General features: G+C 48.9%; 42 protein-coding genes. 33 read left to right on the top strand and 9 right to left on the bottom strand.

What is annotated here, in order from left to right; genetic code table 11:
• Positions 1 to 142 precede the first annotated feature (142 nt).
• The gene (locus ACW9SV_RS22320; protein WP_479559002.1) at positions 143 to 1600 is read right to left on the bottom strand and encodes a tyrosine-type recombinase/integrase; all 1458 of its coding nucleotides are present in this window, start codon (positions 1598 to 1600) and stop codon (positions 143 to 145) included.
• Between the two features lie 106 nt (positions 1601 to 1706).
• Here ACW9SV_RS22320 and ACW9SV_RS22315 point away from each other — a divergent pair, with 106 nt between their 5' ends.
• Positions 1707 to 2084 carry a hypothetical protein gene (locus ACW9SV_RS22315; RefSeq protein WP_479559001.1) on the top strand — a complete coding sequence of 126 codons (378 nt, stop codon included), beginning with the start codon at positions 1707 to 1709 and terminating at the stop codon, positions 2082 to 2084.
• 260 nt (positions 2085 to 2344) lie between these two features.
• Here ACW9SV_RS22315 and ACW9SV_RS22310 read toward each other — a convergent pair whose 3' ends face one another.
• A complete protein-coding gene (locus ACW9SV_RS22310; RefSeq protein ID WP_479559000.1) occupies positions 2345 to 3544 on the bottom strand; it encodes an alpha/beta hydrolase family protein in 1200 nt (399 codons plus the stop codon).
• A gap of 318 nt (positions 3545 to 3862) precedes the next feature.
• Between ACW9SV_RS22310 and ACW9SV_RS22305 the strand changes: the two genes are divergently transcribed.
• Positions 3863 to 4216, top strand: a complete 354-nt coding sequence (locus ACW9SV_RS22305; protein ID WP_479558999.1) for a hypothetical protein — start codon at positions 3863 to 3865, stop codon at positions 4214 to 4216.
• Here ACW9SV_RS22305 and ACW9SV_RS22300 read toward each other — a convergent pair.
• Positions 4209 to 5489, bottom strand: coding sequence for a sensor histidine kinase (locus ACW9SV_RS22300; RefSeq protein WP_479558998.1), 1281 nt, complete (start codon positions 5487 to 5489; stop codon positions 4209 to 4211). The two genes, ACW9SV_RS22305 and ACW9SV_RS22300, sit on opposite strands and share 8 nt — an antisense overlap.
• 128 nt (positions 5490 to 5617) lie before the next feature.
• Here ACW9SV_RS22300 and ACW9SV_RS22295 point away from each other — a divergent pair, with 128 nt between their 5' ends.
• Positions 5618 to 8857: a DUF3098 domain-containing protein gene (locus ACW9SV_RS22295; protein WP_479558997.1), complete on the top strand. Its 3240-nt coding sequence runs from the start codon at positions 5618 to 5620 to the stop codon at positions 8855 to 8857.
• A 92-nt stretch (positions 8858 to 8949) separates the two neighbouring features.
• Here ACW9SV_RS22295 and ACW9SV_RS22290 read toward each other — a convergent pair whose 3' ends face one another.
• From ACW9SV_RS22290 to ACW9SV_RS22280, 3 genes are all read right to left on the bottom strand, one after another.
• Complete coding sequence (locus ACW9SV_RS22290) at positions 8950 to 9825, bottom strand: universal stress protein (RefSeq protein WP_479558996.1); 876 nt, start codon at positions 9823 to 9825, stop codon at positions 8950 to 8952.
• Between the two features lie 150 nt (positions 9826 to 9975).
• Positions 9976 to 10617 (bottom strand): DsbA family protein, encoded by a 642-nt coding sequence (locus ACW9SV_RS22285; RefSeq protein ID WP_479558995.1) that lies wholly within the window; start codon positions 10615 to 10617, stop codon positions 9976 to 9978.
• A 139-nt stretch (positions 10618 to 10756) separates the two neighbouring features.
• Positions 10757 to 11539 (bottom strand): SDR family NAD(P)-dependent oxidoreductase, encoded by a 783-nt coding sequence (locus ACW9SV_RS22280; RefSeq protein WP_479558994.1) that lies wholly within the window; start codon positions 11537 to 11539, stop codon positions 10757 to 10759.
• Positions 11540 to 11702: 163 nt separating this feature from the next.
• On the opposite strand from ACW9SV_RS22280, the gene ACW9SV_RS22275 reads away from it, so the two are divergent.
• Complete coding sequence (locus tag ACW9SV_RS22275; protein WP_479558993.1) at positions 11703 to 13334, top strand: FAD-dependent oxidoreductase; 1632 nt, start codon at positions 11703 to 11705, stop codon at positions 13332 to 13334.
• Between the two features lie 279 nt (positions 13335 to 13613).
• The gene (locus ACW9SV_RS22270) at positions 13614 to 14729 is read left to right on the top strand and encodes a fatty acid desaturase family protein (protein WP_479558992.1); all 1116 of its coding nucleotides are present in this window, start codon (positions 13614 to 13616) and stop codon (positions 14727 to 14729) included.
• Positions 14730 to 15265: 536 nt separating this feature from the next.
• Here ACW9SV_RS22270 and ACW9SV_RS22265 read toward each other — a convergent pair.
• A complete protein-coding gene (locus ACW9SV_RS22265) occupies positions 15266 to 16513 on the bottom strand; it encodes a DEAD/DEAH box helicase (RefSeq protein WP_479558991.1) in 1248 nt (415 codons plus the stop codon).
• A gap of 541 nt (positions 16514 to 17054) precedes the next feature.
• Here ACW9SV_RS22265 and ACW9SV_RS22260 point away from each other — a divergent pair.
• From ACW9SV_RS22260 to ACW9SV_RS22195, 14 genes are all read left to right on the top strand, one after another.
• Complete coding sequence (locus tag ACW9SV_RS22260; RefSeq protein WP_479558990.1) at positions 17055 to 17891, top strand: cupin domain-containing protein; 837 nt, start codon at positions 17055 to 17057, stop codon at positions 17889 to 17891.
• A 411-nt stretch (positions 17892 to 18302) separates the two neighbouring features.
• The gene (locus ACW9SV_RS22255) at positions 18303 to 21038 is read left to right on the top strand and encodes a PAS domain S-box protein (RefSeq protein ID WP_479558989.1); all 2736 of its coding nucleotides are present in this window, start codon (positions 18303 to 18305) and stop codon (positions 21036 to 21038) included.
• 186 nt (positions 21039 to 21224) lie between these two features.
• The gene (locus tag ACW9SV_RS22250; protein WP_479558988.1) at positions 21225 to 21620 is read left to right on the top strand and encodes a hypothetical protein; all 396 of its coding nucleotides are present in this window, start codon (positions 21225 to 21227) and stop codon (positions 21618 to 21620) included.
• A 118-nt stretch (positions 21621 to 21738) separates the two neighbouring features.
• The gene (locus ACW9SV_RS22245) at positions 21739 to 22419 is read left to right on the top strand and encodes a hypothetical protein (protein WP_479558987.1); all 681 of its coding nucleotides are present in this window, start codon (positions 21739 to 21741) and stop codon (positions 22417 to 22419) included.
• A 163-nt stretch (positions 22420 to 22582) separates the two neighbouring features.
• Positions 22583 to 23248 carry a TetR/AcrR family transcriptional regulator gene (locus ACW9SV_RS22240; protein WP_479558986.1) on the top strand — a complete coding sequence of 222 codons (666 nt, stop codon included), beginning with the start codon at positions 22583 to 22585 and terminating at the stop codon, positions 23246 to 23248.
• Positions 23249 to 23254: 6 nt separating this feature from the next.
• On the top strand, positions 23255 to 24574 hold the full coding sequence (locus ACW9SV_RS22235; RefSeq protein ID WP_479558985.1) for an ABC1 kinase family protein: 1320 nt from the start codon (positions 23255 to 23257) through the stop codon (positions 24572 to 24574).
• Between the two features lie 148 nt (positions 24575 to 24722).
• Positions 24723 to 25124 (top strand): DUF4383 domain-containing protein, encoded by a 402-nt coding sequence (locus tag ACW9SV_RS22230; protein ID WP_479558984.1) that lies wholly within the window; start codon positions 24723 to 24725, stop codon positions 25122 to 25124.
• 469 nt (positions 25125 to 25593) lie between these two features.
• The gene (locus ACW9SV_RS22225) at positions 25594 to 25866 is read left to right on the top strand and encodes a DUF4242 domain-containing protein (protein WP_479558983.1); all 273 of its coding nucleotides are present in this window, start codon (positions 25594 to 25596) and stop codon (positions 25864 to 25866) included.
• A gap of 156 nt (positions 25867 to 26022) precedes the next feature.
• Positions 26023 to 26406, top strand: coding sequence for a rhodanese-like domain-containing protein (locus ACW9SV_RS22220; protein WP_479558982.1), 384 nt, complete (start codon positions 26023 to 26025; stop codon positions 26404 to 26406).
• Positions 26407 to 26444: 38 nt separating this feature from the next.
• Positions 26445 to 27335, top strand: a complete 891-nt coding sequence (locus tag ACW9SV_RS22215; RefSeq protein ID WP_479558981.1) for an NmrA/HSCARG family protein — start codon at positions 26445 to 26447, stop codon at positions 27333 to 27335.
• 178 nt (positions 27336 to 27513) lie between these two features.
• Positions 27514 to 28596 carry a class I SAM-dependent methyltransferase gene (locus tag ACW9SV_RS22210; protein ID WP_479558980.1) on the top strand — a complete coding sequence of 361 codons (1083 nt, stop codon included), beginning with the start codon at positions 27514 to 27516 and terminating at the stop codon, positions 28594 to 28596.
• Positions 28597 to 28786: 190 nt separating this feature from the next.
• Positions 28787 to 29263, top strand: a complete 477-nt coding sequence (locus tag ACW9SV_RS22205; RefSeq protein ID WP_479558979.1) for a GNAT family N-acetyltransferase — start codon at positions 28787 to 28789, stop codon at positions 29261 to 29263.
• Positions 29264 to 29425: 162 nt separating this feature from the next.
• The gene (locus tag ACW9SV_RS22200) at positions 29426 to 31555 is read left to right on the top strand and encodes a M3 family metallopeptidase (protein WP_479558978.1); all 2130 of its coding nucleotides are present in this window, start codon (positions 29426 to 29428) and stop codon (positions 31553 to 31555) included.
• A gap of 882 nt (positions 31556 to 32437) precedes the next feature.
• Complete coding sequence (locus ACW9SV_RS22195) at positions 32438 to 35692, top strand: two-component regulator propeller domain-containing protein (protein ID WP_479558977.1); 3255 nt, start codon at positions 32438 to 32440, stop codon at positions 35690 to 35692.
• A 286-nt stretch (positions 35693 to 35978) separates the two neighbouring features.
• Here ACW9SV_RS22195 and ACW9SV_RS22190 read toward each other — a convergent pair whose 3' ends face one another.
• Positions 35979 to 37640 (bottom strand): hypothetical protein, encoded by a 1662-nt coding sequence (locus ACW9SV_RS22190; protein WP_479558976.1) that lies wholly within the window; start codon positions 37638 to 37640, stop codon positions 35979 to 35981.
• 358 nt (positions 37641 to 37998) lie between these two features.
• Between ACW9SV_RS22190 and ACW9SV_RS22185 the strand changes: the two genes are divergently transcribed.
• The 14 genes from ACW9SV_RS22185 (at position 37999) to ACW9SV_RS22120 (ending at position 53657) form a co-directional block, all read left to right on the top strand.
• The gene (locus ACW9SV_RS22185) at positions 37999 to 38511 is read left to right on the top strand and encodes a DUF2628 domain-containing protein (RefSeq protein WP_479558975.1); all 513 of its coding nucleotides are present in this window, start codon (positions 37999 to 38001) and stop codon (positions 38509 to 38511) included.
• Between the two features lie 146 nt (positions 38512 to 38657).
• A complete protein-coding gene (locus tag ACW9SV_RS22180; protein WP_479558974.1) occupies positions 38658 to 39773 on the top strand; it encodes a serine hydrolase domain-containing protein in 1116 nt (371 codons plus the stop codon).
• 902 nt (positions 39774 to 40675) lie between these two features.
• Positions 40676 to 41236 (top strand): response regulator, encoded by a 561-nt coding sequence (locus tag ACW9SV_RS22175; protein ID WP_479558973.1) that lies wholly within the window; start codon positions 40676 to 40678, stop codon positions 41234 to 41236.
• A 611-nt stretch (positions 41237 to 41847) separates the two neighbouring features.
• The gene (locus tag ACW9SV_RS22170) at positions 41848 to 42711 is read left to right on the top strand and encodes an ABC transporter permease (RefSeq protein ID WP_479558972.1); all 864 of its coding nucleotides are present in this window, start codon (positions 41848 to 41850) and stop codon (positions 42709 to 42711) included.
• Positions 42712 to 42713: 2 nt separating this feature from the next.
• A complete protein-coding gene (locus tag ACW9SV_RS22165; protein WP_479558971.1) occupies positions 42714 to 44006 on the top strand; it encodes an ABC transporter ATP-binding protein in 1293 nt (430 codons plus the stop codon).
• A gap of 13 nt (positions 44007 to 44019) precedes the next feature.
• A complete protein-coding gene (locus ACW9SV_RS22160) occupies positions 44020 to 45303 on the top strand; it encodes a glycosyltransferase family 2 protein (RefSeq protein ID WP_479558970.1) in 1284 nt (427 codons plus the stop codon).
• Positions 45300 to 46175: a glycosyltransferase family 2 protein gene (locus ACW9SV_RS22155; RefSeq protein WP_479558969.1), complete on the top strand. Its 876-nt coding sequence runs from the start codon at positions 45300 to 45302 to the stop codon at positions 46173 to 46175. Before ACW9SV_RS22160 ends, ACW9SV_RS22155 begins: the two co-directional genes overlap by 4 nt.
• Positions 46172 to 46918 (top strand): class I SAM-dependent methyltransferase, encoded by a 747-nt coding sequence (locus ACW9SV_RS22150; RefSeq protein WP_479558968.1) that lies wholly within the window; start codon positions 46172 to 46174, stop codon positions 46916 to 46918. Before ACW9SV_RS22155 ends, ACW9SV_RS22150 begins: the two co-directional genes overlap by 4 nt.
• The gene (locus ACW9SV_RS22145; RefSeq protein ID WP_479558967.1) at positions 46918 to 47922 is read left to right on the top strand and encodes a polysaccharide deacetylase family protein; all 1005 of its coding nucleotides are present in this window, start codon (positions 46918 to 46920) and stop codon (positions 47920 to 47922) included. The genes ACW9SV_RS22150 and ACW9SV_RS22145 overlap by 1 nt, the downstream gene beginning before the upstream one ends.
• A gap of 21 nt (positions 47923 to 47943) precedes the next feature.
• Positions 47944 to 48840, top strand: coding sequence for a glycosyltransferase family 2 protein (locus tag ACW9SV_RS22140; protein WP_479558966.1), 897 nt, complete (start codon positions 47944 to 47946; stop codon positions 48838 to 48840).
• Between the two features lie 30 nt (positions 48841 to 48870).
• Positions 48871 to 49875, top strand: coding sequence for a glycosyltransferase family 2 protein (locus ACW9SV_RS22135; protein ID WP_479558965.1), 1005 nt, complete (start codon positions 48871 to 48873; stop codon positions 49873 to 49875).
• Positions 49876 to 50290: 415 nt separating this feature from the next.
• Positions 50291 to 51442, top strand: a complete 1152-nt coding sequence (locus tag ACW9SV_RS22130) for an acyltransferase family protein (RefSeq protein ID WP_479558964.1) — start codon at positions 50291 to 50293, stop codon at positions 51440 to 51442.
• 239 nt (positions 51443 to 51681) lie between these two features.
• The gene (locus ACW9SV_RS22125) at positions 51682 to 52587 is read left to right on the top strand and encodes a glycosyltransferase family 2 protein (RefSeq protein ID WP_479559003.1); all 906 of its coding nucleotides are present in this window, start codon (positions 51682 to 51684) and stop codon (positions 52585 to 52587) included.
• Complete coding sequence (locus ACW9SV_RS22120; RefSeq protein WP_479558963.1) at positions 52584 to 53657, top strand: glycosyltransferase; 1074 nt, start codon at positions 52584 to 52586, stop codon at positions 53655 to 53657. The genes ACW9SV_RS22125 and ACW9SV_RS22120 overlap by 4 nt, the downstream gene beginning before the upstream one ends.
• A 136-nt stretch (positions 53658 to 53793) precedes the next feature.
• Here ACW9SV_RS22120 and ACW9SV_RS22115 read toward each other — a convergent pair.
• Positions 53794 to 54739: hypothetical protein (locus ACW9SV_RS22115; protein WP_479558962.1), on the bottom strand; the 946-nt coding region annotated here is incomplete at its 5' end.

Here is a 54739-nt window from a genome sequence, read left to right as displayed (position 1 = left end):
TACCATATAAACCACAACATACGGTTATCTGCACTATGTACGTAACTGCAGCAGCCTGCTTTTGAGCTTTTATGGGGACTTTGCCTGCAATGTAATGTAGAAAGGTACAGATCATATATGGTTAGACCAATGTAACGGTTTGTTAGAGATTATCAAGCGGGCTGATGATCTTATCCAAAGCATGCGTGGTAATGTGGGTATAGATCTCAGTGGTTTTACTGGACTTATGCCCAAGCAGCACCTGGATGTACCTGAGATCCGTTCCTTGCTCAAGCAGATGTGTCGCGAAAGAGTGGCGTAGCGTATGTGGTGTGGCGGGTGCCTGCACGCCGGCTCTCTCTTTACTGGCCTTGAAGACGTTGCGGATGCTTTCTACAGTGTACTGTCCGCCAGTCTGCCCCTCAAAGAGCCATTCTTTGGGCTTATATTGTTTATAATAGGCCCGTAAGCTTTCTAATAGTTTTTGCGAGAGCAGGGTGGTTCGGTCTTTCTTGCCCTTGCCACCTCGTATCAGGAGCAGGTTTCTTTCAGATTGCACATCGGTCAGCCTTAAGTTGATCACCTCCCCTATGCGCAGCCCCCCTGCGTAGAGCAGTTGCAGCACACAGCGGTGCTTCAGATTCTCTGCCGCCGATAATATTTTCAATACATCTCGCTTGCTGAGTACCTGGGGCAAACGTTCAGGCTTTTCGGGCCGCTCTACCTGGTTCAACTGTACTTCGTGGCGCAGCAACACCCGCTGGAAATAGAACTTGACCGCATTGATGCTCTGGTTCACAAACGAAACAGAATAGGTGCCTGCCTGCACCATTCTCCGATGATAGTGGTTGATCTCCTCTTCAGAAAATGCGTTGATACGGTTTAACCCCTTCGCTTTATATGAATTTAGGAAGCGAAGCAGGAGGCTATGGTAAGTGCGAATGGTGCTAAGGCTATAGTTCAGGAGAAACAACTTTTCCAGGTAAGAAATCGGGCAGGGTATATAGCCATCGCCTTTCCGGTAACTTTGCTCCCAAAGCCTTAACTGCAGCTGCATGTCTTTTACCTGCAGGGTCTGGGAGAGCCATACCAGAGCAATGAGTTCTACCTCTGAAAGCAACGTACCTATACTGCCGCTATCACCTTTTATGACAAAGCACTGCATCTCAGGAAGCCACCAGGCGGCTTTGCTTTGTTTAAGACAAGAATAGATGGCTTTATGATACTGGTAGCTGAGTTGTACATACGGCTTTCCCTTGTACTCCAGCGGTTGTAGGCGTACCACTGGTCGTACACTTCCTTTTTCCAGGGGCTCGGTTCGCGTAACACCGTCCTGTTGCAAGATCACGGCTCCCTGGGCTGGGCGCAGCCGCTTAGGTTTAAATAGATACCTGGTGTCCACTTTGGCATATCCCTGAAAATGCTGGTGCGTCATCTCAATGCACTGGTTTGTGTGGTGCATCACAAAGCATTTGTAGGTTTTGCTGTACTTGATCCAGCTGGCCTCCTTCAGACGCCTGGATATGGAAGGGTTGGGTTTGTACCAGATCCGGATAAAACCTTTGCCGGCATGTTCCAGCGGGTTAAGGAACAAAACAGGCAGCTGAGTGGGGTAAGCCATAACAAATGAGGAAGTTGCATGTAGTGAAGGTATAACCTTCTAAGACCACAGCCGTGTTAATACCCGGGTATATCCGTTTATAAACGGGTAATAAAACAGCTAAGAGATGGCACAAGTGAAATCATGCCAACAGTGCGGCACCGGTATTGTAGGCAGAAGCGATAAACGGTTCTGCTCTGACCAGTGCAGGTATCTATCTAACAACATGGCCAAAAGGCAGAGCCAGGAGGAGCAACGCATCCAGCAGGTAAATACTGCCCTTCGGAAGAACCGAAGCATCTTAAGGCAGCTCAGCCCCAAGGGCAAAACCACCATCCCCCGCCAGTACTTAGAACTGGCGGGCTTTGATTTCCGGTACCTCACTCAGCTCTACCGTACCCAACGGGGCAACACTTACCACCTATGCTATGACTACGGGTACCTGCTGCTACCCGAAGAAAAGGTGCTGATTGTTAACTGGCAGCCCTACATGGATGCGACCTGAAACTTTACTGGTATTTCAAACGGTTTTCCCAACCTTCTCACCGACAAACTAAAACAATCCCGGGCACCATCGCTGGCCCCTTTATCTGACACAGCGCCTTATCAAATTCAAACCTCCTCTCTCTTTACCTCCGCTCCACTCCTAGATAGGCAGGGTGAATCTTTCCGGAAAGGCGCAAGACAAAAACTTAAAATCCAGTGGATTGCCGCGAACTACCTGGGCATTGATGATGCCTCTACCCCGAAGCTTTTGGACCTCCTTTACTGGTTCAAGGATTCAAACCAGGGCAAGACGTCCAACATCATGGGTTCTATGCTGGTCCGGTGCATGCCGCCCTGGATGGGGAAGAACTCTACATTGGTGGCTCCGGCCGCTTGGAACTGGTTGAAGGTAGAAACCGAAGTCTGGAAGAAAACAGCTTCATCCTCAGTGCCATGGTAAAGCCGGGTGGGGCTGGTAGGCCTCCAGTCTAACAAACTATTATTAGCGAGGGCCTGCCTTAATACCGGCTCTCCCGAAGGATTGCTTAAGTTGGCGTAGAACGTAGGGTTAAACAAACCAGCGGGCGAGGTAGTGAGTTGGCTGTTGATTTCTTCCCGGTCTTTGGTGCCATCCAGCAAGCCGGGAATCCGGTCGGCGTAGGGCTGCCGGAAGAAATCGGTAAAGGGGCGGTTCCAGCCATAGGTAACATTGTAGCTGTTCAGGATAAGGGGCAGAAAGGAAGGCTCTGCGTAGGTGGGCGTAGTAGCGATGGTGGAGAGCATTCCCTCCAGGTCGTAGCCGCCCGCCCCGGCAGCTACCGCAGTGAGATCTAAATCATGGCTTTGGTCTGACTCTATCTCTTTCTGGGCAGCCAGGGTAACATAGCCCCCTTCAGAATATCCCACCAGAAACAGGTTGTCATTGGTTTCTATCTGCTCCTGGTCCAGGTAAAACCGGGCCGCTTTGAGCATGTCTATGACCGCTGCCGCTGAGTGTTCCTCGTCATAATAAGGGTGCACAATCTGGCGGGTATCGCCGTAGCCTATGTAATCTGGGATGACCGTAATGTACCCCACCGCCGCAAAAAGCTCAAAGCCTGAAAACCCCTCGGGGAAGTTGGAGGGAGCATCGTCGTCGGCAAAGATGGTGCCGTGTTGGGCGCTCACCAGCCCAGGAGCGCCCGGGGTGTTCAGAGGCACGCAAAGCAACCCTGAGGCTTGCACCGGATTGCCTTTGTACGTGGTGTTGTACACGAACTTGAAAAACTCCACGTCATAGTCAATGAACGTTACAAAGTTGGAGAAGCCCGCAGCGGTGGCGTAAATCTGCAGAGCTTCATTGGGAATGGTGCCCAGCGAGGTAACCGAGACAAAGTACTCATCCCGGTCGGGCTGCGGATCATCGTCTGAGAAATCACAACTTGTGAAGACAAATAGCGCCAGTACCGCCCAGCGCAACTTAAGTAAGGTCTTTTTCATGACTGCTCCTTTTAAATTATCCCTTCCTCCCCTGCTCTACTCATTCTCTCTGATAGTCAAGGTATTAAATAAAAGACGTAATTAAAACACAATTTACCCTTACCGGCGTTATACAAATAACAGAATGGGTCTAAAAGGAAGAGAAGATTGGAAAGGCAGGTAAGATAAAGGAGGAAGCGTCTAAAGGTTGCCCAAGGGAGCTCGGGCTTCAAAAGGCTTGGTAACAATAAGGTAATATACCTGCCAGAATGGTAACAATTCCTTTATATCCATCCAAGAATAGAAAAGTAACTTCACTTTCTACTAAAGGTGACAGTTATGAAAGTGATTCGGCTACATACCTTGTTAACGGAACTTGAGCCACTGATGCTGGAGGTTCAGGTGATGGCGGGCGGTTACCTAACTGATGCCCAGACAATTACCTGCGAGCGCCTGGAACGTTTAGGCGTTTCTACCGGCAACGAGCCTTTAGAATTTTACACCACAGAGAAAGACCACGTCATCGCCATTCATTTCGCGCGGCGCCTTGACTTGCAGAAATCCATCTGCGCCATTGACTACTTCCCCAACCACAGCCAGCAGGAGGTTAGCAAAGTCTCTGACCTGGTGCTGGAGGCCTTGCGAAAAAAGCCTCCTTTTCAGAAAAAGACCTTAAAACAGTCTATCAGTTAAGGGGCAATACCAACCGGAAACAGGTTCCCTGCTGCTCGGTGCTTTCCACGGTCACTTGCCCGTGGTGGGCATCCATGATCGCTTTCACGTAACTTAAGCCTAACCCAAAGCCTTTCACGTTGTGCACGTTGCCGTTGGGCACGCGGTAGAACTTGTCAAACAGGAACTTCTGGAACTCCTGTTTGATGCCAATGCCTTTGTCCCGAATGCTGATCTGAATGCCTTGTTCGGTATCACGGGTACTCACCTCAATTTCGGGGGCCTGGGCAGAGTATTTTTCGGCGTTGTCTAACAAACTGTAAAGGGCGTTGGCCACGTGCAACCCATCGGCGTGGATGAACGGCTGGGTGGCTTGCAGGTCCAGTCGCAATTGGCCGGCCCGCTGTTGCAAGCGTGGCGTCAGGTTCTGGCCAGTTTCCTGCAGCAAAGCGTGCAAGTCTACCGTTTCCTTCTTCAAGGCCAGTTCTTTCCGCTCCATGGTAGCCATCTGCAAGACGCGTTCTACCTGCGCTCTCAGCCGTTCATTCTCAGAATGAATCAGGTCATGGTAGCGGGTGAGGCGGTCTGGGGAAAGCGTCTCAGAGCGTTTGCGGAGCACTTCGCTGGCCAACCCGATGTTGGTGATAGGGGTTTGCAGCTCGTGGGTGAGGTTGTTGATGAAGTCGGTTTTAAGCTCAGAAAGGCGTTTCTCGCGCAGAATCTGAATCATGGTGTAGCCGAAGAACACCACCACCACTAGCAGTGCCCCGGTGGAGTACCACCAGAATTCCATCTCCTTCAAAATAAACGAGGTTTTGCCCGGGAAGACCACGGCCAGGTTGTACAACGGTACTGCGCCCTCCTCTGCATGTTTAATCACCGGGACCTGGGTTTTTCCTTCTACTTTTTGCGGAGCGGCAATGTATTGCCCAAACATAAGCGTATCATCCAGGCGGTTGTACACCCCAAACTCATAGCGGTCCTGCAACTGCCGTTTGGCCAGTTCCTGTTGCAAAAGCTTACTGGCTTCTACCGGGTCTACCGAGGTATGCAACTCGGCCACAAAGAAGTTGGAAGCCACCTGCTCCACCGGCTTGGCAGAAGTAACCGCTTCCTTTCCGCTTTGGGTCAGCAACTGGTCAGAGACATTGGTCAGGGCCACCTGCACACTGTGGTTGAAAGCCCGCTCCTGGGCATTGTAGGCTTTGGTCAGCCACACCAACTGCGTGCCTAGCAGCGCCACCAATGACACACAGGCCAGCACCATGATGATTTGAATCTTACGACGGCTCATGGCTCTAATTTACAGCTTTTATGCCATCTCCCTTAATCATTAACATCTCATTAACATCTTTTTACAAACCATTAACCTAGGTGCGTTTCTACAGCCGGTAAGTTTGCAAAGGACTTAAGCACTAGGCCATGAGCGTGAAAACAATACCATCCGGACAACTTACCTCGGTAACCTCCACCATTTTCCCCACCCCTTTTCTTTTTACCAGAAAGCAGTTTATTCCGCTGTTTTTGGGGATGGGCGTCACTGCCCTGGGCTTTCTGCTCATGGCCACCGACAGCACCCCGCAGGGCTACGGATTCCAGGGCCTCACCCTAGGTCCTTTGCTCGTGATCCTAGGCCTGGCCCTCCCGTTTTTCGGCATATTCCGAAAAAACAGCCCCGAAACAAAGGTCCCGCTTTCTCCGGCCTGGCGCACCTTTCAGCGCTGGAATACCGGACTGGGCTGGCTTGTCGCTTTGGGGGCGTTGGCGGTCTACGTCTTTACCCTGGAGCCCACCACCAGTTTCTGGGATACCGGGGAATTCATTGCCGCGGCGTACAAGTTGCAAGTGCCGCATCCGCCCGGGGCCCCGCTTTTCCTGCTCCTGAGCCGCCTATTCACTCTCTTAAGCTTTGGCGATGTGTCTAAGGTGGCCTGGTGGATGAACTTCTTCTCGGCGTTTAGCAGCGCAGGCACCCTGCTGTTTCTTTTTTGGAGCATCACCCTGTTAGCGCAGCGGCTGCTCCCCCTATCAACCGAAGGTCCTTCCAAAAGCCAGCAGATCTTATTACTGAGCAGCGGAACCGTAGGCGCCCTGGCCTTTGCCTTCACCGACTCCTTTTGGTTCAGTGCCGTGGAAGCCGAGGTCTACGCCCTGTCTTCATTCTTCACGGCCATTGTGGTGTGGGCGGCCTTGAAATGGCAGGCGGAAGCCGATGCCCCCGAGGCAGACCGTTGGCTTCTGTTCCTGGCGTATCTGGTGGGCCTTTCCATTGGGGTACACTTGCTCAACCTGGTGGCGTTGCCGGCGCTTGCGTTATTGGTGTACTTTCAGAAATACAAGCCCAAAAAGACTGGCATACTGGCCGCTTTGTTCATTGGAGGAGTATTAGTGCTCGCGGTTATGGAAGGCGTGATCACCGGGCTGCCGTCGGTGGCGGGTTCTTTGGAGATTTTCTTTGTGAACAGCATCGGGTTGCCGTACGGAGGCGGTGTACTGATCTTTCTGGCGGCTATCATTGCTGCCATTTGGTACGGATTGCGCTGGGCCAAAAAGACAGAGCGGGTGGTGTGGCATACGGCTCTGGTAGCGTTGATCCTGGTGTTGCTGGGGTACTCCTCCTACCTCATGGTGCCCATCCGCTCTGGGTACAACCCGCCCATTGATGAAAACAACCCCGAGAACCTGCTTTCCTTTGTGAGTTACCTCAAGCGGGAGCAGTATGGCAGCCGCCCTTTGCTGTACGGTCCGCAGTTCAATGCGCAGGCGCAGAGCTTTGAGAAGAAAGCTCCCACCTACGCCCCGCAAAACGGCAAGTACGCGGTGGTTGACCATACGTATGAAGCGGTATATGAGGACCAGGAGAAGACGTTGCTGCCCCGCCTGTACTCAGACCAGCCCGTGCATCTGAGGGCCTACCAATACTGGGTGAACGTGCAAAAAGGGCAGAAACCCACCTTTGGCGAGAACCTAAGTTTCCTGTGGAACTACCAGCTCACCCATATGTACTGGCGTTATTTCGGGTGGAACTTCATTGGCCGGGAAAGCGAGGTGCAGGGCGCGGGGGTGCTGTGGCCTTGGGAAAAGAAATCCGACGCCCCCTCTCCTATTCATGAAAGCAAAGCCCGCAATCAGTTTTTCCTGTTGCCGCTGCTACTGGGAGTTTTAGGCTTGTTTTTCCAGTTCAGGCGCAAATCTACCGACGGCTGGGTAGTGCTGCTTTTGTTTTTCTTCACCGGAGTCGCCATTGTGCTGTACCTGAACCAGCCGCCGGTAGAGCCCCGCGAGCGCGATTATACCTTTGCCGGTTCGTACTACGCGTTCAGCATCTGGATTGGTCTCGGTGTATTGGCCGTCGGGGATTTTCTGCGGCGCTTCCTTAAATCGGAGATTCCGGCGGCGGCCCTGGCCACGGTTCTGGCGCTTTCCGTTCCGGCGATTCTCCTGGCCGAGGGCTATGATGACCACAACCGTTCTAACCGCTACCACGCCGTAGATGCTGGCCGAAACCTGCTGAGTTCCGTAGCCCCCAATGCTATCCTGTTCACCAACGGCGACAATGACACCTTCCCGCTCTGGTATCTGCAGGAAGTGGAAGGGTTCCGGACCGATGTGCGGGTGCTGGTAATGCCCTACCTCAACACCGATTGGTATATTGAGCAGGCCCGAAAGCAAATGAACGCCTCGGCGGCGTTGCCCGGCACCTTACCCGTTTCACAGTACGCCTTCAGTGCTAACAACTACCTGCCGTATGTGCCCAACCCATCGGTGCAGGACAGCGGCATGGACCTGAACCAATACTTGCAACTGCTGAAGCAACACCATCCCGCCTTGCAACTACAAACCCAGGACGGTCGCACCTTGAACGCGTTGCCCACCAAGCGCCTCCGTCTGACCGTAAACAAAGCCGCGGTGCTGCAAACCGAAACGGTTTCTTCTGAGCGCGCAAACCAGGTGGAGGAGATGATGGCGTGGGAATTACAAGCCGAAGCATTGGAGAAAAAGCACCTCTTTATGCTGGACCTCATCGCCGCGAACGGATGGCAGCGGCCCATCTACTTTTCCAGCACCGGGTCAGAAGTATCAGAGCTTGGGTTACAGCCTTACCTGCAGTTAGAAGGACAAGCCCTGCGCCTGGTTCCCGCCCGTAACCCCAACCCTGATACAGATGCCTACGTGGACCGGCAGCGCACCCAGGAAAGCCTACTGCGAAAGTTCCGGTACACGGGCCTCACCAACCCCGACCAGCCCTACGAAGAGAATTTTGTCACCCAGAATGTACCCGTGTACCGCCGCAACTTCGGGGAACTGGCCACAGCCCATTTGCAGGCAGGTGATGTATCCCAAGCCCAGAAAGTACTGAAAGCCTGCTTAACCCTGATGCCGGATGCCGGGGCTCCGCACAATTTTGAGAGTGCCGGGTTGGTATTGCCGCTGGCGAAGGCAGGACTTACAAAGGAAGCCCGGGACTTAACGAACCTGCTTACCCAACGCTTTGACGCCCATCTCACCTACTACAGAACACAACCCGCCTACTTTGAACGGGAACGCCAGTTGAACCTCTTCGGGCTGCAGAGTCTGGTGCGCGCTACCCAGACCGCCGGGTTTCCCGAGGCCAAGAAGATAGAAGAGTTGTTTCTGCGGCACTATGAAAGTCTGAGATAAGCAACCCAAGCACCCGGCAAAAAACAAAGGCAGAAGCGGATCACCTCCGTTTCTGCCTTTGTTTTAAGAAAACAGATCTTAAACAGCTTTTCTTATTTACTGGTGGCCGGAAGGGAAAGCACCGGCAGTACATTATCGTGTACCAGGGTATCGGCGGGGCTGCTCCCGAAAAGCTTGTCCCAGAAGGAGCGGTTCTGTTTAGAAACTACTAACAAATCGGCTTGCTTTGATCGGGCATATTCTTCCATGCTGGAAGCCAGTTTGTCGCTAAACACGCGGGCATAACCTAAGGTGGGGGCCTGTAACTCCCATTTTGAGGTGAACGCCTGCCACCGGTCCTGGCTTTTCTGCGATTCGGGGTCTGCCTGCACGTACAGCACCGTCACCTCCGCCCCAAAGGTATGAGCCAGGTCTTGCAACTCTTTCAGGTGCCACTCGGCCTCGTTGTACGGGTCAATGGCGTAGACAATCTTCTTGAATCCTGTAAACTGGCTGTGCTGGGGTACCGCCAGCACCGGGCAAGAGGCATGGTTCATGAGGTAAGTGGCGGTGTTACCTACCCATCGGTCCAGGGCAGAATCGGCTCCCGTGGTGCCCATGACCACCAATGAAACGTTATGGGCCTTCGGGAAATCCACCACGGAGTCCATGCCGGTTCCCCTTAACACCTCACCTTGTATCTCCACATCGGGCACATTCTGGCGCACTTCTTCCACCAGGCCCCAAAGCTTGTCTTTGACTACTTTCTCCCGGTCCTGGTCTAGAGCCACCTCGGTGGGCGTGTACAGCGACGGATCGGCCCAGGTCATCCCTGAAACGGAGTTGGTAATACCCGGAACTTCATTATTGAAGTACATGGTGTGCAGGAACACCAATCGGCCTTGCAGTGCCCGGCTCATTTCTACCGCGTATCCGATGGCATGGTTTGCCACCTCTGAGAAGTCTGTAAGAAGGACGATCGTTTTCATAGTCTGGCAGGTTTAAGGTGAGTCTCTTTTTATTTACTGCAACAGACCAGATATAGTTTCTGATGAATATTCAACCCCAACTACCCGTACTTCCACCCTCTTTTCTTTAAAAAGGTTGATAAACGATTCTCTTTTGCGAAACCGCTTTTCTTAAAAAGGAATCTGCATGGCCAGCAGCAGGCGTTCTTCCAGCTCGGGAAGTTCGCAGAAGCCGCGGGAAATAAGTCTGGGCCCTAAATGATGGTCTAAGTAGACGCTGGGCAGGGTATTAACGCCCATCTGCTCCACCAAACGGAACTCCTCCTGGGTCTGACGGTAGATTTCCTCGGTTTCGAAAACCGCCAGAAACAGGTTCTCCGGAATCCCGAAGGGTCGCAGGACTTCCACCAGCACGTGCGTGTTGGTGATATCCAGACCATCGGCGAAGAAGGCAGAATGGAGCGCGCGCAACACTTCCAGAGAAAGGCCGGGCCTCAGGTGGCGCACCGTTAACAGGGCCCGGCAGGCGGGCTCGGTATCATAGACGGTTTCCCGTTGCAGAAAGAACCCGTAGTCAAAGGGCAAGTTTGATTTTCCCTGTGACCGATGCCAGCTCACGGCCAAACGATCTTTTTCCTGGGAGGTGATAGGGTCCTGCGCATACGGGTTAAGGCCACCTACCAGCACCTGCACCGTAAGTCGGCCAAACCAAAGTGCTTTCAGCCTTCTGATGACGGGCGTAAACCCGTAACACCAGGCACACATAGGGTCAGTCACGTACAACAACTGCGGGTTTTCGGGTGGCTTTTGCATAGGCAAAGGGCAATGGTTCTCTCCTGTTTAGCGAAAACCAAGCCATAAAGGTTCGCTTAGGCAAAGAAAACCCTATCGCTGGCATCATCCGGTAAAGAACTGTTTTAGGCCTGTTTTCCCCTACCTAAGCCCGAAACGGCTATTCATGGTAGATCATTTTCACGGTCATGCCGCCGTCTATGGTCAGGCTCTGCCCCGTGATGAAGCCAGCTTTGTCTGAGCAGAGAAACAGGGCGGCCTCGGCTATGTCCTGGGGAGTGCCTACCCGCCCGGCAGGGTGCTGCTCTTTGTCTTCCTTGCTGTGGTGCGGGTCGGTTTTATGCCCTTCTTTCTGCCAAGGCCCGGTTTCAATCCAACCGGGGCTGATGGCATTCACCCGGATGTGCTGAGGAGCCAGGCTGATAGCTAGGGAATGGGTAAGCGCTTCTAATCCGCCTTTAGCGGCGGTATAGCCAAACGTGTTGGGTTCTGACATAAAGGCGCGGGTGGAGGTGATGTTGAGGATGGTGGGGTTGGTGCCTTTCTCCAGCAACGGGAACGCGTACTTGGCGCATAGGAACGGCCCCCGCAGATTCACGGATAAGACCTGGTCAAACTCCTCAATGGACACCTGCGACAGTGCCTTGCGGGCGGGCGAGGCGATGCCGGCATTGTTGATGAGTACATCAAGACGGCCGTACTGCTGCCTGATGCGGTTCATGAGCTGCTGCACCTGCTCTTCTTTGCTCACATCGCAGGGCATAAAGTCCACGGTTAGATTCTGTTTCCGCAGCCAGGCCATGGCATCAGCCCCGGCATCCCAGTCCAAATCGGAAATTACCACGTTGGCTTTTTCAAGGGCAAACGCCTGGGCCAAGCCCCGACCAATGCCTTGGGCTCCGCCCGTGATCAGGACAATTTTGGAAGTGTAATAATTCTGCATGGATCTGGGGGAAACGGCTGAGGATAGAGGCGCGCCCGGAAAGTGCTTTCGTTTGGCTTCCTCAATTTATGAATAAAGGTACAATAACGTCTACCTTTTCTAGCATGCCCCGTTAAAAAAGCAGAAAACGGCTCACTTCATATCCAACAGAAAGCTATACACTATGGAAAAAACGTCTATCTGGCGGCAAGATGCCCAAGCAAGTAATTACCCTCAATTACAGGGAGAATTGGAAACCGATGTAGTCATCATTGGCGGCGGCATCACCGGCATTACCACGGCCCATCTTCTGGCCGCGGAAGGCAAACGGGTAGTGGTACTGGAAGCCCTGAAAGTGGCCGAGAGTACCACCGGTTATTCTACCGGCAACCTGTATGCGCCCGTGGGTTCTTACCTGAACGTGCTGGAGAAGAAGTATGATCAGGAAACCGTGCGTGCATTAGCCACCTCCAGAAGCGCAGCTGTTGACTTAATTGAAAGCATTACGCACCAATTTAACATAGACTGCCATTTCAAACGGGTGCCCTGGTACCTGCTCACTGAACATGAAGCCGAAGATGCTTTTATCAGGGCCGAAGTGGAAAGCGCCCAAAGAGCCGGCCTGCCTGCCTACCTGGATGAAACCAAAAGCCCTCTGCCCTATCCGATCAGCTCAGCCATGCGGGTAGAAAACCAGGCCCAGTTCAACCCCATGGCCTACGTGAAGGGGCTGGCTGCCCAAATTGCTGGACCAAACTGCCAGATTTTTGAGCACAGCCAGGTTACTTTCGTGAAAGAAGGCAAAACTAATGTAGTGCATACCGAGCAAGGCAAGGTACGGGCCAAACACGTTATCCATGCCACCCACACGCCTAAAGGAATCTGGTTTCTGCACACCCTGTTAGGGCCTTACCGTGAGTATGCCCTGGCGGTATCGTTGAACTCAGCGTATCCAGAGGGCACCTTTTGGGATTACAGCGCCATGCACCACCACTCCATGCGCACTTATGCCAACGATCAGGGAGAACCGTTCCTGCTGATTCTGGGCGAGCCGCATAAGGTGGGCCACAAAGAAAACAACGAAGAGGCCTTCCAGAAGCTGGAGCAGTTTGTACGGGAGCGCTTTGATGTGAAAGCCGTGGAATACCGTTGGGCCGCCCAGCACTATAAACCCGCTGACAGCTTGCCCTACATCGGCCGGAAATTCAAGACCTCAGAGGTGTATGTGGCCACCGGGTACGAAGCAGACGGGCTAACCTTTGGCACCATGGCCGCCATGATTCTCACCGACCTCATTATGGGGCGCGAAAACCCCTATGCCCAAATGTACTCGCCTACCCGCCACAACCCTAAGAAAGCGGCCGGCAAGTTCATCAAAGAGAACGTAGACGTAATGGCGCAATACCTCAAAGACCTGCCCTACCGCAGCCAGGTAGAAAAGCTGGCCGATATTTCTGTTGGCGAAGGGAAAAACATTGAGATGGACGGCAAAAACTATGGCGCCTACCGCGATGAAGGCGGTAAACTGCACGTGGTCTCGGCGGTATGTACGCACATGGCCTGCCTGGTGCACTTCAACAAAGCCGAGAAAAGCTGGGACTGCCCCTGCCACGGCAGCCGCTTTGACATTGACGGGCACGTGCTGGAGGGGCCGGCCTATATTGATCTTTCCAGAATGAAGGATAAGCCCTCTTCCTCCAACCGGTATAAGAAACTTACCTCGGCCGCGCTTTTCGGGGCGTCTGTGGCAGCTGGGGTCTACTTCTTCCGGAAAGCCCTTAAAAAGAAAGGCGCCTCCAAAAAGAAAAACAAGTAACTTCCCTGCCATTAAGAAAAAGGTTTTCACCGGTTTTAAGTGGTGCCACAAGCATGTCAAAACGCTTTCATCGTAAAGGTGGCATGATTGTGGCACTATTCATACCATAAGTATCGTTACTAAGGCAGGACATCTTTTTGCCTCCATTTTCAAAAGAGATTGCTTCTTTTACATCTGAACTACAGCAATCCTCTCATTCATTTCTGATCTCTGTTTTTGCAGCGCTTACGGCCTGGGATTACTAAATCAAGAAGTTAATCCTAAGTCTACAAAGTGTTTATGTCACAGAAATTAAAATTCATCAATACAAACCAATCAGCTTTTTTCTCCACCGCCCGCAAGAAGGTGGATATCTATTTTCAGGAACAGGGAATCTCCAGAAATGCCAACTGGCTTATGTGGAGCAAAACCGCCTTCTTTTTGTTGGGGTATGTCATGTTCTACCTGTTAATCCTTTCCGGTAATTTTGACACTTGGTCTCTGGTAGGGTTGACGCTTGGTTTAGGGGCCTTCGGGGCCTTTATTGGGTTCAACATTTGTCACGATGCCATTCATGGCTCGTTTTCTAAAAGCAGCAAGGTAAACAAAGGCCTCAGCTACCTCTTCTACATCATCGGGGCAAACCCGTACCTCTGGAACATCTCCCACAACGTGGTGCACCACACCTACACCAACATTCCCGGCCATGACGAGGACATTGAAGTTGCCCCGGGATTAATCCGGTTGGATGAAAGCGAAAAAGTGAACAAGATCCAACGCTTCCAGCACCTGTACGCCTTTTGGTTGTACGGCCTGGCGTCTCTCTCCTGGGCCCTGCGGAAAGACTATGTGAAGTTCTTTCAGAAACAGATTGGGCAGCACAGAAACCAGCATCCCAAGCGCGAGTACTTTAACCTATTCTTCTTCAAGCTGGTCCATTATTTCCTGTTTATAGGGGTGCCTTTGCTGGTACTAGACCTGACTTGGTGGCAGGCGGCGCTTGGCTTTTTGATCATGCACTTAGCCGAAGGCACCGTGATGGGCCTGGTTTTCCAATTGGCTCACGTAGTGGAAGGCACTGATTTTCCGGTACCTAATGAGCAGGGCAGCATGGAAGAGGCCTGGGCAAACCACCAGATGCGGACCACCGCTAATTTCGCCCCTAAAAGCGCCGTAGCCAGTTTCTTCCTGGGCGGCCTTAACCGGCAGATTGAGCATCACCTTTTCCCGAAGGTGTGCCACGTGCATTACCCGGCCATCTCCAAAATAGTTAAACAGACAGCAGCAGAGTTTGACTTGCCTTACGTGGAGATTGAGAGCTTCAAAGCAGCCTTGCTGTCCCATTACAGGATCTTAAGAAAGTTGGGCAAGGAGGCTTATCAGGACCAAACCAAAAGCCTGCAGCTTGCGAGCTAACGGAAGCAAAGGGGAAGCTCCTCCCAACTCCTATAAAACAAAGAAAGCCGCGGGTAAACCCGCGGCTTTCTTTGTTTTATACTACTACTTTTTACTTTTCATTGCTCTGCTTGTCAGGGCCAAAACTTAACTCCCGTCCGTAGAACACCAAATCCTTTTGGGAAGGGTTTTCTGGGACGGTACAATAATAGACGCGTTTCGCATACCTTCTAACTACTAATTTTTGGGTAGGTTTAGCATTTGCGAACACGGTTGATCCTTCGGGAAATTGAAAATCCATCATTTATGTATATACGGGATGTAAGGGTATTAAAATAAATTTTAAGCAATTATTAATCAGATACTTTCAGCTTCTTTGCCGTTTACCCGCTTTTCTAAAAAGAAGGGCCTAAACAGAACAAGCAGAGACATTTCCTTTTGAGTGGCTAGGAAGAGAAAACCCCTGTGGAAAGGATGTTTTTCAGAAAACATCCTTTCCACAGGGGTTCCCACTAATATGACAGAGTTTCTTTGAGTATAGGAGAAACTCTAACCGGTTACTTCTTTCCTTTGGGCTTCTTCTTTTTGCGGGAGCTCTCCTCAAAATCCTGCACCTCTTTCAACAAGGATTTCAGGTCGGGTTTTACCTCCGCAGAGAAGTCAATGGTGGCGGTGTAATCCTGTTTCTCAATATCCAGCACTTTGATGGGTTTTCCCAGATAACCTTCAATCTCATTTAAGATTTCCTTTTCCTCGGGGCTGCAGAAAGACACGGATTTCCCCTTTTGGGTACCCCGGCCGGTCCGGCCTACGCGGTGCACGTAGTTTTCCGGCACATCGGGTAGGTCATAGTTCACCACGTATTCCACGCTGGGAATGTCAATGCCGCGCGAACTCACATCGGTGGCAATGAGTACTTTCACGTCACCTTTTTTGAAGCGGTTCAACGCGGCCAGGCGGTCTTTCTGGTCTTTGTCGCCGTGCAGCGTATCGGCTTTGATGCCCACGCGTTCCATGGCAGCATGCACCCGCTCGGCTCGAACCTTCGTGCGCACAAACACAAGGATCTTACTGCCTTCGTTCTCCTTGATCACCCGCTCCAGGAAGAACCGTTTGTCATCCATGCCGATGTAGGCCACCGAGTGGTCCACGTTCTTGGAAACCGGGTCTTTAGGCGAAATCTGGATGCGGATGGGCTTGGTCACGAGCGAGTACGCCAGGTCTTTGATGTGCTCGTTGATGGTCGCGGAGAAGAACAGCGTCTGCCGCTTGCGGGGCAGGTGGCGCAGCACGTCTCGGATGTCTTTGATGAACCCGAGGTCCAGCATGTGGTCGGCCTCATCCAGGATCAGAATCTCCACGCGTTCCAGCCTGATGTGGCCCTGGCTCACCAGGTCAAACATCCGGCCTGGGGTAGCCACCAGCACATCAATGCCGTCTTCCAACTTAGTGATTTGTGGCGCCTGTTCCACGCCGCCAAATACGGTCATGGTTTCCACGCGGGTGTGCTTGCCCAGGGTATGGAACACCTCGGTGATCTGGATAGCCAGTTCGCGGGTGGGCACCATTACCAGGCATTTGATGCCGTCCTGGCGGGCGTACTGCTTGCGCTCATGCAGCATGTGCAGCACCGGAATGGCAAAGGCCGCCGTCTTGCCGGTACCCGTCTGTGCAATGGCCAGCACATCCTCTCCTCTCAAGATAGGCGGAATGGCCTTGAATTGGATATCGGTGGGTTTCTTGAAGCCTAGTTTGTCCAGGGCTTTCTTGATGGCGGGGTTGATATGGTAATCTTCAAATTTCATGATCGCGGGTGTTTCGGCGTGCGCCGATAAGAAAAGCGGTTTCTCCTTGTACGAAGCACAATCCAAAACCTTCTGCAAAGGTGCGATTTCTTTCTGGGTTTTCAGTTAGGGTAAGACTCAGGAACAAGTTTTGCGTTTAGGGCCTGTTTTGGTGAAAACAAGCCTCAAACCTTTTCATCTTTCTTTTGAATTGTATATCTTGAGTGAGCGGTCACAAAACCACCGTTCCCCCTGGATTCCTACAGGAGACAACCTGCCCGGTGTTTCCTTCCAGCCCCAGTTGGTCGACTTCCCCCGTGCGGCCCTTCTCGTGGACCATGCGCAGCACCTTCCCCTCCTGCTGCGCCACCCGACTCCACAGACCTTTATTGGATCCCAGATTTCTTTTTGAACCGCCTAACGGAGAAGGACAGCTCAAGAAAGGCACCTCCATGGCCAATCCTACTACACGTCTTTGGCACCTTAAAAGGCAGTCCTTTTGATTTGGCAACGGGGATTAATCATTCCCTTTAAGAGATGTAGTGCACCAAAAATCATTCCCATGAAAAACTACCTTTACTTTCTGGTTTTGCTTTGCACTGCCTGTGCAAGGCCCATGAGCTCAGACACCCAACAAAACACCATCACCAAACTCATTGATGATGAAACCTACTTTATTGCCGCTGCAGATACCATAAACTGGGCTAAATGCTGGGTACAGACAAAGGACGCCCAGTTTACCATGGTTTCGGCCAGAGGCTTCTGGGAGCTCAACGGTTGGGACAGCATCAAAGCCAATTTCAGAGGAGCGAAACCATTTCAGCTTAACCTAAAACGCGACAACTACCAGTACACCATCGGGGACAAGGTGGCTTATGTCAGTTTTGACCAGTATGACAACTGGGGAGGGTCTGGAAACTACCGGAAGAGGGAGTCACGGACACTTAGGAAAGTGGATGACCAATGGAAAATAGTGAATACCCATGTGATTATGACCTCTTCTTATGACAAGCCCAAAGCCCTTTCTTACCACAGCCCCAAAGAGAACCTTCCGGTAGACGAGAAAACCTCTTTTCGCACCAAGGGTGGGTTGGGTGGCATGCATGCTGGCTTTGTGGAAGTACCCGCGGGCACCGACTTCAGCACCCTGTTCGCGGGGTTGCCGGATGATATGTGCCCATCACCGCACTGGGGCTATCTTTTTGAAGGCTCTATGAAACTCAAGTACGCCGATGGCCGCGAAGAAATTGTGAACGCAGGAGAAGTCTTTTACTGGCCCGCCCCACATACAGGGATAGTCTTGAAAAATGCCAAATTCATTGACTTCAGCCCCGAGAACGAATACCGGCAAGTCATGAGCCACATCGGTAACAAAATGGCCCAGCAGGAGAAGAAATAAAGTTGGCATGACCAGAGCCGCCGCAGCCATACTTTTGCCCAGAAGTGGTTTGTTTTAAGGCCTCTTTTCAGAACATAGACCTTTTTCTGAAAAGAGGCCTTAAATGGAGGATGCGCTATTTTCAGCAATACAGGGGCTTTTTCTGCGGTAAGCCCAGGTAATTGGCAGAACTTGTCATCAGCTTACCTGTTTAGCAGGCAGCACTCGGGTAAGACAGCTCTGAGGGAAATCTTCGGCTTTTCAAAACTTAAATCCTACTAAACCGTTATTCGCGCAGACTCGCGTACTTCGTATGCCTTGCAAGCAGAAAAAAACTAGATTTGTCTTGCCGTAGACTTCCTGCAGACTACCTTTAGAAGTACCTGGCCACTTGCCGCGCAAGTTCTATTTACTGTATTTTCATTAAGCTAAATGGCAGATACCCTACACCCCATTCAGGACGCACCCGAACTTACGCTCCAGTCCATTGTGGGGGGCGGTGAATTGGGAGACCTCATCCGGAGTTATGATTGGGCTTCTACCGCCTTAGGCCCAATACCAGAATGGAGTGTAAGCCTGCGCATGGCGGTAAACCTTATGCTGCAATCCCCTGCCCCCATGGTCATGCTTTGGGGCGAGGGCGGAACGGTGCTTTACAACGATGCCTACCGGCCCTTGGCCGGCCAGCGGCATCCAGACATGCTTGGTGTCAAGTTTTCAGAAAGTTGGCCCGAAACGGCCCGGTTTATTAGGGAGGTGCTCTCGCAGACCCTGGAAGGCAAGGCGCTTTCTTACCGCACCCTGCCTTTTACGGTGTACCGGAACAACACCGCCGAAGACATCTGGCTGGACTTGGACTGCAGCCCACTTCTGGGCGACAATGGCCTTCCGGCGGGCACCCTCATCATTACAAACGAAACCACCGAGAAAGTACAGGCAGATCAGTCCCTGAAAGAACACCAGGAACGGTTGAGCGGGGTATTCAACCAGAAATCGGTGGGTATTGCGGAGTGCGACTTCACGGGCAAATTTTTGTTGGTGAACGATCGGTTCTGTGAGATGACCGGGCGCTCCAAAGAAGAGCTTTACCAGATGCGCATGCAGGACATCAGCCATCCGGAAGACCTGCCTCACAACACGGTTCTGTTCAAAGAGGCCATCCAGAACGGGACGCCTTTTGATATTGAGAAACGCTACATCAGGCCAGACGGCTCAGAGATTTGGGTGCACAACAACGTTTCTCAGTCAAAGTCTTCTACCGGTGAGCCCGCTTTCATGGTAGCCGTTTGCCACGAGATCACCCTAAGGAAAAGAGCCGAAAAGCACCAGAAGTTGTTCATGGCCATGAGCGAGAACTCCCCCAATTTCATCGGCATCGCTGATACGGGAGGGAAAGTTCTTTATGTAAACCCCACCGGCCGGAGGATGGTAGGATTAAACAGCTTGCAGCAGGCCTTAGACACTGCCGTTGCGGATTACTTTATGGAGGAAGACTTACCTTTTGTACAGGAAGTCATCTTACCAGCCCAAGAAAAAGAAGGTTTCTGGAAAGGCGAATTCCGTTTCCGTAATTTCAAAACCGGTGAACCCATAGAGGTAGATTACAACCAGTTTGCAGTAAAAGACCCTAAAACGGGCGAGATCTTAGGAATAGCTACGGTTAGTCCAGACATCTCCGCCCGCAAACGGGCCGAGGCTGCTTTGGTGGAAAGCGAAGAGCGTTTCCGGACCATGGCCGAGGCCTCTGACCTCCTCATCGCCCAAACCGACCTGGTGGGTAATGCCATCTACTTCAACCAGGCCTGGATGAACCTTACCGGCCGTACCATGGAGGAACTTCTCAACTACGGTTGGGGCGAGTTCCTGCACCCAGATGACCGCGACACCTTCATCGAGGCGTACCAAACGGCCTTTGCCAAAAGAGAGGTGTTAAGGCAGGAGTTCCGACTCCAGAACAAGGACGGAAATTACCGGTGGCAACTGGCCGTGGTATCGCCCAGGTTTGGGCCTAACCATACCTTTGCCGGGTATATCAGCTCCTGCGTGGATGTGACCGAAAGCAAACAAATCCAGGAGGCGCTGGCCGAAAGCGAAAACCGGTTTAAAACCTTCGCCAACAACATCCAGAACCTGGCTTGGATGGCTAATCCTGATGGTTGGATTACCTGGTACAACCAGCGTTGGTACGACTTTACCGGCACCACCTTTGAGGAAATGCAAGGCTGGGGCTGGAGCAAAATCCACCACCCCGACCATGTAGACCGGGTGATGGCCTTTGTAAAGGAAGCCTGGTCTAAAAATGAAACCTGGGAATTGGTATTTCCCTTGAGAAGGATGGACGGGGAATACCGGTGGTTTCTAACCAGAGCCGTTGCCATCAAAGACGCAGACGGAAACGTAGCCCGCTGGATAGGTACCAACACCGATATCACGGAGAGAAAGGAGGCCGAGGAAGCCCTGCAGCGCAGGAACGAAGAACTCCAACGGACCAACAACGACCTGGACAACTTCATCTACACCGCTTCGCATGACCTGAAGGCCCCTATCACCAACATTGAGGGTTTGGTGAATACCCTGGTGATGGACCTGCCACCTGATGTAATTGCAGACCCTGAGATTGCTCCTATCATTCCCATGATCAGGGGTTCTATTGCTAGGTTCAAGAATACCATCAATGACCTCACCGAGCTCACAAAGCTGCAACGGAAGGTTGAGGAGGATATCACGCAGGTTGAGTTTCAGGAGGTTTTAGACGAAATCTGCCAGGATCTGGAATTTCAAATACAACAGTCTGGGGCGCAAATACAAGCCGATTTCACATCCTGCTCTTCGCTGCAGTTTTCCAAAAAGAACCTGAGAAGCGTCCTTTACAACCTGGTTTCCAATGCCATCAAGTACGCCTCGCCGCAGCGTACCCCTTTGATCAAGATCAACGCCGGAGAAGAACATGGTTTTTGCGTTTTAACGGTACAGGATAATGGCCTGGGGATTGATCCTTCGCAGCAAGCCAAAATCTTTACCATGTTCAAGCGCCTGCACGACCACGTAGAAGGCACCGGCATTGGGTTGTACATCCTTAAAAAGATCATTGACAACAGCGGTGGGAACATTGAGGTAGAAAGCGAAGTAGGAAAAGGCAGTACCTTCAAAGTGACTTTTAAACTTTAGAAATCTTCATTCAGCCGTCCTTTCTGATTTTTGGTGGGAATCATCAGAAGCCGGAAAGGACGGTTTTATTTTGTTTCGCCCAGCCTTGGGACTCTGGTTATCTCCTAAAATATAGCAAATTGCTTATATAAAGTAAAATTGCTAGTTTCAGGTTGCTTTAACTTCCACCTAACCCCTTCTGAATCTATGAGCAGGATTGCATCTAACGGTATGGTCTTCATTTTTGCGTGTACTATTGTTTTTCACCTGCTGGTCCTCGCCTCAGTGATTCCGTTTACCATTGTGGGCGGCGGCAGAATCACCAATCAAGCGGAGATGTACCAGGTAGAAACGACTGCCCTGTTGTTAAATTTCTTTTTCCTGTTCATTGCTCTGGTGCAAGCAGGCTATGTGCGCCTGCGGGTTTCTCCTAAGATTCTATCCGGGGTACTTTGGTTTATGTTTGGCATTTTCCTACTGAATACCGTTGGCAACCTGTTTTCCCTTAGCCAGTTAGAGAAGCTTCTTTTCACCCCCATCACCCTGGTTTTAGCAGTGTTCTCCGCTATTCTGGCCAAGAACCCAACCAACAGAACCGCTTAAGGCTACCTCTTCTTTCAGCGTCTTTTCACAAAAACAGAGGCAAAACCTAAAGTTCATTCTATCTTCATCGGGTCAATTGTACAGACCCAATACCCTTTGCAGTTAGCCTTACCCAAAAATGAAAACGTACTTACTGTTTCTGTCCCTTTGCCTTGTAACAAGTATTTCCTCCTTTGCTCAAGACAATGGAAAGAACTACTTGAAATACGTAGCAGCCATGGAACTTTATGAACAGAAAAAAGTGCCAGAAGCAATGGCTGGTTTAGAAGATATCCTTGCAGATGATCCCAGACATAAGGATGCCACTTTCAATTTGGGGCTCATGCATCTACAAGAGGGCAACAAACAAAAGGGAATTAACCTTCTTCAAACTGCCGTTAGACTGAATGACAGAACCGCCGCAGATTTACTTAAAAAGGAGTTAGGGCAAAAAATTGCCTATTATGATACAATGGCTTTGGAAGATGTAGAGGTTCTCCCCTATTTTCTGGTTAATTCAAAGCCAGAAGAGATAGTAAGCAAGAATGGCCTTCATAAAAGCATCCAAAAACAAATGCAGGATGGCTTTACAAAGTCTAAGATTTTAAGGAAAGCTGCCGGGGCCCCAAACTCCATGGTTCTTTCGCTTTACGTCTCTAAGGAGGGAGAATTAGCCGCAGAAATACTAAAAGCAAGGGCTTCACAAGAAATGCAAGAAGAAATTCTTAGAGTACTGAAGTCCATCAAATCCTTCTCTCCCGGCCAACACGAAGGAAAACCTGTAGCCGTGCGATTACAACTTATTCTACCCTTACACTAACGAACCAACACCTAGACTAGCTACTAGCCTCTTCTCACCCCATTTGAGTGTTTCCTAAGCTACCCAGGGCTGCTATTTTATTTTCAGAAACTTGTGAAATATTCTGAATTCACTAAACCTCTGCCCGCTTCTGTTTGTTTGATTTATAGACAAGCAGAAGAAGATGGAAAACATAGATTTCAATACAAATCAGCAAGCTGAAACCAGAAACAGAATCATCGACGCCTTCATAGAACATGTGCTGGAAACCGGAAAGCAGCCGGCTTCGGTGTACAAGTTTGCCCAGAGCCTCGGCATTCCCGAAGAGGAATTCTATACTTACTTCACCTCGTTTCAAGGAGTAAAAGGCGCCGTGTGGGAGCGCATCTTTGACGAGACGTTCGCCATGATGCACGCCCAGGAAGTGTACCAATCGTACTCGGCTAAAGAGAAGTTGCTGGCCTTCTACTACACCTGGATAGAAGTCCTGAAGAAGAACCGAAGCTACCTACTCGCCTTGTATGAAAGCCACGCCGACTTCAAGAAAGTAACGCCCCAGGAGGTGAGAGGCTTCCGGGACAAGTTCAGGAACTTCGCCAAAGGCATCATCCAAGAAGGCAAAGCCGAAGGCGAGATTGTGGACCGCAAGTACATCTCTGATAAGTACGACGAGGCCTTGTGGCTGGAGACGCTCTTTATCTTCCAGTTCTGGCTCAAAGATACTTCCGTATCCTTTGAGAAAACCGATGTGGCCATTGAGAAATCCGTGCGCCTGGCCTTCGACCTGATTGGAAGAACCGCCGTGGACTCCTTCGTGGATTTGGCCAAATTCCTTTACCAGTCTAAATAACCCTTCATGAGCAGTAGCCAACCAGAGCAAAACCATATTCCCACCTCCAAAGTACAGCGGGCCTCCAAGTTCATTGGGGCCGGTGCCAAAGTAGGCGGAAACTACATCAAGCACTACGCCAAGAAGATCGTCAACCCTTCTCTGAGCAAAGAGGAACTGCACACCAGCAACGCCGAAGACATCTACGCTTCGCTGAGTGAGCTCAAAGGCAGTGCCCTGAAAGTGGCGCAGATGATGTCTATGGACAAGAACATCTTGCCGCAGGCGTATCAGGACAAGTTCACCATGGCGCAGTACAGCGCGCCGCCACTCTCCTACCCCTTGGTGGTGAGAACCTTCCAGAAAGCCTTCGGGGTAGCCCCTGAAGGGAAGTTTGATACCTTTACCACCTCTGCGGTAAATGCCGCGTCCATTGGGCAGGTCCATAAAGCTACCAAGAATGGCAAGACGTTCGCGGTAAAGGTGCAGTACCCCGGCGTGGCTGATAGCGTTACCTCTGATCTGCGCATGGTGAAGCCGTTTGCCCATCGTTTGTTGAACATGAACGAAAAGGAGATTAGCCACTATATGGAAGAGGTGGAAGAGAAACTGCTGGAGGAAACCGACTACAAACTGGAAGTGAAACGGTCCACCGAGATCTCCCAAGCCTGTAGCCACATTCCGCACCTGAACTTCCCTACGTATTACCCTGAACTCAGCAGTGAGCGCATCATCACTATGGACTGGTTGGAAGGCGATCACCTGAAAGAATGGCTCCAGACCAACCCGTCGCAGGAAGACCGAAACCAGATTGGGCAGGCGCTCTGGGACTTCTACCACCACCAGGTCCACAACCTGAAGAAGGTCCACGCTGACCCGCACCCGGGTAACTTCATCGTGCAGGAAGGGGTGACCTTAGGCGTGATTGATTTCGGATGCGTTAAAGTTATTCCAGAGGACTTCTACCAGGGCTATTTCTCCCTAATCAGAAAAGATTCCTTGCTGAACGAGGCTGAACTAAACCAGATCTTCTTTGACCTGGACTTCATCAGCGACCTGGATTCTGCCGAGGAACAAGCCTATTTCAAGGGCGTTTTCAAGGAAATGATCTCTTTGTTGGGCAAGCCGTTCCACGCCGAAGCCTTTGACTTTGCGGATGATGCTTATTTCAGCCAGATTTACGCGCTAGGCGACCGAGTGGCCCGGGACAAGATGTTCCGGAACTCAAGGCAAGCCCGTGGGTCCCGGCATGGGTTGTTCATCAACAGAACGTACTTCGGGCTGTACAGCCTTTTAAACCAACTTCGGGCTAAGATCAACACCACTAAACCAGAATGGCTGAGGTAAACCTCAGCCATTCTGGTTTTTATGCCCAAGGTTTGGGTGCCCAAGACTGTGTTTTGATTTAAATTTTGCAGGATAAAACATTTTATAACATTTACGGCTTTTTATATAAAATTTCGTAAAATATTATAAACCATATATTTCCTGCACTATGACAACAAAATCTGCTTCTCTCCTCATCGGAATCACATTTTTAGCGGTAGGGTTACTGGGCTTTGTTCCCAACCCTATTGTTGGTGACTCTCATAATGCCATCTTCCACACCGATGTCGTGCACAACATGGTGCACATCTTCAGCGGGGCCTTGTTTGTCTTGGTGGCCATGGCAGCACCTGAGCGGGCGGCCACCTTTTTGAAGGTATTTGGGGTAGTTTACTTTTTGTTAGGCGTGATTGGTTTTTTCACCATCGGCTCAGAAGGCATGACGCATCTGCTTGGGTTCCTGCCGGTCAATGGAGCCGACAACTACCTGCACATCGGCTTAGGCATCGTGATTTTCTTGGCTGGCATGCTCCCCAGAAGAAGGATCGCGGGTTTCGGCTCCAGAGTATAAGGTTTAGGGAGTCCTCTCAATTATTCTACGCTTTTAAGTGGATGTGCCGTTTAAGGGCTGCTTTTTACAATAGCAGCCCTTAAATACTTCTAAGCCTCACCAATCTAGAGGCAGGTTTTTCATTTGAAATGACCATCGGCTAAGTAGCGGGCAACATGGAGCCTATTACCCAATGACTGCTCCGCCAACCACTGGCATTTTCTTCTTTTTCTTTGTAGATTTAGTAGCCAAAAGGCTTTCCCTAGAACCTGCAGGTAAGCTCCACAACCGGCCCTATCCTCCTTCCTATGCGAAGGTCCCGCCTTTGAAACAAATCACCTTCCCACCCTTTCTCCCTTTTGGAGGAAGTACTTGGCTTTCCTCTTCTTGTGTTATGATCCGGCGTTATAGTGGAGATCAGAAACCACTCTAAAAACGAGGCGATCCGAAAAGCCAGACGAGTAGGAGTACTTTAAACCTCTCATAAAAGATGCCCAAGTACATTATTGAACGCGAAGTGCCAGGGGCTGGTGCTTTATCAGCGGAGCAGTTAAAAGGGATATCGCAAACCTCTTGCGGAGTTCTCAGCAAAATGGGCCCTGAAATCCAATGGCAGCAAAGCTATGTGACCGGAGACAAGATCTACTGCGTCTACATCGCGCCCAACGAGGAGATGGTCAGGGAACATGCCCGGCAAGGCGGCTTTCCAGCAAATTCAGTGAGTCCGGTGACGGCTATTATTGACCCAACCACGGCGGAATAGGTTTCCATACTACCCGCTGATTGCCCATCTGGATTTGTGATACGAGCCCTGGGGTTCAATTTTGCCCCTGTTCCTGCGTTCCCCGTAACTCACTTTGCGGGAACCAGTTACTGGTTACAGCTAAGATCTTCTTCCTACCCTTACACCAACCATTCTATGGCAGCAAAGACAGCAACCGAGTTGGTCAAAGAAGCCAAACAGCAAATAGACAATCTTACCCCAGACCAGGTTCAGGAGGAAATGGCTACGGGCGAGGTCACGCTTATTGATATACGGGAAAGCGACGAATTGAAGCAGAACGGGGTCATACCAGGCTCGGTGCACGCCCCAAGGGGAATGCTGGAATTCTATGCTGATGATTCATTGCCGTACCACAAACCAGAGTTTAACAGGAACAACAGAATCATTTTGCATTGCGCCTCGGGAGGCAGGTCTGCTTTGGCTGCGAAAACCTTAAAAGAGATGGGATTTGAAAAAGTGGCCCATTTAGACGGTGGTCTCAAGGCCTGGAAAGAGGCCGGTAAACCCGTGACAGAATAGTTGAGATTATATTGTTGGAACCGTAACGCACACCCTCCATGTCTCCGCCTAAAACCATTTTTGTAACAGGCGCTACCGGCAAACAAGGCGGAGCCGTAGCTAGGTGCCTGCTCAAGAAGGGATTCAGGGTGAAGGCCCTTACCAGAAAACCTTCCTCTGCCCAGGCCCAATGCCTCTTAAGCCTGAAGGCAGAGCTTATCCAGGGAGATTTGAATGAACCCGAATCCTTTAGCCAACACTTAGAACACGTAGATGGGGTCTTCAGTGTGCAGGCTTTTGAACAAGGAAAGGCTAAAGAGGTGAAACAAGGGATCGCATTGGCTAACTTGGCCCTGCGGTACCGGGTGCCCCATTTCCTGTACGCCTCAGTTACCGGGGCTGACCTGCACACCGGCATTCCGCACTGGGAAAGCAAATTTGAGGTGGAGGAGTACATCCGGCAAAGGGGACTTTCTTACACCATCCTCAGGCCCGCTTCCTTTTATGAAAACTTCCTGATTCCGCAGGTGAGCAGCCGGATCCTGAAAGGAAAGCTGGCCTCGCCCGTAGATAAGCACAAGCAGCAACAGTACATCAGCGTTGAGGATATTGGTGCGATTAGCGCTGAGGTTTTCTCCAACCCAGACCAATACCGAGGTAAAACCCTCACACTAGCCGCGGCACAAATGGACCTGGAACAGGTGGCCTCTGTCTTTTCAGAAGTCCTGGGCCGGGAAGTCAAGTACCAGAAACTGCCAAAGCTGATCACACGGCTTTTTATGGGCAAGGACCTGTACAAGATGTTTACCTGGGTAAATGAAAACGACGCTGTTTTTGTCAAGGACCTGCCTGCCTTCAAACGGGAACACCCGCACCTGCTCCCCTTCAAGACATGGGTGGAAAACAACTTTAAGAACCCACAAACAAAGCCCCAGAAAATCATTCTCTAAAAAAAGTTAGGCTCGCGGGCTTCTGTTCAAAGTTAACCTTTTGCTGACTTACGTTTTACATCTTGGCTCTTTGCAGGGGCTCTTTTTTGATACACTACAGCCCGCCCCTCCTGTCCCCTTTCCAAGTGGTCTTTTTAGATTTCACACACCAGACGTAGCATCATTAACACTTACCAGTATGACAGTAGATCAGGAGTTTGACACTTTCAGGGCCCAGGCCTTTGAGAACACATTGGTTGACACCATGAACAAGAGCGCCCTTTCTTTCATGATTTCCATTGGGCACCGGGTGGGCTTGTTTGACACCATGAGCCAGATGGATTTTGCAGGGTCCATGGAGATTTCCGAAAAGGCCGGCTTGGATGAACGGTATGTGCGCGAATGGCTAGGCGCTATGGTCACCGGAGGCATTGTGCTCTACGCCCCCGAAACCCGCTCCTACTTTTTGCCGCCCGAGCATGCCGCTTACCTCACCCGCCAGGCCGGATCTAACAACCTGGCGGTATTTGCGCAGTACAGTGCCGTGATGGGCCAGGCAGAAGACCAGGTGGTGCACTGCTTTAAATACGGAGGAGGCGTACCTTATTCAGAATACCCCCGGTTTCATGAGGTCATGGCCGAGGACAGCGGACAATCGGTGTTGGACTCTTTGGAAAGCCGCATCCTGCCTCTGGTGCCTGGCTTGCGGGAGAGATTGGAGCACGGGATTACGGTGCTGGACGTAGGCTGCGGCTCTGGTAGAATTACCAACCGGTTGGCCTCGCTGTTCCACAAGTCCCATTTCACCGGGATTGATTTCTCCACTGATGCCATTGCTAATGCCAACGCCGAGACGGCAGCCCTCGGCCGTGAGAACGTGCACTTCAAGAAAAAAGACCTGTCAGATTTCCATCTAGATGCGCCGCACGAGAAATATGACCTGATTACCACCTTTGACGCCATCCATGACCAGGGGCAGCCGCTTAATGTGTTAAGAGGAATACACCGTGCCCTTAAGAATGACGGGGTCTACCTGATGCAGGAGATCGGGGGCACCAGTCACCTACAAGAGGACATGAAACACCCCATCGGGACTTTCCTGTATACCGTTTCCTGCATGCACTGCATGCCCGTATCCCTGGCCCAACACGGAGAAGGCCTTGGGGCCATGTGGGGCGAAGAGGTGACCCTTGACTACTTAAGAAAAGCAGGCTTTACCCACATAGAAACCCATAAACTGCCCCATGACATCCAGAACAACTGGTACGTCATCACCAAGTAGGTTGATCTTCCTGCAAACTATGGACTTAAAAAAAAGCTGCGAGTTCTTCTCTGTTTTTGATGGGTTTTACCAAAACAGGCCCAAAAAGGGTCTGACTAATTGGAGCGTGTTTTGATAAAACCTACCTTTTACCCAAGAAAGCGTTTCCAGCACCTTTTGAACAGAATAGCCTAACACACACACCCAACCTATGATCTTCAGAGAGGCCACTGAGGCAGACATCGCCCAAATGCAGGTAGTACGACATGCCGTGAAGGAAAACGTTCTCTCTAACCCCGCCCTGGTCACCGATGCCGATGTGGAAGAGTATATCACGAACCGCGGAAAAGGGTGGGTTTGTGTAGAGGAAAGCAAAGTGGTGGGGTTCGCCATCGCCGATTTGCGGGAGCACAACATCTGGGCCCTGTTTGTAGACCCAGCCTATGAGAAAAAAGGAATTGGTAAGCACTTGCATGACCTTATGCTAGACTGGTACTTTGAGCAAACCCACACCCCCGTTTGGCTAGGCACCAGCCCTGGCACCAGGGCAGCAACCTTCTACCGCATTGCCGGATGGAAAGAAGTTGGCCTCCATGGTCAGGATGAGATCAAGTTTGAGATGACTTGGGCAGAATGGAGCGAAAAAAAGGCTCAACCATCAGCGTACCAAACAGGAAGCACAGGGTAACAAAATGCCAGATAAAGCTTCAGAGGGGTTTCCAACTGGGTTAAAAGGAGATTTCTGCATATAGAATTAATAGCCCTACGCGTTTAATGAGTAATTTTAAGCTTTCTTTCCTATTTCAGATCACAAAATGGGAGAAGCTCTTTTTAGTTATTAAACCGTAAAATGATTACCAAAACACTCTGCGTACTCGCAACTATGGCTATAGGACTTCTGGCAAATGAACCGGCGGCAGCACAAGCCACAGACAAAAACAACCCCCTTTTACAGAAGTACAACACCCCCTACCAGGTACCGCCTTTCAACCTGATCAAGGACGAACACTTTAAACCCGCGCTTCTGGAAGGCATCAGGCAGCACCAGCTGGAGATTGACGCCATCGTGAACAACTCCAAGGCCGCTACTTTTGATAATACCATTCTGGCCATGGAAAACGCCGGTCAGTTGCTGGGCCGCGTCTCCACCGTCTTCTACAACCTGAACTCGGCCAACACCAATGAGCAGATCCAGACGATTGCCCGCGAGATTGCGCCTGCACTTTCTGCCCACAGCGACAACATCATTCTGAACCAGAAGTTGTTCAATCGGGTGAAAAGCGTCTGGAATAACAGAAAAGACCTGAAACTGACCGCCGAGCAGCAAAAACTGTTGGAGGAAACCTACAAGTCTTTTGTGCGCAGCGGGGCCAACCTGAACGATGCCGACAAAGAAAAACTGAAGAAAATGAACGGCGAGTTGTCGCTTCTGAGCCTTCAGTACGGGCAAAACATCCTGGCCGAGACCAACGCCTACCAATTGGTAATTGAAGACAAGAAGGACTTGGCTGGTCTGCCAGAAGGCGTAGTGGCCGCTGCCGCCGATGCTGCCAAACAAGCCGGCAAACCGGGCAAGTGGGTTTTCACCCTGCACAATCCCAGCATCATGCCGTTTTTGCAGTACGCTGATAATCGCGAGCTTCGCAAGCAAATCTGGGAAGCGTATTCTTTGAGAGGCAACAACAACAACGCCAACGACAACAAAGAGGTACTGCGCAAAATCGTGAACCTGCGCCGCGAAAAAGCGCAGTTGCTAGGCTACAAAACCCACGCGCATTATGCGTTAGAGGAAACCATGGCCAAGAACCCAGAGAACGTAAATAAATTGCTGGACCAACTGTGGGCCCCGGCTTTGGCCGTAGCCAAGCAAGAAGAGCAGGACATCCAGAAAATGGTAGATGCCTCGGGTGCTAAATTCAAGGTAGCCCCATATGACTGGCGGTACTACACCGAAAAAATCCGGAAAGAGCGCTTTGACCTGGACGAGCAGGAACTGCAGCCTTACTTCAGCCTGGAGAACATCCGGAAAGGCGTGTTCACCGTCACTGAGAAACTGTACGGACTCAAGTTCAAGGAACTGCCTAAACTGCCTACCTATCACCAGGAGGCGGCCGCTTATGAAGTAACCGAAGCCGATGGTACCCTGGTGGGCATTATCTACATGGACTTCTTCCCGCGGGCTTCAAAACGCAGCGGCGCGTGGATGACCTCTTACCGCACCCAGAAAACCGAGAAAGGCAAACGTCTGGCCCCGGTGGTGTCTATTGTCTGCAACTTCACCAAGCCTACCGGTGATGCCCCGGCCCTACTCACCTTTGACGAGGTAACCACCTTCTTCCATGAGTTTGGCCACGCCTTGCACGGACTGTTGTCTAACGTGACCTATGAAAGCATGGCAGGAACTTCCGTTCCGCGCGACTTTGTGGAATTACCTTCGCAGATCATGGAAAACTGGGCCGCTGAGCCTGAAGTGCTGAAAATGTACGGCAAGCACTACAAAACCGGTCAACTGATCTCCAATGAACTGATTGAGAAGATGAAGAAAGCCGGCACGTTTAACCAGGGCTTTGAGACTACCGAGTATCTGGCAGCTTCTTTGCTGGATTTAGCTTACCACACTCAAACCACCAACCTGGAGGGCGACATCAACCAGTTTGAGAAAACAGCGATGGCCAAGGTTGGCCTGATGGAGCAGATTATCCCTCGCTACAGAAGCACCTATTTCAGCCACATCTTCTCGGGCAGCTACTCGGCGGGTTATTACAGCTACATCTGGTCGGGCGTGCTGGATACAGATGCCTTCCAAGTCTTCAAGGAGAGCGGCTTGTTCAACAAAGAGAAAGCCCAATCCTTCCGGAAGAACATTCTAGAGAAAGGCGGCACCGAGGACCCTATGGAACTCTACAAGAAATTCAGAGGGGCGGAGCCAAGTATTAAGCCGTTGCTTAAGAAACGTGGTTTAACACCCGTGAGCTTATAAGTCATCTCCTTAGATTAGAAGGTAAAGAATAGATTTTCTAGATGAGTAATTTAAGAATCGGCCCCTTTCAGGTAAAACTGGGAGGGGCCGATTCCTTTAAGCTTACCTTATTTACTTATAGATATCAATCACCCTCAACAACAAATATAATAGGTAACTACTGAGCATAGATTCCTTAAACCAGGTGTCCTTCCAGGCACTTTCGTTTCCCACTCTGAAACCCTTGATCTGCCCGCATCCATTCAACGGTATTCATGTAGTAATCAACAAACTCCTACATCACAAACTTAACTTTTCATATTTTATCACCTTAACCTTAATCACAAAATATAGTATAAAATTTATCATTATTCCTGCTTTACATACCTCACATAGTCTATCTTTCCTGAATTAATATATCATAGTCTCCGATTTATGTTGGCACAAATAGTTGCAATACCATCATCATGGATGATTTATATCTATTCTCGCTTACTTAAGTACTTCTACAAAAAGCCACAACACACTTCATCAATCAAATTAATTATTAAACTTTTTAAATATAATACACCCTTCACACTTAAAACCACACTTTATAATTTTTTCTATCAAACTATTCCTTAATATTGAATACATAAGCTATACGGTGGTCTCCCCTGCCACTAAATAAGACTTCTTAGGCAATCAAATTAGTGCCTAACTATCTGTTATAGAAAAACTGGTCAACAAGTAAATAATTACCTTACACAAAAAGCAACAATGTGCTTTCTTAAGAAGATTGGCTGTAGACTCCTACTGGTTGTATTGCTTTTTTCTTGCCTGTACAAGGCCGTAGCTAATCCCGGTGGTTTGCCCTGGTACCAGAAGACATTTGCTTCTAAGGTATGGGACAACAAAAGCGGCTTGCCCCAAAACACAGTTTTTGATCTCCAAAAAGACGATCAGGGATTTTTGTGGGTGGCAACAGAAGAAGGTTTGGCCCGGTTTGATGGGAATAGTTTTGAGGTATACAACGATTCAAACATTCCTGCTTTAGCCTCCAGTTCTTTTTACGCCATTAGTCCTTCAAAGAAAGGCGGCATTTGGGCCGCTACTGACAACGCCATTGTTCGGTTTCGCCTAAACAAGGCTTCGTCAATCGATTTAAAAAGCTATGTCAAAGAATCCAGAATAAGCTGTATCACCGAAGACTCTCAAGGCAGACTTTGGATTGGAACCCAAGCTGGAGACTTGCTTTACCTGCAAAACAATTCCGTTTTTCCTGTGAAAGCTTGGACGCTCAGAGGTAAAAAATCAATTCAGGCTCTGATCACAATTCCTACCGGATTGTTCATTGGCACTGATGCTGGGTTATACCAATTAGACAAGGAGCTAAAGAAAACAACTTCCATTCCGGGATATGAAACAAAGTACATCCGCACGTTCGCCCTTGCCCAAGACCACTCCCTCTGGATTGGCACTAAGGAGCATGGTGTGTTTCACCACCTCCAAGGCCAGGATGTAAACTATACTTTCACACACGGCCTATCTGAGAACTTTATAACCGCTCTTTCCATAGCACCTGACGGCACTCTGTGGGCAGGAACGCTCACTTCTGGTCTCCACAAATTTGAGAAGGGGAAGTTTACCAGAGTACAACCCAAAGGAGTACCTGAGGACGGAGTGAGAGCCATTCTGTTCAGCGCCCCGAACGCCATGTGGCTAGGCACCGCCGCCTCTGGCCTCGTTCAGTTAAAGCCCGCCGAGGTACAGATGCTTTCCACCGAATTTAAAGAATCAAATAAAGTAATCCTCCCTATTTACCAGCATCCAAATGGAGATGTATGGATAGGAACTAACGGAACAGGCGTTACTAGAATCTCACAAGGAAGAACCTTCAGGTATAGTCAAAAGCAAGGCTTAGCTGCAGATCTAGCCTTGAGCATTGCGGGTACCAAAGAAGCAGTCTTCATAGGCACGCCCAGTGGTCTTAACCGATTTAATCTGAATACCGGCAAAATAGATAAAACATACACCCAGCAAGATGGATTAAGTAATGATATCATTCAGGCCATTTATGCTGATAGTAAGGATAAGCTCTGGATAGCTACTCGTTCAGGCGGAATCTATTTTTTACTTCCCAAAGGTAAAATCCAGAAAGCCCAACTGCCTGCAGCCTTCGCCAATGTTGATTTTGTGAGCATTTTTGAAGACCAGCAGCAAAACATGTGGTTTGGTAGCCGAGGGGCGGGCATGGTGAAAATATCTCCCAAGGGACAACTTACTAATTTCACCTCCACCCAAGGGCTTCCCGCCGGAATCATAGATTGCTTTTACCAAGATCCTGAGGGAGATCTTTGGTTAGGCACTGACAAAGGGTTAGTGTGTTTTAAAGGCAATCGGTTTTTTCTACTAAACAAAACCAATGGGCTTCATTTCAACGGCATTTACAGAATTCTGGAAGACGGCAAAGGATCTCTTTGGGTAAGTGGCACTTTTGGTCTGCAGCGCATAGCCCTGCAAGAACTTAAGAAGGCAAAACAGTCTAAGGACAATAAGCCCCAGATCGTTGCCCAGTTGTTTGACACGTCAGACGGAATGCACAACGCAGAAACAAATGGGGGCATCTTTCCGGCTGGCTACAAATTACAGGATGGCACCTTGTGGTTTCCTACGGTAGAGGGTGTCGCCATTGTGGACCCTGGTTCTCTCCAGATGCAGAAAGAGGAGGTTAACACACAGATAAAAGCTTTCCGGGTTGGCGACAAAGAACTGGACTTTCTGCAAGGCATTGTACTGCCTGCGGGTGTCAACACCATCCAAATTGATTACACCAGCGTTCAGTTCAACAAACCTGCCTCAGTAAACTTTTATTACCGGCTTAAAGGATTAAGTGATACCTGGGAGTTTGCAGATCAGAGAAGGACTGCTTATTTCACAACCCTGGAACCGGGCACTTACACCTTTGAAGTTAAAGCTGAAATGAATGGCGTTTGGTCAAAACCTGTGCAGCTTACTTTTGAAGTAGAGCCTTTCTTCTACCAAACCCACTGGTTTACCGCCATCCTGATTCTTACGCTGTTTCTTGCCGGCTACTTTATGAAGAAGTTTCTTACCAAAGACCAGCAGGAAAAAGTATTAAAGCAGTTGGTAGCAGAGCGCACCAAAGACTTGAATGCAAGCAATGCCCGGTTTAAACTTATCAACAAGATTACGTTCTTAGTTATCTGGGAGTATGATTTAGCACTGGAAGAACTCTACTGGGGCGAAAGCTTTGAAAGCATTCTGGGTCACAGATCTGCTGATAAAAAAGAGAACCTGCAACTGTGGTATGACAACCTGCACCCGGAAGATGCGGCCAAAGTTGCCTCTTCATTTGATAACGCCATCAATGGGGATGCTCTAACCTGGCAGGAAGAATACCGGTTCAGAAAAGGAGATGGCCAATACGCCAGCATCATTGACCGAGCTTTTATTTTAAGAGATGACAAAGGTACTGCCATCCGCATGTTAGGGGCCATTCAGGACATCACCAAAACAAAAGAAGAAGAGCAAAGACTGAGATTGCTTGAATCTGTGATCACCAATGCCACTGATGCCGTCATTATCACAGATGCTGGGGTAGACGCTGACGGACCTAGAATCCTTTACGTAAATGAGGCTTTTACAAAAATGACCGGCTACTTGAAAGAAGAAGCAATAGGTCAATCTCCGCGATTCTTACAAGGCCCCAACTCAGACAGAGCAGAACTAGACCGATTGAAAGCTGCGCTCCAAGCTGGAGTGTCATGCGAGATTGATGTTGTGAATTACCGCAAGAACGGCGAGGAATTTATTTTGAACATGAACGTATCTCCAGTCACCGATCAAAATGGAAACCTCACCCATTTTATTTCTATTGAGCGGGATTTCACCGAACGCCGGGAATACCTTAAGGCAATAGAAGACCAAAATACGAAGCTTCGCGAGATAGCCTGGATACAGTCGCACGTTGTAAGGGCACCGTTAGCTCGTATATTAGGGCTGATCTATCTTCTGGAAGATGGCCCCCACTCTAGGGATGACCTGCAGACTTTATATGGATACATCAAATCTTCGGGGTTGGAGCTTGACACCATCATAAGGGACATTGTGAAAAGAACCGAAGACGTGGAGAAAGAAGTAGAAGTAATATCATAATCCAATGCTCAGGTATGGAAAAGTTCATGGACAAATGCCCCGATTGACATTATTAACGTTTGCCTTAATCCTGAATTACAGGTTTATATAGCATGTTCAAAAACCAAGCATAAATACCAGCAGCTCAGTTGCGGGTATATCTGGGGCTAAAAGACAGAAGTAGTGCGCACGTAAGCAGGGGAACATGCCTTGATAAGTTTCTTGAAAATCTATGGCAAAGGTTAGTGCCATTACTTCAAAAAAGAGTTTTTAATTGACCAGGGTTTACTATTTAAAAAAGGAACATTTACATAGGCGCTCCAATCACCGAGAGCACCCCATTGGCCAGGCAATCTTTCCAGTAGGTGAGAAAAGAGCGTTCGCTTTTCCGGTTCACCTGTATTTTGCCTTCCCGGGGTGCTTTGCCATCGGCTTCGCTCTCAGATTTAAGCACCAGCTCGTTGGCCAGGACAGACTTCAGTTTCTTCCCCAATGACTGTTTCTTTTCCGGTTTTTTAGAAAGAAGGTCAACCTTGAATTCATCGTACTGGAGCTGCATCATTCCCTTAGCCGATTCATTGGTAAGTTCCATCTTAAAAAAGCCGCTCTGCACAAAACCGCTTTTCACGCTCACAAACATGCTGGGCTCAATGATGGGGTTGAGAATGGCCGGATTGCCTTTGCCTATGGTACCCTCTATGGAATGATAGCCGTTGGGGTCCAGCAGGGACAGGCGCACCGTGGCCTGCATGGGCGCCTTGCCCATGATAAACCCTTTGGCTTTGAGCACCGCGGGATTTTTGGGGGACATCAGCTTTTTATCATTGGTTAGGTTCGTGAGGGTCAGGTCAATGTTGCTGCCGGTTACGTAGCCCGTTTTGAAGGCCTTTTCTGATAACTCTTCATACCGCACCGCCAGGTCCCGCACTTTCACCGTCCGGATGTTTACCCCAAAGGGGATTTTCTTGATGAGGTCATGCGGCATAAGGCCAGTCCCTTTGGTGGGGAAGTTTTTCCCGTCTTTGTAGGCGTTCACCCGAGGCTTTTGCGCCACCACCCCCCCGATGTAGAAATTAGAGTGCTTGGACAGGTTGCTGAAGTCTACGTCGGTTAAGTTAACCTCCGGCACCTCCACATTAAACCGGGTGACGGCCATACCCTCCTTCCTTGACATGGCACTGGCACTTAACAGCGGCACCAGGCGCAGGTTTGAGCCGGTAAATTCTTTTTTCTCAGTGGCAACCCGCACGGCCCCCACCTTGATTTTGTAATTTCCATCGGGTAGCGCATAGGATGATTCCTTAGCAGTGGCTTCTATGGCCTTGCTGTAGAATGCCCGGGCAGGATCATGGAAAGAGGTACTGTCCAGCTTTACTCCTTCGGCCTTGATGTTTACGCCAGAAACCCAGAACAAATCGGTCTGTCGGTTGGGCTTGTCTCTGAGCCGGAAGGTTCCGTTTGTCACCTCTATCTCCTTGATAGCCATTTCCCTGAACTGCTTCCCTACTTTTTCATGCAATTGCTGCGAAGAAGTATCCGGTTTCATTTGCCTCAGGAGCCATTGCGGGTTCTCCAATTGGATGGCGTTTACTCCAAATGCTCCCCCAAAGAGTAACTTGATAAAACTGATTCCACTGACCTGCACCTTGGAGGCTTTCACCTCTGATAAACTGGCCGGGGCCTGGGCCGGCGTCTTTTGCTGCAACCGCTTCCAAACCGTTTCATTTGGGACAAGCCTGACTGAGTCCAGGGTAGCCGAACCGGCAAGCAGCGACACCTCCAGATGAGCCATCTGCAGCTTGTACACTCCCTTTGACTGGGTACTCACCTGCTTTTTGACTTTGTTTTCGGCCCATGAATTCAGGTTGCGCCCTACTACCAGCAGGAGCCCCAAAAGGATCACCAGCACGGCACCACCTACTACCCAGTACTTCTTTCTTCTTGACCTGTTTGTTCTATCTTGTTCCACGGCACTGGCTACGTTTGCCCTCCTTGTACGCAGGCTGCCCCTAAGTAACCGGATTCCCAAGCCCTAAAACCCAAGAGATTTCAACCGACCTTAGTAAGCCCCTGTTTTCCAGTTTTCGGCTTCAAAACAAACTTCCCCTCCCATCTCAAAAGGGAGATACAAACCTGTGTTTTAGAGCTCTTTTGGTTAAAACTGCCCGTAAACGGGAATGTTTCAACTCACAAAATACCCTCCACCTGCAACAGAGTGGCAAACGAGTATTGCTGGAGAAAGGAAACGACGTAAACTACATCCCCATTCCTGCAAGATTAGAAGCGAGTCTTGTACCTTTACCCTTTCAGACTTCAACAAAAGTGATATGCTACCGAATGACGCCCCAGAACTTGAGCTAGATGAACAAGAGGAAGAATACTACCGGGCCTACTTTGGGTTGAGCGCCGATTATTACTTACACAAGTTGGCGCTCTTCAAGGCTGGTAAAAAATTTACATTCAACCTGGGTGCTTTCTTTTTTGGCCTGTTCTGGATGCTGTACCGCAAAATGTATGTTCATGCCTTGGTTCTAATGATGGTCTTGGTCGGAGAGTCGTTTCTGCTGGGTAGGGCCGTTGAATATTTTAGCCTCTCTACTAAATCGGCGGGCTTGCTGAACAATTTCACAACCGTTGCCTGGAGTCTTCTGGTAGGATTTATTGGTAACTGGCTCTATCTACGGCAGGCCCAACAAAAAGTGGAACGCGCCCTGCAGGAGGAAACCAATGAGCAGGAGGCGGTGAACCGTTTGAGTCATGAAGGGGGCTTCACCCTTATGCCGCACATTATTGTGGCCGGCCTTATCTTAATCAGCCTTCTATTTTACCAGTTTTCCTGAGGTTGTTTCCCTTAGCTTAGGTGGAGGCATTTCTAAGCCGATTTCTTCAAAACAGGCTGAAAACATAATGAGGTTAATGAAAGGCACGATTACCTGATTAACACCCCAACTTTCTTTAAGATTGTTTTAAACAGACTATATCCTCTATGTTCAAGCGTTACACGCTCCTTAAACTGGCGTTGGTTCTTACGGCCTCTACAATCTTCTCTTCTTGTCAACTGGGTAGGTTTATCTTCTACAATTTCGCCAACATCACCGATTATAAGATCTTCCCTTCCCGGCCACTTACGCATAGTGCCGAAAAATTCATCTTCCATCCATCGGCATCCGCTAAAGCCCCTGCTCCCATTACTGTTCCCGGAAATCGCCAGGTGGACCTGGATGCCTATCTGACTCAAAACGAAACGGTGGCTTTCCTCATCATCCACCACGATACCCTGAAGTATGAGAAGTACTTCAACGGCTATGAACAGAGCTCTATAGTGGCTTCGTTTTCCATGGCCAAGTCGGTGACGTCTATGTTGGTGGGCTGCGCTCTGGCCGATGGGCTTATCAAGTCAGTAGGGGAACCCATCACCAATTACCTGCCCGAGTTGACGCAGCAAGGCATGGAGAAAGTCACCATCCGGCATTTACTGCAGATGACCTCCGGAATTGAGTTCAACGAAAGCTATGTCAATCCTTTCGGAGATGCGGCCAGCTTCTACTATGGGCGACACCTGCGTGATTACATCACTGAGATGGAGCTTAAAACGGATCCAGGCCAGACCTTTGACTATATCAGCGGCAACACCCAACTGCTAGGCGCTGTTCTGGACAAGGCCCTGCGCGGGAAAGCCATCACCCAGTACCTGCAGGAAAAACTCTGGGGACCCATGGGCATGGAATACGATGCCAGCTGGAGCTTAGACAAAGAAGAAAATGGCATGGAAAAAACCTTCTGCTGCCTCAACGCCCGGGCCCGTGATTTTGCGAAACTGGGCCGTTTGTACCTGCACCAAGGCAACTGGAACGGAAAGCAACTTGTGCCCGCCTCCTGGGTAAAGGAATCTACCAAGATTGACACTACTCAAGGCAGCGCCTGGTTCTACCAGTACCAATGGTGGTTCCCATCCGAGTCAGGTGATTACATGGCGCAGGGTATCCTAGGGCAATACATCTACGTGAACCCCGCCAAGAACCTGATCATCGTTAGACTGGGCAAAGACTACGGAGACGTGAATTGGCCAAGCCTTTTTACCAGTATGGCCAGCACTTACTAAGTGCAAAAAAGAAGGGGTAACAAATAGAGTAGTTTTGCGGATGTTTTCGGGAAACGGCCCCAAAGAAAACTTACCATCTGGCACTTGCTTCAGATGGCGGGTACACTTTAAAAAAACTAAATGAGCTTTAGAGTTCCCTTGTACCTCTTCCACCTGAGCCTATTTTTGTTTTAGGGCAGTTTCTTGGAAAACCGCCCTAAAGCAATACGGAAGAACCTATTTGGTCGGTGGATGTTCATTAAACCCTTCAAAAACGGGTGACTTCTTTTATCACTTCGTCTAACTGAAAAAATTGGGCACCTCAAACCTCCCTACATAGCAGAACAACCGGTCATCTTTTGTTAAGGTCATTCTCATGCCACCGAGATCCTTTCCCTTGAGAACAGCAATCCATTTATTAGCAGAATGAAGGCATTTCATTTTTGGCCTTTCCTCTTTTAATCAATACTTCTAAAATTTAATAGAACAAAATTTATAAAATTTTGTACATACATATTATAAATATTAAATTTTACTGATACCTTTATATTTAATAACAAACTCCCCCCTTTTAAGTTAACCAAGAGCAAGGTAAAGCTCCCAAAGGAAAGATGAGAAAAGTTATGCCACTACATATCTAATATTGGAAAGCAAGAAGCGCATCAAGGAGAAAGAAGAGAAACCATTTCCTGTTCAAGAGTATGGAGGAAGTTATGGAAAAGATCCTGCCTACTATCTGCCAAGCCTTAAGAAAAGACCACATCTAGAAAACAAAATGTATTTCTTGAACAAAGCAGAATCATGGAGGCGTTGCTTCTACTTGATAACTTGAGTTAACTACAAAACACATCTGATCTTTTCAGACCCGAGCAAAAGGACACTCAGCACACACTACGCAAACTAAAATAATCATTACCACAGGCATGGATCTTACCACTCCTAAACAAACTGCAACCTCTCCCGAAGAAGGACCTGAGAAACCAGGCATTCTTTATATTGATAGCGAAGAAGATAATCTGGTGGTTTTTAAATCTACTTTCAGAAAGTATTTCAAAGTATTCACTGCTATGTCTGGGGAGGAAGGACTGAGAATCTTAGCCAATGAAACTATTTCGCTGGTGATCACAGACCAGCGTATGCCCAAGACATCGGGGGTACAGTTTCTAAAGAATTTACCTGAAGACAGAGACCTGATCAGAATTATCCTGACAAGCCATAGCGATACTGCCTCTATCTTAGATGCCATCAACAGTGGCAAGATATATAGGTATATCTTGAAACCCTGGGAAAAAGAAAACCTGAAGACCATTATGGAAACTGCGGTAGCAGAGCTTAAACAACGCCAAGCCAATAAAAAACTGGTAGACGAATTGAAATCTGAGAACGAAAGACTGGAGCAAAGAATAGCGGAACTAACGCAACGGGTGAACCTGCAGGAAGCCGAAACAGAAAATCTTCCCACACCTGACCCGCAGGATAAGTAGCTTTATCTGAGGAAAGGAATATCTGTGAACCGCACCCCTTGAACATGCGGTTACTAATGGTTTGTAGGTTTATGAAACGTTTCCTCTTACAAGGAAGACCTTGAAAGGAAAAGGAACTGGTCAATCACCTGAAGGGAGCCAAAACTGTATAGTTACCCTAAATCATGGAGCCTAAAAAGCTTCTCTTGATTCAGGTTCTTTGGCTTGTTTCAAGTTCCCCCTATAAGTAGTCAGGTTTCTGCGCCCAAACTTCCAAAAGGCACTAAATAAGTAAATTAAACCTTTCTGCCTGGCTTAACCCACTAAGCAAGGGGTTTGCGCTATGTTTAGTTTTCTGAACACTCATTCCCTTTTTAAGTTCTCATACACCTCATTGACTCCTCAAAGCTGCTTTACTTCTCAAAGCCAAAAAAAACATTGGTAGACCAAAGCCCCTCTACTTTGGGGCTTCCCCTTCATGCTCTACTGGCTTCTTAACAATTTATTTTTATCCGGCAGAACAGTATTTGAATAAGTTTAAGTATATTTAAAAAAAATAAAGTTATATAATCTGTTAAAATATCAGAATATATAGCTTTCAAGTATAATCATTCCAACTTTATCTCTAGTATATGCTTCACCAAAATGTAAGCAGAAAACATTGGGATTGGGAGATAACCGCTAAAACTCACTATTGGGGAATAAATCTCAAGGAGTTATGGCACTATCGTCATTTATCTTACAGTTTAGTACGCAAAGACTTTCTTCTTAATTACCAGCAAACCATTTTAGGGCCTTTGTGGCTGGTTTTACAACCGTTGCTCACCCTTGCCACATATATTCTGGTATTCAATAGATTAATTGGGGTCTCAACCGGCTCCCTTCCTCCCGTTCTTTTCTACCTGTCGGGCATTGTGCTCTGGAACTTCTTTAATGACACCTTCTTAGGCACGTCCTTTATTTTCCGGGAGAATGCCCAGATTTTCAGCAAAGTTTACTTCCCCAGGCTCATCATGCCCTTTTCTCAACTGGGCACCCAGCTCCTGCGTTTTACCATCCAGTTTACCATGCTGCTGGCCATGCTGGGCTATTACGTCCTGTTTAGGGGCTATGACTTGCCTTCCGGTTTTCTGGTGCTCACCCTTCCATTTTCTATTCTACTGGTTGGCTTGACCGGATTAGCCTTGGGCCTTGTCTTTTCCGTTGTCACCGCTAAATACCGTGACATTATCAACCTGGTCACGTTTGGCGTGCGGTTAATGATGTTTCTTACCCCGGTGCTTTACCCGGTCAATTTTGTGCCCGAGAAAGTCAGATGGATTGTTCAGTTCAACCCGCTCACCTCCTACTTTGAGTGGTTTAGATTGGCGCTTTTGGGTGAAGGAACCATCTCGCCCTGGAGCTTAGGGTACAGTATTGTTTTTACTTTTCTCTTCCTGGGGATCTCTCTGGTTGTGTTCAACAAGCAAGGAGACAAACTAATTGATGTGGTATAGAAATGGGCGAAGTAGTTATACAGGCGGAGAACTTATCAAAGGTTTATCAGTTGGGGACCATCGGCACCGGGACCCTAAGCCGGGATTTATCCCGGTGGTGGACAACCTCTGTGCTCAAAAAGGAAGATCCCTTTTACTTCCCGCAAGCCTCTGAAGAAGGGGGTTCCGCCAAAAACCGCCAGAAGGCATTTTGGGCTTTACAAGACGTCTCTTTTGAGATTCGGCAGGGAGAAGTTTGGGGCATTATCGGCAATAACGGAGCGGGTAAATCAACCCTACTAAAGATTATCTCCCGCATCGTAAAACCCAGCAAAGGAGTAGTGCGCGGGAAAGGCAAAATCAGTAGCCTTCTGGAAGTAGGCACCGGCTTCAACCAGGAGCTGACCGGCCGGGAAAACATTTTCCTGAGTGGGTATATCCTGGGGATGACTAAAAATGAGATCAAGGCAAAGTTTGACGAGATAGTGGACTTCTCAGGCATTGAGAAGTTCCTGGACACCCCGGTGAAACGCTATTCCTCGGGCATGTACGTGCGTTTGGCCTTTGCCGTAGCCGCCCACCTGGAACCAGATATCCTGATTATTGATGAAGTGTTAGCTGTTGGTGACGCCGAATTCCAGAAGAAATGCTTGGGTAAGGTGAAAGATGTGTCTAGAAGCGAAGGCCGCACCATTCTCTTTGTGAGCCACAGCATGCAGGCAGTCTCCAGTTTATGTGACCATGGGCTTTGGCTTCAAAAAGGGAAAGTCATGGACACAGGCAATGCTTCTACCGTCATCAATAACTATATCAAAGGGGTCCGGAAATTTCAGCTCCACCACTCCTGGGACAATCTGGTGGAGGCCCCCGGAAATGAGTTTGTCAGGTTCAAAAGCATCAAATTAATTCCCCAACTGAGGGACCTGGATGCTCCTTTGGATATCAGGACCCCGCTGACGGTTTCTTTTAAGTTCTGGAACCTGCGCGATGACCAGGAGCTGAGTGTGGGCTTGCACCTGTTTTCCTATGGAGGGGAATGCATTTTCGACATCCCTTCTTCGTCGGTTAAGTGCCAGAAAGGATTGGTTGAGGGAGAGTGCACCATCCCCGGCAACTTTCTGAATGACGGCTCTTACTACATCTCCTTGATAGTGGTAAAAGACACCTCGGTAAACCTTTTCTACTATGAAGAATGCTTGTCTTTTGAGATTGACGACTACCGGGGCGATATAAAATGGTTTGGCAAGTGGATGGGGGCTGTACGCCCGTCCTTTCCCTTCCAGATTACACAGAAGGAATTGGTGACGCAGGAATAAAGACAGACTTGCCATGAAAACGCATGCCCCATACCATATCTCGCACCTCTACCTGGATAAGCAATTGCTTACCCCTCCAGAACTTGATACCCAAAACCAAGGAAATTACCTCGTGTTCTGGTGGGATCAAATTGCGTTAGGGCACCTTTTCCTGAAACCAGGTTCAAAACTGACTCCCGAAGAATATTGGGATAAGCTGACGCATGCCATCCGGCCCGCCATTGACCAGTATGCCCAACGTTCAGGCGCAAAAGCTGATTGGCAGCAATGGATCCAAACTCAGGAGGTAGAAGCCTGGGCAGGTTGGATGAGTAAAATCATGACCGGCAGTATTCCGCAGGAAATTCCGGACAACGTGGATGTATCGGTGATCATATGCACCCGCAACAGGGCTCCCCAACTACAGCGCTGCCTTGTCATGCTGCAGGAGTTGGAGTGTGTGCCCGCAGAGATTATTGTCATTGACAATGCTCCTACCGATGACAGCACCTATGAAGTTGTCAAAAAGTTTGACGGGGTAAAATATGTCAAAGAGCCCCTGCCTGGCTTGGACATTGCCCGCAATACCGGGGTGTTGGAAGCCAAATGCCCCATTGTCACCTTCGTGGATGATGATGTGACCGTGCACCCCCTCTGCATTTACCGGATTTGGGAGACTTTCCTGAACCCATCCATTGATGCCATGACGGGCTTGGTCATCGCTTTTGAACTGAAAACCGAAGCTCAGCTTTTGTTTGAAACCCAATGGAGCTTTAATAGAGGCTACTCCGACATCCTCTATGACCAAAAATACTTTCAAGCTACGGTTAAGAAAGGCCCACCTGTCTGGGAAATTGGGGCCGGGGCCAACATGGCGTTCAGAAGAAATGTTTTTGAAAAGGTAGGCTTGTTTGACGAGCGTTTAGACGTGGGGGCTGCTGGCTGTAGTGGTGACTCTGAGATGTGGTACCGGATTCTAGCCAACGGATTATCCATCCACTACAACCCCAGGGCCATTGTCTACCATGAGCACCGGAAAGGAACCAAAGACCTTCAAAAGCAGATCTTCTATTACATGCGCGGCCACGCCGCCGCAGCCTTGATTCAGCGGACCCAAAAACATGGGGAAGGCTACAAGCAGTACCTTTTGTCCCAACTTCCCAGATATTACGGCTATATGCTGCTAAGGGGATTTCCCTTATACCGTTCGCGGTTTAGTACGCTGGCTTTCGAGACCAAGGGTCTGCTTTCGGGGGTGCTATTTTATTTCAGAAACCGGAAACGTCCGGCGCTAACACAGGGAGGACGCCGGCTATGAACAGGAATGCCTCTTTCCCCTTGGTCTCGGTGATCATTCCCAGCTACAACCACGGCCGCTATTTACGCGAAGCTGTCGAGAGCGTAAAGCAGCAGTCCTACCCCGCCATTGAGATAGTGGTAGTGGATGACGGCTCAACCGATAACACCAAGGAGGTAGCAGCGCAATGTGGGGTGGCTTACCATTACCAGGAGAACCAAGGCCTTTCCGCTGCCCGGAACACCGGGATCAGAAACAGCCGCGGGGAGATGCTGGTGTTTCTGGACGCCGATGACTGGCTTTTGCCCGGCGCTATTGAAATGAACGCTGCCTACCTGCAAGGCAACGAGCAGCTCGCCTTTGTATCTGGCGCCCACGAGAAGGTCTTTGAAGTGGAAGGAGTTATTAAGGACGAAATCTCAAAAGTGCCCTCAAACCATTACGTCCACCTGCTGCAAGGGAATTACATAGGAATGCATGCCACCGTCATGTACCGCAGATGGGTGTTCAAAGAAATGGAATATGATACCTCCCTTAAAAAGTGCGAGGATTATGATTTGTACCTGAGGATTGCCAGAAAGTACCCGGTCCTGCACCACCCACGTAAAATTGCCGCATATCGGCTTCATTCCACTAATATGTCCTCCAACATACCGGGCATGTTGTCCACCGTGCTAGAGGTGTTAGAAAGGCAACAACCTAACTTACAAACACCAGAAGAAAAGCAGGCTTACCTCAAGGGGCAGGAGATCTGGAAGTCTTACTACTGCGAGGAGCTTTACAAGAGTTTAACTCAAAAGAAAGCCCCTTCTTCTTTACAGGCAACCAAAACCTTTATCAGGTACCGGCCTGCCTTGTTTCTCAAATACATGATTAAAAGCATACTCTTATGATGAGGTCAAAGATAAAAAAGTACACGCCTGCTTTTGGGCTGAGATTCTTACAGCGTAACGGATACATCAAGAACTACATCCCGGAAGTAAACCAAGTAGAAACCGGGGATTTTGGTGTGACAAAGCCCTTCAGTACCGAATTTGGCTATGACCGCGGTGGTCCGGTAGACCGTTACTACATAGAAAACTTTCTACGGCAGGAAGCAAGCCGAATCAAAGGAAGAGGCCTTGAAATTGGGGACAATGAATATACGTTGGGCTTTGGCGGATCCAGAATCACCCAAAGCGATGTGCTTCACGTGAACGACAGCAACCCCAAGGCCACTTTTATAGGGGATATCAGTAATGCGCCCCAACTGCCAGACAATACCTTTGACTGTATTGTCTTAACCCAGACCCTGCACCTGATTTACGACTTCAAAGGGGCGCTCCAAACCTGCCATCGTATTTTAAAGCCGGGCGGAACCTTGCTTTTGACGGTACCGGGTATCACGCCCATTGACCACGGAGAGTGGAAAGATATCTGGTATTGGTCTTTTACAGACAAAGCCATGACCCGCTTGATGGCCGAAACGTTTCCTAAGGGAGAAGTGGAGGTGAATACGTTTGGGAACGTTTTTGTGGCAACGGCTTTCCTGTACGGGATGGGCCTGCAAGAGGTACCCAAAAGCAAGCTGGACCAACACGATCCCCATTTTCAGGTCATCATAACCGTTAGAGCCACCAAATCAATCCAAGGGTAATGCAGAAGTTAGTCTCAGCGGTTCGCAGGTATTGGTCGCCCAAAGCAGTGGTGCTCATGTACCATCGTATCGCTACCCCTGCGTCTGACATTTGGGACATAGCGGTAAGCCCCGCCAACTTTGACCAACAGCTCTCCTTTCTGAAGAAGCACTACCAAGTAATTTCCTTACAGGAGTTAGCGGAGGATGTAAAGCAGAAGAAGATCAGGCGGAACAGCGTCGCCATCACTTTTGACGATGGGTATGTAGACAATTACCTAGAAGCAAAACCTTTACTGGAAAAGTATGGCTTGCCCGCCACGTTTTTCATCTCTTCCGGAAATATTGGGCAGAAAACGCCTTTCTGGTGGGACGAACTAGAGCAGTTGATTCTGTTCACGGAACAGTTACCTCGGGTTTTTCCAGTCGGAATAAGTGAAAACATACCCAAGACAGATTTACAGGAAGAAAGCTTTTTGACAAGTGGGCTACAGCTCAAGCACACCTCCTGGAAAGCCTGTGATGAGGCACCTCCTACTAAAAGAGCCAGTTTATTCTACACGCTTTGGCAGGAGTTGAAGCCTCTTTCTCCCATTCAGCAAAAAGAGGGAATGCAGAAGATAAGGGAGTGGGCGGGCGCTACCGGAGAAGGACAGCCCGGGCTCACGAGCATGTCGGTGGAGCAGTTGAAAGCCTTGGGGCAGAGCACCCTTCTAGACATAGGGGCGCATACGGTGTCGCATCCGGCTTTGGCTTTCCATGATTCTGACCTGCAAACAAAAGAACTAGCTGAAAACAGGACATTCCTACAGGAAATGACGGGCCAGGAAATTGGCTTATTAGCTTATCCTTACGGGAATTACAATAATGAGACGCTTACTTGTGTAAACAACCTCAAGTTCAAAGCCGCTTTCACAACCGAAGAACGCCCAATAGACAAACAGGCGAATCAATACCGTTTAGGAAGGTTTCAGGTGAAAAATGTTCCTTCCCATGAATTTGGCTCCGTCCTTCGCGGGTGGTGATTTACTTTTTTGATAAATGCTATGAGTACCGGTTCTTTTCCTTTGGTTTCTGTCATAATTGCCTTTCTCAACGAAGAGCGCTTTCTTCCTGAGGCAATAGAAAGCGTTCTTCGGCAGGAGTATGCCCAGTGGGAACTGCTTCTGATTGATGACGGATCAACTGACCAAAGCACCTCCATCGCGAAAGGATTTGCGGAGCGTTTTCCGGAAAAGATTTTTTACCATGAGCACGAAGGCCATCAAAACAAAGGGCTCAGCACCAGCCGAAACCTCGGCCTGGAACTTGCCAAGGGCCACTACATCGCCATCCTGGATGCCGATGACGTCTGGCTCCCGGGCAAACTTTCTAACCAAATATCTATTTTCAGGCAGCACCCGGAGGCAACCCTCATTGCCGAGGCTTCAGATTATTGGTATAGTTGGCAAGACCCACAAAAGGAAAATGTTTCCATACCGGTAGGTGCCCCGCAAGACAGATTGTATGCCCCTCCAAAGTTGATGGAACAGTTATACCCCTTGGGCAGCGGCGCCGCCCCTGTGCCGTCTGGATTGATTATTGAAAAAACGGCCTTTAAACGACTAGGTGGCTTTGAAGACTCCTTCAAGAAAGAATATGGGCTGTATGAAGACCAGGCTTTCTTAAGCAAATTCTACCTCAGGGAAAAGGTGTATGTGTCCTCGGTTTGTAATAACCTTTACCGTCAACGGCCAGAATCCATTGTCTCCAGTGTTCATGCAGATGGAAAGTACCACGCCGTCAGGAAGTTTTTCTTATACTGGCTAAAGAATTACATGGACAAGGAGGGCATTACCGACAGCAAGACCAGGTCACTGCTGCAGAAAGCCCTGTTCCCCTATGAATTCCCCCGTTTGTATCTGCTTTCAAACAAGCTCCTGAGAAAGCTGAAAAGCTTTTAGAGGTTACACCCAAGATTAAGCGAACGTACCATGCCTGCGATTTCGGTTTTGATGCCCGTCTATAATTCTGAGAGGTTTCTGCCAGAAGCTATTGACAGCATCTTAAACCAGACATTTCAGGATTTTGAGTTTCTGATCATTGACGATGGATCTACGGACAGCAGTTTGGAGATCATCCGGTTATATAAGGACCCCAGAATAAAGTTATACCAAAACGACCAGAACTCAGGAATCTCCCCCACTTTAAACAGAGGTATTCAACTCGCCAAATCGGATTTGATTGCCCGCATGGACGCCGATGACATCAGCCATCCTACCCGGCTGGAGAAACAATTCGCCTATATGCAGAACCACCCAGACTGCGCCATGGTGTCTTCCCTGGTAAAGGTGATCTCCGAGACCGGGGAACTGATCAGGCAGGATGAATTTGACAGCCGGTTCTTTTACTATAATCTCAATTTCATCTGCTGGATCTACCACCCTACCGTGCTCTACCGGAAAAAGGCGGTTCAGGAAGTGGGCATGTACACGGCTGCGTATTCTGAGGACTTTGAACTGTTCTGGCAATTAGCGAGGAACCATAAAATATATAACCTGCCTGAGGTTTTGCTTGACTACCGGGTCACAGACCAGAGCCTGCATCAGGTTTTGAAGAAGCAAGAGTACGACAAAGCCCAAAAAGACCAGCTGTTACGAAATTTGAGGTATTATGCAGGGGAAACATTTACCATTCAGGAAAAATACCTGGAGTGTTTTCAGCATGATTTTACCACTCTGCTGAAGGAACAAAAGGTTGGCAGCCTGTTAGAATGCATCAAAGTGCTTAACCATTTAAACAAACAGATAGAAAGAAAAGAGAACATTAACCGCGACGTAAATGCCATCAAAGAAGCGGCCTATCACAAAAAGCGGTTTATTATCGCATCATTAGCCAGACGCCTTCCCAAAGTGAAAGCAACCCTGTTTTTAATCAGACTAGGGAAAATAAAGTTTTTGACGCAATTGATTGTCACTAACCTTCTCAGGAGAAAATAAAAAAGACAAATTACATTGGTTAGGAAGACTATAAATAGTAAATTCACATAAATTATTAATTACGTCCTAAACTTAACTATCCTTTTTTCATCTATATAGACCAAATATCACTGATTAAGGTTTTTATTACTGATTTAATCGAATACCCATTCGAATTCTGCTCTCCTCCTACCTTCAACCGGTATCTCCTGATTCAAACTGGAATTCTACGATTAAACCATTTGAAATAGCAGGTTAACAAACTTCTTCTAGAAAACCATTTGCCTATATTTTAAAACACAAAGGATACACGTTAAGAGCAGACCAGTCGTCATATAGCGCTTAATACATAATACTCAACCTATAACACTCAATTAAATAACACAAAAATAAACAACCCTTAATTATAGCGTAACATCACTATTACCTTCCCGCTTTGAGCAAAGAATTACTCATTAACCCTGATCTGAAAGCAAATAACTTTGATTTGCTGAGGCTCCTGTTGGCTGTAGTCGTGATCTACAGCCACTGCTTCGTTATATATCATGGGAAGGTGATAAATACCGAACCCCTCATGGTCTTTTCAAATAACCAAGTGGATTTGGGCGGCATTGCGGTGAATGGATTCTTTATCATAAGCGGCTTTTTGATCCTTCATAGTTTTAAGCATAGCCACTCAACCGCAGGGTATTTAAAAAAAAGGATTCTGAGGATCTTCCCTGGCTTTTTTGTTGCTTTTACCATTAGTGTGTTGCTTTTAGGCCCTATTGGGACCATTGAAGCAAAGTATCCACTAGGCAATTGGGGACAATATCTACTCTGGTTACCCAAAAAACAGTTTCTATTAAACTTATTAACTCTACAAGCCCCTAAGGTATTCTGGTGTTTCCCGGGGATTCCCCTCCCCAACCAGATCAATGAATCTTTATGGACTATCCATTATGAATTCATTTGCTACTTACTGGTGCCTCTTGTAGGGCTCTTGGGTGTGTTCAAAAAGAAATGGATTGCAATCCTTCTTTTCCTATTTGCATACTCAATCCTGGTTTTGCAAGAATACGCCCAGCTATTCCTTTGGGAGAATTACAATGGAAAATTGTTGGGCCACCCGGTGTACCTTCCCAGGTTTTTCACCTTCTTTTTGGCAGGTGCTTGCACTTATCTTTTTAAAGAGAAAATCCCCAGGAACTTTGGGCTCCTAATCTTATCAATTACCAGCCTTGTTTTTGCTTGTGGCTGGTCTCAAACCTTTGTTGTAGTAGCTCCTTTTGCTTTAACGTATCTCCTTTTCTACCTCTCCTATCTCCCCTACTTTCAAATCACAAACTTTACCCGCCACGGAGACTTTTCTTACGGCACCTACCTTTATGCTTGGCCAATACAACAATTGGTCATGTACTTTATAGGAAAACACGTAACCACAACCAGCTTATTTTTTATTTCACTTTTTTTCACCCTTTTGGCAGCCTACGTCAGCTGGCACTGGGTAGAAAAGTATTTTATAAGAATGAAGGAAAAGCCCCTACTTTTCTCCTTTATCCCTTTTAACCTACGTGCCGTACCTGTTACCAAGAAGCAAAGCCAATAAGGCACAAGGGCTGTTTAAACCATTATTCAGATAATTGAGAAGTCCGTTTTAAGTAAATATTTAGAAAAGCAGCTGTAAAACACAGCTCAAATTCGTCAAATAAAAAGCTACTTATTGTCACTTAAAACGCAGTAAGCTTTTATTCACCTAACTGTTACATTGTGCTTACAAGAATTCCATCTTCGCCACCTATGATAAAACCTCTTCCCAAAGATGGAAAGAGACCTTTGTGGTCTGTGATGGTTCCTGTATACAACTGCGCCACGTATCTGCCCGAAACCCTTGAAAGCATTCTTTCCCAGAACATACCGGAGGAGGACATGCAAATTGAGGTCATTGACGATGCCAGCACAGATGCTGACGTGGCGGCCTTGGTTCAAACAATTGGTAAAGGAAGAATCACCTACTACCGCCAACCCCAGAACGTGGGCAGTCTGCGCAACTTTGAAACGTGCCTTAATCGGTCTAAAGGGCATTTGGTGCATTTGCTGCATGGTGATGACCGCGTTCTCCCGGGGTTCTACTCTAAGATGGGCACACTGTTTCAACAGCATCCTACCGCAGGGGCAGCGATGTGCCGGTTCCGTTATGTGGATGAAAGTGGCCAGTGGCTCTACAACCAAACCCTTGAAACGGAAGAGGACGGGATTCTGGAGAACTGGTTTATGAAGGCCGCCATCAGAAATCCGACCCAATACGCCGCCACGGTAGTACGCCGCGAAGTCTACGAGAACCTGGGCAGCTTCTATGGGCTTACGTATGGCGAAGATTGGGAAATGTGGGCCAGAATTGCGAAGCACTACCCTGTAGCCTATACCCCCCAAATCCTGGCAGATTACCGCAAGCACTTCAGTTCTATTTCCAGCAACAAATTCCTGACGGGTCAGAACTCCGCAGACATGCTGCAGGTCATGAACATGATCCAGAAACTACTGCCTGTGGAACTTAGGAAAGAAGTCCTACAGAAATCAAAGAAGTTTTATGCCCATTACGGCATAAGAGTGGCGAACCAGGTTTGGCACTCGGCTCACCATAAAGAAGGAGTAAAAGCCCAGATTAAGTATGCCTTGGGAATGCACTTAGATGCACCACTCCTTTGGAGCACGGCCAAAGTTTACTTAAAAATGACCCTTAATATTACATGAAAGGCGGCGTTTCAATAGTCATCTGCACTTACAACGGCGCAAAGCTCCTTCCAGAAACTTTGCGCCATATTGCCTTGCAACAGGTCCGTTCCGAAGTGCCCTGGGAGGTGATTATTGTAGATAATGCCTCTACAGATGATACCGCCTTGGTAGTAGAGGAACAATGGAATAAATACAGCAGCCAGGTTAAGTTTACGCTATTGCACCAGCCTAAACCCGGTCTCACCTTTGCCCGAGAGCTAGGGTACGCACATGCCCAGTACGACTACATTCTCCTGTGCGACGATGATAACTGGCTTAGCCCCAATTACGTGAACCTGGCGTATGACCTGATGGAAGAAAACCCCAACATAGGGGTTTTAGGCGGATACGGAGACTTGGTGTACGAAGAAGAGCCACCCTATTTTGCCACCCAGTTGCGGCTGTTTGCCAATGGCCACCAGGCGCCAGAATCTGGGAAAGTGGCCAAGAACACCGTGTACGGGGCCGGTTGCGTTCTTAGGAAATCAGCGTATGACCACTTATTCCGGATTGGCTACAAACCCATTCTTACCGACAGGCTGGCTTCGGCCTTAAGCTCAGGCGGAGATTACGAGATTTGCTACGCCTTGGCCCTTCTGGGATACGATATCTGGTACGATGAGCGGCTCACTTTTATGCACTTCATGGTAAAGGAGCGCCAAACCTGGGACTATTACCTCCGTTACCTGAAAGAAAGCACAGCCTGTTTTGAGGTATTAGATGCTTACAACATCTTGATCAATCAAGGAAGCAGATCTGTGCTCACGTTCAACTACCGTTTCCTGAAGGGATTTTTATACTATGTTCAGGAAATTGCCCGGTTAACGGTGAAGAAAGTAGCGTTGAACCCTGCCTCTGACGAAGGGAAGATAAACAGCTTGCTGTTTTTAGGATACAAAACCAGATTATTGGGTTACCGGAAATATTTTAAAGTCAAGAAAAACTTCCTCCAGCTTTTGAAATTCAAAAATGAGAAATTGACCCCAAAGATTAACGCCAAGGACGGTTTTCTGGTCCCTTCCCAAAAGCTAAAACATAACCTTTCTTAGTCTTGGAGGGTTGAACCTTTGGGCCACAAAGCACCAACGGTTTAACATTGGGTATGCTGCGTTTTAAGGGCTAAAAAATGAAAAAGCCCTCAAACCAAAATGCTTTGGCTGAGGGCTTCTCTATTTTCCTGACATATCAGGGAGCCAAGAGAAACAGTGACACCACCGTTTCTTTCTGCTCAAACCTTTCCCCCATTTTCTTCCCGAAGCTTGAGAAAGTAGTTTCCAAGGTTTGCCCCGGAACAAAACTCTTTTCAAAATACCAGGACGGCTGCCCTATGAATCCGCCAATATTGTTCCGCACATGCGTGTGGTACAAAAACCATAGGCGGTCGTTTCCCTTAAACCCACTGAAAGCCTGGGAAAGTTTTTGGAGGTACTCCGCCTGGTTAGCTGATTCTGTTTTAAGGTCTTTCCCTTCTATGGCCGTGAACTTGAGGTTGTAGGCCTCCTTGTAGTAGGCGTAGGCATGCCACATGTTCCAGTACACGTATACCACGTCGCCTGGCTGGTATCTTTCATTGATATACAGCAACGCTTCCCGGTTAGCCTCCTTTTTATAGAATTGATTGGTGTTGATCATTTCCCCGGCCGCATTCCAAACTGGAGTTGCTAGCAGAAGCACACTCAGAATCAGCTTTACAGGCCATTTTTTAGGAAGGAGCTCCTGAACAAACTGGGCTCCATAGCCAATAAACAGGATGAACATGGGAACCAGAAATAGGACAAACCGCTCGTGGAAGGGATAAAGCTTCAGCCCTGAGGCTACCAACGTCAGCAAGATGGGAAAAGCTAATACCGAGAACCCCTCAAAGTTTTTCCGGAGTTTCATCACTAAGCCAACCACCAGAAGCACCAAAGAGAGCAGGCGTAATTGCGCAAATAGAAACGTAAAGGCACCCGCAAACCTTATTTTCTGGCCCAAGGGATGCTTCACTAGGGCATTCACTTTATGCAGGAACCATTCAAAGTCACCCATGGAGGACGGCAATAAAGGCATATAAGCACTGTACACTTTCTCGAAGAAGACGGTGAGCCATCCCGAGTCCTGGTAGCGGCCCAGGAACAGGGCGTAGACGGCG

It is taken from the genome of Rufibacter sp. JT20002, from assembly GCF_056491185.1.
This window is presented reverse-complemented; position numbering and strand designations above follow the sequence as displayed.

Coding starts and splice junctions, on each gene's coding strand:
- ACW9SV_RS22300 (WP_479558998.1), bottom strand. CDS start 5,489: ATGAGCCGTCGTAAGATTCAAATCATCATGGTGCTGGCCTGTGTGTCA.
- ACW9SV_RS22200 (WP_479558978.1), top strand. CDS start 29,426: ATGATTACCAAAACACTCTGCGTACTCGCAACTATGGCTATAGGACTT.
- ACW9SV_RS22125 (WP_479559003.1), top strand. CDS start 51,682: ATGGTTCCTGTATACAACTGCGCCACGTATCTGCCCGAAACCCTTGAA.
- ACW9SV_RS22290 (WP_479558996.1), bottom strand. CDS start 9,825: ATGAAAACGATCGTCCTTCTTACAGACTTCTCAGAGGTGGCAAACCAT.
- ACW9SV_RS22210 (WP_479558980.1), top strand. CDS start 27,514: ATGACAGTAGATCAGGAGTTTGACACTTTCAGGGCCCAGGCCTTTGAG.
- ACW9SV_RS22275 (WP_479558993.1), top strand. CDS start 11,703: ATGGAAAAAACGTCTATCTGGCGGCAAGATGCCCAAGCAAGTAATTAC.
- ACW9SV_RS22260 (WP_479558990.1), top strand. CDS start 17,055: ATGAAAAACTACCTTTACTTTCTGGTTTTGCTTTGCACTGCCTGTGCA.
- ACW9SV_RS22180 (WP_479558974.1), top strand. CDS start 38,658: ATGTTCAAGCGTTACACGCTCCTTAAACTGGCGTTGGTTCTTACGGCC.
- ACW9SV_RS22145 (WP_479558967.1), top strand. CDS start 46,918: ATGCAGAAGTTAGTCTCAGCGGTTCGCAGGTATTGGTCGCCCAAAGCA.
- ACW9SV_RS22230 (WP_479558984.1), top strand. CDS start 24,723: ATGACAACAAAATCTGCTTCTCTCCTCATCGGAATCACATTTTTAGCG.
- ACW9SV_RS22140 (WP_479558966.1), top strand. CDS start 47,944: ATGAGTACCGGTTCTTTTCCTTTGGTTTCTGTCATAATTGCCTTTCTC.
- ACW9SV_RS22170 (WP_479558972.1), top strand. CDS start 41,848: ATGCTTCACCAAAATGTAAGCAGAAAACATTGGGATTGGGAGATAACC.
- ACW9SV_RS22305 (WP_479558999.1), top strand. CDS start 3,863: ATGAAAGTGATTCGGCTACATACCTTGTTAACGGAACTTGAGCCACTG.
- ACW9SV_RS22220 (WP_479558982.1), top strand. CDS start 26,023: ATGGCAGCAAAGACAGCAACCGAGTTGGTCAAAGAAGCCAAACAGCAA.
- ACW9SV_RS22225 (WP_479558983.1), top strand. CDS start 25,594: ATGCCCAAGTACATTATTGAACGCGAAGTGCCAGGGGCTGGTGCTTTA.
- ACW9SV_RS22185 (WP_479558975.1), top strand. CDS start 37,999: ATGCTACCGAATGACGCCCCAGAACTTGAGCTAGATGAACAAGAGGAA.
- ACW9SV_RS22215 (WP_479558981.1), top strand. CDS start 26,445: ATGTCTCCGCCTAAAACCATTTTTGTAACAGGCGCTACCGGCAAACAA.
- ACW9SV_RS22160 (WP_479558970.1), top strand. CDS start 44,020: ATGAAAACGCATGCCCCATACCATATCTCGCACCTCTACCTGGATAAG.
- ACW9SV_RS22165 (WP_479558971.1), top strand. CDS start 42,714: ATGGGCGAAGTAGTTATACAGGCGGAGAACTTATCAAAGGTTTATCAG.
- ACW9SV_RS22135 (WP_479558965.1), top strand. CDS start 48,871: ATGCCTGCGATTTCGGTTTTGATGCCCGTCTATAATTCTGAGAGGTTT.
- ACW9SV_RS22310 (WP_479559000.1), bottom strand. CDS start 3,544: ATGAAAAAGACCTTACTTAAGTTGCGCTGGGCGGTACTGGCGCTATTT.
- ACW9SV_RS22245 (WP_479558987.1), top strand. CDS start 21,739: ATGAAAACGTACTTACTGTTTCTGTCCCTTTGCCTTGTAACAAGTATT.
- ACW9SV_RS22315 (WP_479559001.1), top strand. CDS start 1,707: ATGGCACAAGTGAAATCATGCCAACAGTGCGGCACCGGTATTGTAGGC.
- ACW9SV_RS22155 (WP_479558969.1), top strand. CDS start 45,300: ATGAACAGGAATGCCTCTTTCCCCTTGGTCTCGGTGATCATTCCCAGC.
- ACW9SV_RS22280 (WP_479558994.1), bottom strand. CDS start 11,539: ATGCAGAATTATTACACTTCCAAAATTGTCCTGATCACGGGCGGAGCC.
- ACW9SV_RS22265 (WP_479558991.1), bottom strand. CDS start 16,513: ATGAAATTTGAAGATTACCATATCAACCCCGCCATCAAGAAAGCCCTG.
- ACW9SV_RS22320 (WP_479559002.1), bottom strand. CDS start 1,600: ATGGCTTACCCCACTCAGCTGCCTGTTTTGTTCCTTAACCCGCTGGAA.
- ACW9SV_RS22250 (WP_479558988.1), top strand. CDS start 21,225: ATGAGCAGGATTGCATCTAACGGTATGGTCTTCATTTTTGCGTGTACT.
- ACW9SV_RS22205 (WP_479558979.1), top strand. CDS start 28,787: ATGATCTTCAGAGAGGCCACTGAGGCAGACATCGCCCAAATGCAGGTA.
- ACW9SV_RS22255 (WP_479558989.1), top strand. CDS start 18,303: ATGGCAGATACCCTACACCCCATTCAGGACGCACCCGAACTTACGCTC.
- ACW9SV_RS22235 (WP_479558985.1), top strand. CDS start 23,255: ATGAGCAGTAGCCAACCAGAGCAAAACCATATTCCCACCTCCAAAGTA.
- ACW9SV_RS22175 (WP_479558973.1), top strand. CDS start 40,676: ATGGATCTTACCACTCCTAAACAAACTGCAACCTCTCCCGAAGAAGGA.
- ACW9SV_RS22150 (WP_479558968.1), top strand. CDS start 46,172: ATGATGAGGTCAAAGATAAAAAAGTACACGCCTGCTTTTGGGCTGAGA.
- ACW9SV_RS22120 (WP_479558963.1), top strand. CDS start 52,584: ATGAAAGGCGGCGTTTCAATAGTCATCTGCACTTACAACGGCGCAAAG.
- ACW9SV_RS22240 (WP_479558986.1), top strand. CDS start 22,583: ATGGAAAACATAGATTTCAATACAAATCAGCAAGCTGAAACCAGAAAC.
- ACW9SV_RS22285 (WP_479558995.1), bottom strand. CDS start 10,617: ATGCAAAAGCCACCCGAAAACCCGCAGTTGTTGTACGTGACTGACCCT.
- ACW9SV_RS22295 (WP_479558997.1), top strand. CDS start 5,618: ATGAGCGTGAAAACAATACCATCCGGACAACTTACCTCGGTAACCTCC.
- ACW9SV_RS22270 (WP_479558992.1), top strand. CDS start 13,614: ATGTCACAGAAATTAAAATTCATCAATACAAACCAATCAGCTTTTTTC.